The following is a 56,319-nucleotide window of genomic DNA, read 5'->3' on the forward strand; positions in this document are numbered from 1 at the left end:
TCGAGCATAGACCTTGAATAGCGACACGGCGATACCTCTTGTGCATGTGCGAAATAAGGGACGCTGCAACGCTACAAAAAGATACCTGAACCAGCGATTAACAGAGCGTTCAGGCAGGCGACAATGGCCAGATTCTTTTGCATGAGCGGCGATCTCACAGTCGGTTATTTCCGCCGGCCTTCTGAAATTTTTTGGGGCGCATCGCAATTTTCGCAATTTTCGCTTGCGCCTCGGGGTCGGGCTGGCACACCATAGATTGACGCTTGCTTTGCGTCGAAGGGCCCCAGGCAAGCACGTCCCACTGGTTCGTGACATTCGGCGCGGAGCCCAATTGGGGTAGGGGCATTTCCGTGAGTATTCATTCTTTAATTCAATTGCTTGTCGTTTTGGAAGAGTGTCGCAGACCTGAAGGAGTTGTCGCCGAACTGGAGCATGTTATCCATGCCTACGGGTTCCAGTACTACGGCCTTTTGCGACATCTGAAAGCGACGGAAGATCCAATCAGTCTGATGTTTGCTGGTCATTGGCCGGAGAAATGGCCGCAGATCTATATTTCGAAGAAATACGTTCTGACTGACCCGACGGTTCGCTATCTCGCATATGCGCAAAGACCGTTCCGTTGGAGAGACAGCCTGGCCGCCTTCCGCAAGGATCCGCACTATCGCCGGATGGAGCAGATGATGGCCGACGGACATGGCCATGGGCTTAGGGACGGCTACATTTTTCCTATCCACGGTCGAAACGGCATCCTCGGTACCATGAGCGTCGGCGGAACGCAGGTCGATCTGTCTCCTGTCGAAATCTCACTGTTTGATGCCATAGCGCGAAAAGCGTTCTGGCGACTGCTCGAGCTCAAGGGTGAGATGCACACGCTCGAAGAAGTTTCCGGCATCGACACGCGGTTGACGCGCCGCGAGATGGAGATACTGCAATATCTTGCAGAGGGCATGACCTCCGTTGAGATCGGAAAGCGCCTCAAGATTTCCAATCACACCGTCGACTGGTACATGAACGGCCTGCAAGACAAGCTGCAGGCAAGAAACAGACAGCACGCCGTTGCTGTCGCCTTCCGTCACGGACTCCTCACCTAGTCTGAGAAATTCTATCTGAGTCGTTTCTGGAAATTGAACTTTCCGTGACAGCACGTTAAGACTTCTCTTCGCGGGTGCAGCAATTGCCCGTTTCGATGCCGTGAGGAGACAGCATTGCCCATTTCCAAGATACTTGTTGCCAACCGTTCGGAAATTGCCATCCGCGTGTTTCGCGCGGCCAACGAGCTCGGGATAAAAACGGTCGCGATATGGGCGGAAGAAGATAAACTGGCACTGCACAGGTTTAAGGCCGACGAGAGTTACCAGGTCGGCCGTGGACCGCATCTTGCCCGTGATCTCGGCCCAATCGAGAGCTATCTGTCGATCGACGAAGTGATCCGCGTCGCCAAGCTTTCGGGCGCCGATGCGATCCATCCGGGTTACGGCCTGCTGTCGGAAAGCCCGGAATTCGTCGATGCCTGTAACAAAGCAGGCATCATCTTCATTGGCCCGACGGCCGATACCATGCGTCAGCTCGGCAACAAGGTCGCGGCGCGCAACCTCGCCATCTCCGTCGGCGTTCCTGTCGTGCCGGCAACGGAGCCGCTGCCGGATGATATGGCCGAAGTCGCTCGCATGGCGGCGGCGATCGGCTATCCCGTTATGCTCAAGGCATCCTGGGGCGGCGGTGGACGCGGCATGCGCGTCATTCGCTCGGAAGCCGATCTCGCCCGCGAGGTGACGGAAGCCAAGCGCGAGGCGATGGCTGCCTTCGGCAAGGACGAGGTCTATCTGGAAAAGCTCGTCGAGCGCGCTCGTCACGTCGAAAGCCAGATTCTGGGCGATACGCACGGCAACGTCGTGCATCTCTTCGAGCGCGACTGCTCGATCCAGCGCCGCAACCAGAAAGTCGTCGAGCGCGCGCCGGCGCCTTACCTCAGCGAGGCGCAGCGCCAGGAACTCGCGGCCTACTCGCTGAAGATCGCGGGTGCCACCAATTACATCGGCGCCGGTACCGTCGAATATCTGATGGATGCCGACACCGGCAAATTCTACTTCATCGAAGTCAATCCGCGCATCCAGGTCGAGCACACGGTCACCGAAGTCGTTACCGGCATCGATATCGTCAAGGCGCAGATCCACATTCTTGACGGCTTCGCGATTGGCACGCCGGAATCGGGCGTGCCCGCGCAGAAGGACATTCGCCTCAACGGCCACGCTCTACAGTGCCGCATCACGACCGAAGATCCCGAGCACAACTTCATCCCTGACTATGGCCGCATCACCGCCTATCGTTCGGCATCCGGCTTCGGCATCCGTCTCGATGGCGGCACCTCCTATTCCGGTGCGATCATCACCCGCTATTACGATCCGCTGCTGGTCAAGGTCACGGCCTGGGCGCCGAGCCCGTCTGAAGCGATCTCGCGCATGGACCGTGCCCTGCGCGAATTCCGCATCCGCGGCGTTGCCACGAACCTGACCTTCCTGGAAGCGATCATCACGCATCCGAAGTTTAGGGATAACAGTTACACCACACGTTTCATCGACTCGACGCCGGAACTCTTCCAGCAGGTTAAACGTGCTGACCGTGCAACCAAGCTGCTCACCTATTTGGCGGACGTGACGGTCAATGGCCATCCGGAAGCCAAGGACCGCCCGAAGCCATCGGCTGACATCGCCGAGCCGGTCGTCCCCTATACCAACGGCAATGGGATTCCCGACGGCACCAAGCAGCTTCTCGACAAGCTCGGCCCGAAGAAGTTCGGCGAGTGGATGCGCAATGAGAAACGCGTGCTGATGACCGATACGACGATGCGCGATGGCCATCAGTCGCTGCTTGCCACACGCATGCGTACCTACGACATTGCCCGGATTGCCGGCACCTACGCGCATGCGTTGCCGAATCTGCTGTCGCTGGAATGCTGGGGCGGCGCGACGTTCGACGTCTCCATGCGCTTCCTGACGGAAGATCCATGGGAGCGCCTGTCGCTGGTCCGCGAGGCGGCACCAAATCTGCTACTGCAGATGCTGCTGCGCGGCGCCAATGGCGTCGGCTACAAGAACTATCCTGACAACGTCGTCAAATACTTCGTCCGCCAGGCCGCTGCCGGCGGTATTGATCTCTTCCGCGTCTTCGACTGCTTGAACTGGGTCGAGAACATGCGCGTCTCGATGGATGCGGTGGCCGAAGAGAACAAGCTCTGTGAAGCAGCGATCTGCTACACCGGCGATATCCTGAACTCCGCGCGCCCGAAGTACGATCTCAAGTACTATACGGACCTTGCCGTAGAGCTCGAAAAGGCCGGTGCGCATATCATCGCTTTGAAGGACATGGCCGGCCTGTTGAAGCCGGCTGCCGCCAAGGTGTTGTTCAAGGCGCTGCGCGACGCTACCAGCCTGCCGATCCATTTCCACACGCACGACACTTCGGGCATCGCCGCCGCGACGGTTCTCGCCGCCGTTGATGCCGGCGTCGACGCCGTCGATGCCGCGATGGACGCTCTGTCCGGCAATACTTCGCAGCCCTGTCTCGGCTCGATCGTCGAGGCGCTGCGTGGTTCAGAGCGCGATCCGGGTCTCGATCCGGAATGGATCCGCCGCATCTCCTTCTACTGGGAAGCGGTGCGTCATCAGTATGCGGCCTTCGAAAGCGACCTGAAGGGGCCGGCCTCGGAAGTCTACCTGCACGAAATGCCGGGTGGCCAGTTCACCAATCTCAAGGAGCAGGCCCGCTCGCTCGGCCTCGAGACACGCTGGCACCAGGTGGCGCAGGCCTATGCCGACGCCAACCAGATGTTCGGTGATATCGTCAAGGTGACGCCGTCCTCGAAGGTTGTCGGCGACATGGCGTTGATGATGGTCAGCCAAGACCTGACGGTTGCCGACGTCGTCAGTGCCGACAAGGAAGTTTCCTTCCCGGAATCGGTCGTTTCGATGCTGAAGGGCGATCTTGGCCAGCCGCCGTCGGGTTGGCCAGAAGCACTGCAGCAGAAGGCACTGAAGGGTGAGGCACCGTACACGGTGCGTCCTGGCTCGCTGCTTGCCGATGCCGACCTCGATGCCGAGCGCAAGACGATCGAGACCAAGCTGGAGCGCGAGGTCAGCGATTTCGAGTTCGCTTCTTACCTTATGTACCCGAAGGTCTTCACTGACTTTGCGCTGGCTTCCGATACTTATGGTCCCGTCTCTGTCCTGCCGACCCCGGCTTATTTCTACGGCCTGTCGGACGGCGAGGAGCTGTTTGCCGACATCGAAAAGGGCAAGACGCTTGTCATCGTCAATCAAGCGATGAGCCAGACCGACAGTCAGGGCATGGTCACTGTCTTCTTCGAGCTCAACGGCCAGCCACGCCGCATTAAGGTTCCGGATCGCGCTCACGGTGCGACCGGTGCCGCCGCCCGCCGCAAGGCGGAACCCGGCAATGCCGCGCATGTCGGTGCGCCGATGCCGGGCGTCATCTCCCGCGTCTTCGTCTCGCCGGGCCAGACGGTCAACGCCGGTGACGTTCTCGTCTCCATCGAGGCGATGAAGATGGAAACGGCGATCCATGCCGAAAAGGACGGTGCGATCGCGGAAGTGCTCGTCAAGGCGGGCGATCAGATCGACGCCAAGGACCTGTTGGTCAGCTACGCGGGCTGACGAATATCGGAATCAAACTATGGGGCGGCCTCTGGGCCGCCCCATGCATTTTCATGAAAAGGATTTGATATGAGTAAGCTCAAGATTGCCGTCATTGTCGGAAGCACGCGTATTGGCCGCTTTGCGGACCATCCGGCCAAGTGGATTGCCGAGATCGCCACAAGCCGGCCTGAACTCGAGGTCGAGATTCTCGATCTGTTGGATTATCCGATGTCCTTCCTCGGTCAGGCAAGCGCCACCGAAGCCCAGAACGAAACGGCGGAGCGCTGGAAAAAGAAGCTGCGCGAGTTCGACGGTTACATCTTCACGGCGGCCGAATACAACCACGGCCCGACTGCCGTTCTCAAGAATGCGATCGACCTCGGTGAGTTCATCCACAAGCCGGTCGCTTTCGTTGGCTACGGCGGTGTCGGTGGCGCCCGCGCGGTAGAGCAATTGCGACTGATCTTCGTCGAAATGAGCGCCGTTTCCGTGAAGACCGGCGTTCACATCTCCTTCCCGGAATACCTGTCGGTTATCAAGGACGGAAAGAGCCTGAGCGACTACGCTCACCTCGCCGAGGCCGCCAAGAACCAGCTCGACCAGCTTGCCTGGTGGGGCAAGGCATTGAAGGTTGCCCGCGCAGTCTGACGCTCTACCACCGCCCGTGTCTAAATGTCGTAGGTATGGGCGGCGTTAATTGTCGAGATGAAGCGTTTGGTACGTTCGCGCTCTGGCGCGGTAAAAATGTTCCGTGCACTTCCCGTCTCGACCACGCTGCCGGCCTCGAGAAAGACAACGTCGTTGGCAATCTTGGAGGCGAGACGCAGGTCATGCGTCGCCATCACCATCGTTGTTCCCTCCTTGGCGAGGCGACCGAGAACATCGACGACTTCAGCCGAAAGTTCGGGATCGAGCGCCGATGTCGGCTCATCGCAAAGAAGAACCCGCGGAGACGGGGCAAGCGCGCGGGCGATTGCGACGCGCTGCTGTTGACCGCCCGAGAGCGTCGAGGGCCATGCGTCAGCCTTGTGGGCCATGCCGACCTTCGTCAACAGCTCCATTGCCCGTTCCCGGGCTCTTTCCTTCGGCCACCGCAGAACCGTGATGAGGCCTTCCATCACATTCTCGATGGCTGTTTGATGCGGAAAGAGCTGAAAGTTCTGGAACACCATGCCGGTCTGCCGGCGGATCTTCTGGATTGCCTGCCAGGCAGTCTTCTGCCCCGGTGCAAAGCTCAGCTTCTCCTCGCCGAGGCGGATCGTGCCCGCTGTTGGGATTTCCAGCAGGTTGATGCAGCGGAGCAGCGTGCTTTTGCCGCCGCCGGAAGGGCCGACGAGTGCCGTGACGCTGCCCTCGGGAATGCGGATGCTGATGTCCTTCAGGATGACGGCGTCGCCAAAGCGCTTTTCGATATGGGAAAGCTCGATCATGCGTTTGCCTCCAGCATGCCGCCATAGCGTGCGAAGCGGCGCTCGAGGCGTACCTGCAAGGCCGAAAGGACGGAGCTCAGCGCAAGGTATATCAACGCAGCTTCGATGTAGAGGATAAGCGGCTCGTACGTGGTTGCGACGATGCGCTGTGCGGCCTGAAACAGTTCGGGTACCGTAATGGCAGCCGCAAGCGAGGTGTCCTTGACGAGCGAGATGAACGTGTTGGAAAGCGGCGGCACCGCCACGCGTCCGGCCTGCGGCAGGATCGTGCGGCTCATCGCCTGGCGCCAGTTCATGCCGATCGAATAGGCTGCTTCCCATTGGCCCTTAGGCACCGACGAGATGACGGCGCGGATGATCTCGGAGCTATAGGCGCCGATGTTGAGCGTAAAGCCGATCAGCGCTGCCGGAAAGGCATCGAGCAGAACGCCGATGCTTGGTAGTCCATAGAAAATGACGAAGAGCTGGACCAGAAGCGGCGTGCCTCTGATGACCCAGACGTAGAAACGCGCGATCGCGGCGATTGGTGCAGGTCCAAAAAGGCGTCCGATTGCTGTCAGCAATCCAAGGATGAGACCGAATGCGAAAGACAGAAGCGTCAGCGGGATCGTGAAGATCAGGCCGGCCCAGAGGAGAGGCCCGAGCGACTCCGCCATCAGTTGAAGCCAGTGCGGCAAGGTTCAATCCTCAGAGAAAGATGCGTCCAGCGAGGTTTCGCTGAACGCTTTTTCACGCACATATAAAGGATGTGGCGGCGGCAGCAAGCCGCCTGCTGCGGTGAGTTACTTGGAAACGTCCTGACCGAAGTACTTGTCGGCGATTTTCTGGTAAGTGCCGTCCGCCTTGATGTCGACCAGTGCCTTGTTGACGGCTTCGAGCAGTTCCGGCTCGCCCTTGCGGATGATGATGCCGGAGTAGTCGGCATTTTCCTGCTGGGCGGCGATCTTCACCGGAGCGTCAGGCTTGTGCTTCTTGAAGTCGAGGAAGGAGAGGCTGTCGTTGATCGTCGCGTCTGCGCGCTTGGTCAGGACAAGCTGGATCGACTGGTCGAAGCCGTCGGTGCCGACGAGTTCAGCGCCGGACTGTTCGGCAAGTTTGCCGAAGTTGCTGGTCAGCGACTGCGCCGACTTCTTGCCCTTCAGATCCGCAAAGCCCTTGATGCTGTCGTCGCCGTCGCGAACGATGAGCACAGCCTTCGACGCGATATAGGGCTCGGAGAAATCGTACTTCTGCTTGCGGGCCTCGGTAATGCCGACCTGGTTGATGACCGTGTCGTAGCGCTTCGCATCGAGACCGGCGATCAAGCCGTCCCACTTGCCCTCGACGAATTCCGGCTTGACGCCGAGCTTGGCGGCAATCGCTTCGCCGATCTCCACGTCGAAGCCGACCAGTTTGCCACTGTCGTTATGGTAGGTGAATGGAGCGTAAGTCCCCTCGGTGCCGATCTTGAAGACACCAGCGGACTTGATGGCGGCGAGATTTTCACCGGCAACGGCGGGGAGGAGCGCGGCGGCCTGGATCAGTGCTGCGGCGGCGATGGTCTTCAGGAGGTTCATTTTGTTATCCAATTCACCAGAGTGTTTGCTGCGGCGAAAATCGCAGAAAAGCCCGCTGTTGCGAAGCGTAGAAAACTGCAAAGACAATCGGCATCTGCAAATATTTTTCTCATTTATCACGAATTCGGCGCGGCATGTTTCAGTTTGTGAAGGCTGACCTGAGGCCGGACGCTTGCATGCATGTTTGTATCCGTTTATGCATGTTTGTAACGATTTTATCTAAACCGGGCTGAAGTCGGCATGAACACGAATGAACTCCTCCTGCAGGAGAGACAGAGCGTCATCCTGCGGAAGCTGCAAGCCGAAGGTCGAGTGCTTGCAGCAGATCTTGCGATTGAATTCGGCGTGTCCGAAGACACGATACGTCGGGATCTGCGTGAAATGGCAGCCGCCGGCCTTTGTGAGCGCGTGTATGGCGGCGCGTTGCCCGTTTCTCCTGCCGGTGGAAGCCTCAATCATCGCGCGGGTATCGCGCGAGATCGTAAGGTGGCGCTTGCCACCGCTGCGGTGTCGCAGATCGCCTCTGGCTCGATGGTGTTTTTCGATGCGGGCAGCACCAACCTCGCAATCGCGACGGCCCTGCCGATGGACTTGCCCTTGACTGCCGCAACAAACGCTCCTGCGATCGCCGCTGCCTTGATGGAGAAACCTGCCGTCAATGTGATCCTGATCGGCGGCTTGATCGACCGCCAGGTTGGCGGCGCCCTTGGCGCGAAAGCGATGCGCGACATGGAAGCCCTGTCGCCTGATCTTTGTATTCTTGGCGCCTGCGGGATTGATCTTGTGGCTGGCGTAACAACCTTCGGCTTCGAAGACGCGGAATTCAAGCGGTTCGCTGCATCGCGAAGCAAGAACGTTCTTGTGGCCGCAACCTCCGACAAATTCGGTACCGCCGCCCCGCATAGCGTGCTTCCGGTGGCGCAATGCGAATGCCTGGTGGTCGAACGCGACGCGGACCAGGAAATGTTGGCGCGCTATCGCGACAATGGCTGCAGAACGATCGTAGCCGGAAGCATAACGTAAGCATCATTCAACAACGCGTCGTGTCCGAGTGCTGGCGCTGAGACATTTTGGGAAGAAAAATGGACAACCACGTTAATACGGCACCGATTGTCAGAAGTGGCTTCATAACAAAGAACCGGGTCGCGGTTTCGCTGCTGTTCCTCATCAACGGCTTCATCGTCGGCTGCTGGGCGCCGAAAATTCCCGAATTTGCTGAGCGCCTGCAACTCAGCAAGTTCCAGTTGGGATTAATGATTCTGGTTCTTGGTGTCGGTTCGCTTACTCTCATGCCAATCGCGGGATCACAAATCGCCCGCTATGGCTCGAAGCTTGTCGCGCAGATTGCGGCCGTTTGCCTTTTGCCAGCACTTCTGGCGCTGACGCTTGCGCCGAATGTTGTGACAGGGGCGATCTCGATCTTCCTGTTTGGCGGATTCATGGGCGCCATGGACGTTGCCATGAATGCCAACGCGGTTGCAGTCGAGCAATCGATGCGGCGCTCAATCATGTCCTCGTGCCACGCTTTCTGGAGCTTGGGTGGTTTGATCGGGGCTGGCCTTGGCGGCTTGCTGATCGCCACTGTTGGTGTGCTCTGGCATGCGGTGATTGCGACCTCATTGGCAGCGCTCGTGCTGGGCCTGGCTTGGAACATGATCCTCGCAGATCCTCCACATCCGGACGAGAAGAAGGAAAAGCTCCGGCTGCCAATGGTGCCGCTGCCCTGGTTGATTGGTCTGATGGCACTATTCTCGATGGTTCCCGAGGGCGCCGTGTTGGATTGGGGTGCGCTCTACCTGCGTCAGGAACTCGGCGCGTCGGTGGCACTTTCCGGCTTCGGCTTTGCGGCGTTTTCGCTGACGATGGCTGTGATGCGGTTTGGCGGCGACCTTGTTCGCGACCGGCTTGGCGGCGTGATGACGCTTCGGATCTGCACGTTGTTTGCAATCTCAGGCATGCTGCTCGCCGCATTCGCACCCAATGCGGAAATTGCAATCCTCGGCTTTGCACTGTGCGGGATCGGCATTTCGAACATGGTCCCAATCGCCTTTTCGGCTGCCGGCAATATTCCCGGCCTCCGCGCCGGCATCGGCCTCTCGGTTGTTACAACAATGGGCTATTCGGGCATGCTGGTGGCACCCTCCGCAATCGGCTTCGTGGCCGAACATATCGGCTTTAGCGTCGTGTTCATGGCTTTGCCTGTCTTGCTGGTTGTCGTCCTGCTGTTCTCGAACCTTGCACGTTATGCCGACGGCATATCGGGCGGCGGTCACTGAACGGCTCCAAGCAAAAGTGATGCGCGGGGCGGGTTGACAACAAAGCAGGCATGATCCACCTGAAAGACACGAATTTCAGGGGTTCAAGAACTCTCTATGTCTTCTGCTGCAGATTTTGATCCGAAGCCGCGCCGCGCATCCGTCGCCGTCGATGTTGGCGGCGTCATCGTGGGCGGCGGTGCGCCCGTTGTCGTTCAGTCAATGACGAACACCGACACGGCGGATATCGACTCCACGGTCGCCCAAGTGGCGGCTCTCTTCAAGGCCGGATCAGAGATCGTCCGCATTACTGTCGACCGCGACGAAAGTGCGGCAGCGGTTCCGAAGATTCGCGACCGGCTGTTGCGGCTCGGCATGGACGTGCCGCTCGTCGGTGACTTCCACTACATTGGTCACAAGCTTCTTGCCGATCATCCGGCCTGCGCGGAAGCGCTAGCGAAGTACCGTATCAATCCGGGCAACGTCGGCTTCAAGGACAAGAAGGACAAGCAGTTCGGCGACATCATCGAGATGGCGATCCGCTACGACAAGCCGGTGCGCATCGGTGTGAACTGGGGTTCGCTGGATCAGGAATTGCTGACGGCACTGATGGACCAGAACGCCGAGGCCGGCTCGCCGCTTTCGGCGCGCCAAGTGACCCGCGAGGCGATCGTGCAGTCCGCGCTGATCTCGGCCAATCTGGCCGAAGAGATCGGTTTGCCGCGTAACCGGATTATCCTCTCGGCCAAGGTCAGCCAGGTACAGGATCTGATCGCCGTCTATTCGATGCTCTCCGAACGCTCCGATCACGCGCTGCATCTCGGTCTTACCGAAGCCGGTATGGGTAGCAAGGGGATCGTCGCCTCATCGGCTGCCATGGGCTACGTCCTGCAACAGGGCATCGGCGATACCATCCGCGTATCGCTGACGCCGGAACCGAATGGTGACCGGACCCGTGAAGTGCAGGTTGCCCAAGAGCTGCTGCAGGTCATGGGCTTTCGCCAGTTTATCCCCGTTGTTGCGGCTTGTCCCGGCTGCGGCCGCACGACCTCGACCGTCTTCCAAGAATTGGCGCAGAACATCCAGAACGACATTCGCAAGAACATGCCGGTCTGGCGCGAGAAATATCCGGGTGTCGAGGCGCTCAACGTTGCGGTCATGGGCTGCATTGTCAACGGGCCGGGTGAAAGCAAGCACGCCGACATCGGGATCTCATTGCCTGGTACCGGTGAAACGCCGGCCGCGCCAGTGTTCATCGATGGTACCAAGGCATTGACGCTGCGCGGACCGAATATCGCTTCGGACTTCGAAGCATTGGTCGCTGACTATATCGAAAAGCGCTTCGGGCAGAAGACCGCTGCGGAATGAGGCTGGGGAAAGCCGTCAAATGCGGCTGGTCAGCAACTTCAGTCCGGCGACACAGTAGAAGGCGGCCATAGCCCCTTCGATCCAGCGGCGCAGATTGCGGTAAATCTTCAAGGCGTGTGGTGTCGAGAAGATCACTGCGTAGCCCATGAAGATGGCAAAGCCGGTCGTCATGCACATGCCGATGATCAAGCCGGCGACGGATGCCGGCGCGCCCTGAGGCATCCCGAGCGCGATGATCGCCAGCCAAGCGAAGATGGCTTTCGGGTTGGTGACGTGAATGCCATAACCGCGCAGCAACAGGGCGCGCGTCGTAAGGCTCTTTTGCACGACCGCCTGCGGCAGATCATCGTTGCCGCGCACAGCCCTGAAAGCCTTGTATGCGAGATACAGTAGATAGATGCCGCCGAATATCTTCAGGATCTGAAGCGCCATGGCATAGGTCTGGAGGATTGTTGCCAAGCCGAGAGCGGCAGCACAAGCCCAGGTGAACGAGCCCGCAAAGATGCCGAGCGAGATCGTCATGCCTGCCTTTCGGCCATGCGTCATCGACGTCGACACGATTGCCATGATCGCCGGGCCAGGGCTGATGACGGCAATCAGATAGGCGACATAGGCCGGCAGGATCTGCGGCAAATAGATCAGGATCTCACGCATCTGCGTTTCTTGTGCCCGGCGGTCAGTTGTTTCACCTGTTTGTGACTTGGCTCCCGACAGCCGGCAAGTGACTGTGCCCGATGTGTTGGCGGAAATATTGTCTCGGTGACGCTTTTCAGCTCTTTCGACCGGCGATGAAGCGAGCCGTCTCGGCCAGAATGGTACCGCGCTCCGAGTAGGGAGCCACCAATGCTTCGGCCGCGCGCACCTGCTCGGCAAGCTTGGCTTCCGCCCATGCCATGCCGTGCATTGCCACCAGCGTTCCTTTGCCGCGGCCGGCATCCTTGCCGGTCGCCTTGCCCATCGTGGCGGCATCGGAGGTGAGATCGAGAATGTCGTCGGCAAGCTGGAAGGCGAGGCCAATCCGCTCGCCGAACTGGCGCAATCGCACGCGATCCTCTGACGAGGCGCCGGCGATAATGGCGCCGGCCTCGCAAGCAAAACGGATGAGGGCGCCGGTTTTCATCGCCTGTAGGGTAACAATGCCTTGTTCATCCGGCGCCTGTTTCTCGGCCGCCAGGTCGAGAGCCTGCCCGCCTGCCATGCCGCCAATGCCGGCTGCGCGGGCCAGCGCCAACGTCAGCGTCACCTTAGCCTTATCCGGCAGGACGGTTTCGGGGGACGCGATGATGTCAAAAGCATAGGTCAGCAGACTGTCGCCGGCGAGAATGGCGGTCGCCTCGTCATAGGCGATGTGCACGGTCGGTTTGCCTCGACGCAGATCGTCGTCATCCATTGCCGGCAGATCGTCGTGAACGAGCGAATAACAGTGCACGCATTCAAGCGCCGCGCCCACGCGCAGAGCCGCATCCCTGTCGCCGCCGAGCAGCGATGCCGCCTCGACTACAAGGAAAGGCCGAAGTCGCTTGCCGCCGTTCAGGCTGGCATAGTGCATGGCTGAACGCAGCCGTTCCGGCCGGGCGATCTCGCCCTTCAACACGGATGGCGACAGCAGCGTCTCGAGCACAGCCTCGATTTCGCGCGCGGTGGCCGTCAATCTGGCTTCGAATGTTTCAGTGCTTGCGTCCATGGCGCGCTGTTTGGCATGAGCCGCCTTCTGCTGGCAACGGAATTGTCGATGGCGCGGCGAAGATTTCCTTTGTCTCTGGCAATGCCAGTTCGCAAACGGTATGGAGGAGAAGGGCAAGAGACTGGGTCGGGGAATTGGACATAACGCCGGAGAGAGAGGAAAGCATGACCGTGCCGCTTCACAGGCACGTGTTGTTTTGGCTTAAGAGCCGGCCGGTGATCATGCGCATCGTCGTCGCCTTGGCGGCGCTCGTCATTCTTCCCTATGTCCTGATTGTCCTTTATCTGCTGCCCTTCGTTCACCCCGTTTCCACGCTCATGCTGCGTGATCTGCTGTTGCTGCGTGGCTACGACCGTCAATGGGTGTCGCTCGATGATGTTTCTCCGGTTCTGGTTCAGTCGGTGATGATGTCGGAAGACGGGCAATACTGTTTCCACGGCGGCGTCGATTGGGGCGAGATGCAGATGCTTCTCGAGGATACACTGAGCGGCCAGGCGACCCGCGGCGGCAGCACGATCCCGATGCAGACGGTGAAGAACCTGTTTTTGTGGAATAGCCGGTCCTTCGTGCGCAAGGCGTTGGAGCTGCCATTGGCTGTGACGGCGGATTTCATCTGGTCGAAGCGGCGCCTGATGGAGATCTACCTCAACATTGCTGAATGGGGACCAGGGATCTATGGCATCGAGGCCGCGGCCCGCCACCATTTCAAGGTGCCGGCATCCAAACTGACCAGCCGGCAGGCCGCTCTTCTTGCCGTGTCGCTCCCCAATCCCTTTGATCGCAACGCGGGCAAGCCCGGTCGGGGATTGCGACGACTCGCCGGCCTCATCGAGCGACGCGCTCGCGGGTCGGGCGATTACATCAGATGCATTTATGATTGATATCGCAATAAGTCGTTGGTGTTGACGAGTGTCATCTGGCATTCGTTGCTTCAATACGATGAACGGAAATCCCGCCACCAGCGACTGGACTGCCGGCGACGATTTCTGCTTTTTCGCCCGCGCTTGAAGTTGCCGGCCTTCTGCGCTTTCAACGATATGAACCATTTCGAGGAGCGGCTGGTGTTCGCCCCTGTAGTGTAAACGGGAGATTCCATGGATAAACTTACGCTCTATATCGGCAACAAGAACTATTCTTCCTGGTCGTTTCGGCCATGGATCGCCATGACGGCTGCCGGCATTCCCTTTGAGGAGGTACTGGTTCCTTTCGATTTCGCCGCCGGCAATCCGCGCTTCAAGGAGTTCTCGCCGACCGGTCAGGTCCCCGTGCTTCAGCACGGCGATGTTCGTGTCTGGCAGTCGCTGGCGATCATCGAATATGTGGCCGAGCTTTTCCCGGAAGCCGGGATATGGCCGAGGGAGCGTGAGAGGCGAGGTGTTGCACGCGCCGTTTCTATGGAGATGCTGGCAGGTTTCAGGGCGCTGCGGAACGCTTGCCCGATGAATATCCGGCGGCCGAAGGGCAAGATCGCGCTTGCTGACGGCGTCATGGCCGACGTCGCCCGCATCGAGACGATCTGGCGGGACTTGCGGGCTCACTCCGGCGGACCGTTCCTGTTTGGCGGGTTTTCCGGAGCCGACGCGATGTTCGCGCCAGTTGTCAATCGTTTCGAGGTCTATGACCTAGTATCGGCCGGCGACACGCTAAGTTATATTGCAGCCGTCAAAGCGCATCCCGCCTGGAAAAAGTGGGAAGAGGCGGCGCGATCCGAGCCCTGGATTGTCGAGGAAGACGAGGTCTGAGCCGTGAATCGCAGGAATCTCAAAAAATAAGCTTGGGGACTGGTCAAGTACCCCTAAGGCATGTATAAGCGCGCAAAATTTCCGAAATCGCGATACGTCGTTTCGGCCGCCAGTCTGGCCGTTGGATGTGTTTGCCCGTGAAGTGGAGTAAGAGAAATGGCTGTACCGAAGAGAAAAACGAGCCCGTCCAAGCGCGGTATGCGCCGCTCTGCCGACGCGCTGAAGGCTGCGACCTACGTTGAAGACAAGAACTCCGGCGAACTGCGCCGTCCGCACCATATCGATCTGAAGACCGGTATGTATCGCGGCCGTCAGGTTCTGACGCCGAAGGAAAGCGCATAATACACGGGCGTTCTGCCTGCGTAGGACTTGCGAGGTCGGCCCTGTGCCGGCCTTTTGCTTTTTCGATCAGCAAATACTCGGCAAATACATTGTCGTGATATCTTGAAGTGATGCGGTTGTTTACGGCACTATTCTCCGGCTGAGGGGAGCTATGCCATATGTTCAATGCCGTACCACTGATGATTATTCCATTCATTCTTTACAATATGTCGATGCTTGGCCTGATGGGCGGCGGCGGGCTTCCTTCACTGGAAAACGACGTTATCGTTTTGTCCATGATTTCGGGAGCCATGTGGAGCATGTCGCTCGGCGATCTGTTCATCGTCGTCGCGCTTGCAGTGCTGTTCTTCGAAATACTGAAGGCGACGCGCAGTGACGGCAGCCTGACAAATCATATGTTGTCGATGCTTGTCTTCATCGCGTTCTTGGTCGAGTTTCTTCTCGTCCAGGATGCGGCCACCCAGGTTTTCTTCATCCTGATGACGATTGCATTGATCGATGTGATTGGCGGCTTTGCCGTATCTATTCGCACCGCCGGCCGCGACGTTTCGATCGGTCTCTGAGCTTAGAGATTATCGAGTTTGTTCTGAAGCGCGCGCAGCTGTTCTTTCAGCTCGTCGATGTCCTTTGCTTCCGCCTTACGGCTTTCCTTGGCCGGTGGGGTCATGAACGGCGAGAACATCTGCATGGCCTGCTGGAACATCTCGGTATTGCGGCGGACCTGATCTTCGACCATCTGCATCGGCAGTTGCAGATTCTTGCCCATCGGCGTTTCGCCGAAGGCGCGCGTAACCTGCTCGCGCATCTGAGACTGCTGCTCGGTAAAGGCGCGCATGGAATGTTCCAGGAAGCTTGGAACGACCATCTGCATCTGGTCACCATAGTAGGTGATCAGCTGGCGAAGGAAGGAGATCGGCAGCAGCGTGTTGCCCGTCTTGGATTCTTGCTCAAAAATGATCTGCGTCAGTACGGAGTGGGTAATATCGTCGCCGCTTTTCGCATCCTGGACCGTAAAATCCTCGCCCTTCTTCACCATCTCCGCCAGGTCTTCCAGTGTCACGTAAGTGCTGGTGCCTGTGTTGTAGAGGCGGCGATTGGCGTATTTCTTGATTACGATCTGCCCGTCATTCTTCGCCATATCAGTCTCCCGAAGCCCGTCTGATTGTTATGGAAATTCCTCCACCTAGGAATGTAGACGCAAACGAAGCCCGGTGACAATCTCTTTGTGCGATGCGGCAAGCCCTTTTACAGCAGAGATAATTTGCTTCAGCGTAAGTGATCCCTAAAATTGAATGACGCAGTCTTGTCGTTTGACTCGGCGATGAAGCTTTGTCAGTTTCCTCTAATCTGGTGGAGTTAACGAGGAGATTGTCATGTCGAGTTCATCCATCGTCATCGCTAGTGCAGGCCGCACTGCCGTTGGCTCATTTAATGGCGCCTTCGCGACTGTCCCGGCCCACGAATTGGGCGCGGCTGCGGTCAAGGGCGCATTGGAGCGTGCAGGTGTCGACGCCGGGGAAGTCGATGAGGTCATTCTCGGTCAGGTTCTCCCGGCAGGCGAAGGTCAGAACCCGGCCCGCCAGGCGGCGATGAAGGCGGGTATTCCGAAGGAAGCGACCGCCTGGGGTGTCAACCAGCTCTGCGGTTCGGGTCTTCGCGCCGTCGCGCTCGGCATGCAGCAAATCGCCCTCGGCGATGCAAAGATCATCGTCGCCGGCGGCCAAGAGTCGATGTCGATGGCGCCACATGCCGCGCATCTTCGCGGCGGCGTCAAAATGGGCGACATGAAAATGGTCGACACCATGATCAAGGATGGCCTGACGGACGCTTTCTACGGCTACCACATGGGCATTACTGCCGAGAACATTGCGCGCCAATGGCAGCTCTCCCGCGACGAGCAGGACCGATTTGCCGTCGCGTCGCAGAACAAGGCGGAAGCCGCGCAGAAGGCCGGCCGGTTCGCGGATGAAATCATTCCCTACGTCATCCAGACACGAAAGGGCGACGTGACTGTCGATGCCGACGAGTACATCCGGCACGGCGCGACGCTGGACTCGATGGCCAAGCTGCGTCCGGCCTTCGACAAGGAGGGCACGGTTACCGCGGCGAATGCCTCCGGCCTCAATGATGGCGCCGCCGCAGCTGTCCTGATGACCGAAGCCGAAGCCGCTCGTCGTGGCATCCAGCCGCTCGTCCGCATCGTCTCCTGGGCAACCGCAGGCGTTGATCCGCAGGTCATGGGGACCGGCCCCATCCCGGCATCGCGCAAGGCGCTGGAAAAAGCCGGTTGGTCCGTTGGTGATCTCGATCTCGTCGAAGCGAATGAGGCCTTCGCCGCCCAAGCCTGTGCGGTCAACAAGGACCTCGGCTGGGATCCGTCGATCGTCAACGTCAACGGCGGTGCGATCGCGATCGGCCATCCGATCGGCGCATCGGGTGCGCGGGTGCTCAACACGCTTCTCTTCGAGATGAAGCGTCGTGGCGCGAAAAAGGGACTGGCGACTCTTTGCATCGGTGGCGGCATGGGTGTCGCAATGTGTTTTGAAGCTCTTTGAATAGCAGGCAGTCCAACTATAACCTGAACCCCGCGAAATAGCGGGGCCTTCAAATGAGGGAGCGGAACATGAGCAGAGTGGCTGTTGTCACTGGTGGTACGCGCGGTATTGGCGCCGCGATTTCCGTCGCACTGAAGAATGCAGGCTATACAGTTGCCGCCAACTATGCCGGCAATGATGAAAAGGCGAACGCCTTTCATGGCGAAACAGGCATTCCCGTCTTCAAATGGGATGTTTCCGACTATGCATCATGCGGCGAGGGTATCGCGAAGGTCGAGGCGCAACTGGGTCCAGTCGATGTCCTAGTCAACAACGCCGGCATTACCCGGGACGCAATGTTCCACAAGATGACACCGCAGCAGTGGCACGAGGTCGTCAACACCAACCTCACCGGTCTTTTCAACATGACGCATCAGGTCTGGGGTGGGATGCGCGACCGAAGCTACGGGCGGATCGTCAACATCTCCTCGATCAATGGCCAGAAGGGGCAGATGGGGCAGGCGAATTACTCGGCTGCTAAGGCTGGTGACCTCGGGTTCACCAAGGCGCTTGCGCAGGAGGGTGCCGCCAAGAACATCACCGTGAACGCCATATGCCCCGGCTATATCGGCACGGAGATGGTTCTCGCGGTTCCGGAAAAAGTGCTGAACGAACGGATCATCCCGCAGATTCCGGTGGGTCGTCTCGGAGAACCTGAGGAAGTCGCGCGCTGCGTCGTCTTCCTGGTTTCCGACGACGCAGGCTTCATCACCGGATCGACGCTTAGCGCCAATGGTGGGCAGTTGTTCGTTTAGCGGATGGACGCCGTAAGGCCGTTATCGTGGCTCTCGACCTGCTGCGAATAGCGGCCTTGCTGGCTGCGCGTATCGTACGGATTCAAGTATGCCGCATAGGCCGCCATAACGATGGTCAACATTGCGGCCGCGCCGATAATTCTGGTCATTGCCCTGCACTCCAAATTCCCCACGAGGCATTCGTCGTTCAAGCCGGTGTCGATATTGGGGCCGATTTGAGGAATTATTTGGCTGTCTTTCAGCCCTTTGGGTGGCGTCTTGCCTTAGCCCAGACTGGTACCCTCTGCAGAGCGCGGTTTTCGCCGCGAAGGGCGGCTGTCGCTGTTGTCATGAAGGCGGCCGCAATGTGGATGGCGACCGCTGAATTCAAGGTGATCTCGGCCATCGGATCGTTCCTTTCAAAGCCGGCGGGACATGGACTCGCCGTGGTTGTTGAACGAATTATGCGCCTCATCGCTCCGGCGCGGTAGATTGAACTTTGACGACCGACTGTCGGTGTGGTGTTGACAATCGGGCGTCAGATGGACCTAGAGGTGAGGATTGCGGGGCCGATACTTCTTTACCAGTTGCTCGTTCACCGCCTTGGCACCGGGCATGTTGGCGCTGAGATAAATCGGTGCGTCGCCCTCTTTCGCCAATTCCGAGGCCACCTCAGCCAAGATCGCGTTGAGGACCGTTGCACCAATGGCGGTCGAAACTGGGCCGACCTTCAGCTCCGTACCGGGCAGCTCAATCACCGCATCGCCGGGAGGAAGGCCGTTGTCCAATACGACGTCGGCTATGTCCGCCAAGCGACGGCGGCCGTTTGCGACGGCACTGGAATAGGAGACCGAGGTGATCGCGATCACCTTGGCACCGATCTCGCGGCCGTAGTCGGCCGCTTCGATCGGCGCTGCATTCACGCCTGAGTTCGACGCGATGATAATGACGTCACCCGGCTGCATGCCATAACGCTCCAACACGGGTCGCACCAATCCTTCTGTTCGCTCGTAAACGGAACTGATTACCGCGCCCTCGTGCAGCATCGCGGAGCCGACAAGAATCGGAACGGTGAAAGCAAGCCCGCCTGCGCGGTAGTGCACCTCTTCCGCCAGCATATGCGAGTGGCCGGTGCCGAATACAAAGACGCGCTTGTCGTTGCGTGCAGCGTCCAGGATCGCATCGGCCGCCAAGGCCATTGGCCCAGCGAGACCGGTCTTCAAGGTTTCGAGCCGGCCGATCAGGTTGGAAAAATAGGCATCGGTGATCGCTGTCATCATGTCCTCGAGTTCTAGGCTGTTTCGCCGCTGATGAAGGTCCGCGTAACCTCCAGGGCGTCGGTCAGGTGCACCAGATCGGCCCGGGCGCCGGGCGAAAGGTGGCCGTAGCCTTCAAGGTTGAGGAAGCGCGCCGGGTAAAGCGTCGCCATGCGAAGCGCTTCCGCGAGTGTCAGTTCGAGATAGGTCACGCCATAGCGGATGGTGGACGCCATATCGACGTCGGAACCGGCAAGCGTGCCATCCGATAGGACCAGTTTTGAACAAAAGCCGCCGCGTTCGCGCCGGACGGTACGGCCGTTCAGTGTAAAGGAGTCCTTCTCGGAGCCAACCAGCGACATCGCGTCGGTGACGAAGAAGAGTTTGCCTTCGCCGCGCTTTGCGCGAAGAGCAGTCCGAAGCGCCTTCGGATCGACATGATGGCCATCGGCGATGATGCCGCACCAAACCGAAGGATGATCGATCGCCGCGCCGACGAGGCCCGGCGCTCGGTGGCCGAGTTGGCTCATGGCGTTGAAAAGATGGGTGACGCCGCGCGCGCCGGCATCAAAGCGCGTCTCTGCTGCTTCGCTGGAACAATCGGAATGGCCGATGCTGATGGTGACGCCGGCTTCGCTGAGTTCGCGCACCTGCTTCGCGGTGACTTGTTCAGCAGCCATTGTTACCAACAGGGTGCCGATAGCCTCCTTGGCCGAAATGAAGGCTTTCACGTCCTTTTCTTCGACCGGCCGCATAAGCTCGGCAAGATGGGCTCCCTTGCGCGCCGGTGCCAGGTGTGGACCTTCGAGGTGGAGGCCCGCGACGCCGCGGTTCGTCTTGACGGCTTCCTTGGCCGCTTCGATCGCTGCCGCCGTTGCATCCGCCGTATCGGTGATCAGCGTCGGTAGCAGAGCGGTCGTTCCGTAAGGTCGATGGCCGTCGGCAATCATGTACATGGAGGCGGGCGACGGCTCGTCGTTGAGCATCCTGCCGCCACCGCCATTCACCTGTGCGTCAATGAAGCCTGCGGAAAGCACACCACCGTCGAAGCGTATGTGATCGCCTTCCGGCAGTTCACCTGCCGCTGCAATGGCCTCGACGCGTCCGCCCGAGATGATGAGCGCTTTGTCGTCGTGAAAGCGCTGACCGTCGAAGATCCGCGCGCCGGAGAAGATCTTGCGAACCATCACATCGTCTCCGTGACCTTGAGCAGGTTGGCCGGCTTGTCCGGGTCGAAGCCCTTGCGGCGCGTTACCGACTCGATCAGGCGGTAGTAGACCAGCAGCGAAACGAGCGGGTCGAGCAGGCCACTTCCCGTCGTCGGTACCTGCAGATTGGTACCGGAGACCGGCTGGCCGGAGAACGGCACGGTCGTCGCGCCGAGCTTGCGTAGCCGCTCAAGCGCCTGGACGTTGTTGGCAAATGCCGGATCGTCAGGCGTAAAGGCGACAATCGGGAAGCCCGGTTGCACAAGCCGCATCGGACCATGCATCAGTTCGGCAAGCGAGAAGGCTTCCGCATGCAAACCGGCCGTTTCCTTGGCTTTCAGTGCCGCTTCGAGCGCAACAGCGAAGGCGGGACCACGACCCGCCGTATAGAGCGAACTTGCCTCAAATAAAATGTCCTCGGCTGCCTTCGTATCGATTCCGTTGGTCGCCTCAAGGGCGTCCGGCAGCTTTTCCAGCGAGGCGTGCAGATCGCGCTTGCCGCTGATGGCGGCGGTGACGCCGGAAAGGGCGGCGACCGAGGCGATGAAGGACTTGGTCGCCGCTACGCTCTTTTCCGGGCCTGCGTTGAGGCCGAGCACAATATCGGCCTGCTTGGCGAGTGGGCTGTCGGTGACGTTAACGACGGCGATGGTCGTTGCGCCGCCATGCTTCGCAGCCTCTTGCAAAGCGATGATGTCGGGGCTTGCTCCGGATTGCGACACCGTGAAGTGAATGCCGCCCTTCAGATGCAGAGACGCGCCGTAGACTGATGCGATCGACGGACCGATCGAAGCGACCGGCACGCCGCAGGTGATCTCGAACAGGTATTTGAAGAACGTCGCGGCGTGGTCCGAAGATCCGCGCGCTGCTGTGGTCACGACGCTCGGGGCGCCCGATGCAAACAGCTTCGCAATTGCGTCAAAGGCAGGCTTTTCGTTCTGGAGCAGTGTTGCGACGACCTCCGGCGATTGGCCGGCTTCTCGCAACATCAGCGAATGGGTTTCACTCATAAGTCATCTCCAATTCTTAATTCCGCGACAAAATCATATGCATCACCACGATAGTGGGAGCGGGTGTATTCGACGACACGCTGGTCTTCCAAGCGCGACACACGTTCGATCAGCAACGCTGGCGCACCGGCATTCACGTGCAGTGCAGCGGCCGACGACGGATCGAGAGTGACCGCCGTCAGCCTCTGCAGCGCTCGAACGGGGCGGTGACCGCTTGCCGTAAGCGCTTCGTAAAGGGACCCCTCGCCGCCACCATTTTCACCAAGGAATTTTATCGGCACGACGGCGCGTTCGATGGCCAGCGGCAGCCCGTCGGCAAGGCGCAGACGATCAAGCCGAAGGACGGGTTCGTCGAGCCCTAGGCCAAGCAGGAACGCTTCTTCAGGAGATGGCGTATTGACCGTCCGCGACAAGATCCTTGCGGCCGGCGCGCGTCCGCGTGAGCGCATGTCCGCGGAGAACGAGGAAAGTCGCCATAGCGACTGCTCCATGCGCTCGACTTTGCTGGAGACGAATGTGCCGCTTCCGTGTCGCGACTCGAGCACGCCTGAATTCATCAAGTCGCGATAGGCGGTCCGAACGGTCACGCGCCCCACCTTCAACGCTTCAGCCAGATCACGCTCGCCAGGCAGGGCCGTTCCAGGCTTCAACAATCCTTCCTGAATGAGGCCGGTCAGGGCCTGCCCCAGCCGCTTGTAGAGCGGTCCGGTCAGCGCTTCGTCGCGCAGGCCACGGCTCTTCAGTTCCGCCATCAGACTGGTTCTATCCATGTCGCCATAATAGAACCTATTTAGAACCAATCACAAGATCGAAAATCAGCTGGAAAAGAAAAAACCCTCGCAGGCGGCCTGTGAGGGTTTTCTTTGGTCGGGCAGGGAGCGCGCGTTAGCTCTTCGAGAAAATATAGTCCGTTTCCTGACGCAACACTTCGCCAGGGCGCAAAACAGCGTTGGGGAACCCCCGATGGTTGATTGCATCCGGCCAGACTTGCGTTTCCAGGCAGAAGCCGGCGAAGGGGCCGTATTTGCGCCCATCAAGGCCGGGAACGGTCACATCGAGTTTGAAGGCGGCATAGAACTGCACGCCGGGCTCCGTCGTGCGCACCTCCAGCGAAACGCCTGAATTCAGGCTGCGGGCGAGCGCGACAGACCGCTTCGCCGTTCTATCCTGGGAGAGGCAGAAATTATGATCGTAGAGCGCCTGCTCACTGCCGTCGAATCGCTTCATCGGGGACATCTCGCGGAAGTCGAAGACGGTTCCGGCAACGGATCGGATTTCTCCCGTCGGAACCTGCAGCTCATCAGTGACGAGATAGCCGTCAGCCGCGATCATGATGTCGTGGCCGAGTGCATCGTCACGGCCGTCGAGGTTGAAGTAGGTGTGTTGGCAAACATTGGCGATCGTAGGCTGGTCGCTGATCGTTTCGTAGATGACGGACAGTTCGCCGTCGCCATGGACCCGGTACGTGGCCTGGATGGTGCAATTGCCGGGGTAGCCGGCGCGCCCGTCCACATCGACGATCTTCAGGACGACACGGTCGACGTCATGCTCGACGATTGTCCAGTTTTGCTGAGCGATATTGCCGTTGCCGCCATGAAGATGCGTCACGCCCTTCTCGTTGAGATCGAGCTGATACTTCACGCCGTCCAAGGTGAATTTGCCGCCACCGATGCGGTTCGCGCAGCGGCCTGGTGTCGCACCAAAATAGGAGGAGTGAGTCGGGTAGCTGTCGAAGTCGTCGAAGCCGAGCACGAGGGGCGCCTCGTGGCCGTCGAGGCGGAGATCCTGAATAACGGCGCCCCAGGTTAGAACCTTGGCCGTCAACCCACCGCCTTTGATCTCAACGCGATGGACGGTTTCGTCCGATTTGGTCTGCCCGAAAACTTCCCGTTTCAACATTTCCGCCATAGCGACTGTCCTGATATACCTTCAAGTGAGGCAGGAACGTGCCCCCATTTGCCGCAAACCGCAACGGGTGTGCCGCAAAAAAGTAATACTTTCAGTTTGCCCGCACTTCTTCAGCGTTGTGCTAACGCCGGCACGCTTTAGGCGTCCTTGCCGATATCGTTGAGATCGTAAGGGGTGGTTTGGTAGATCTCGTTGATCCAGTTGCCAAACAACAGATGAGCGTGGCTGCGCCAGCGGTTCTGCGGCGTCAGCGAGGGATCGTTATGCGGGAAATAGTTGTGCGGCATCTTGATCGGCACGCCGGCATTCACGTCGCGAAAATACTCGTCGGACAGGGACGTTGAATCATACTCCACGTGATTGAACATGTAGAGCCGCTTGCCCTTCCGCTCATGCACGAGGCAGACGCCCATCTCGCTGGATTCCATCAGGATCTCCAGGTTCTCCGACTTCTCGATATCGTCGCGGCGAACCTCGGTCCAACGCGAAACGGGAACCTCGAAATTGTCCGAGAAACCGTTCAAGTAGACCGACGATGGCTTCAAGTTCCGGTGGCGGTAAACGCCGAAAGCCTTCTCCTTGAGTTCGTACTTAGGAACACCGTGGAAGTGATAGATGGCGGCCATCGCACCCCAGCAGACGTTCATCGATGAATGGACATTGGTTTCCGTCCAGTCGAAAATCTGCTGCATTTCGCCCCAATAGTTCACATCCTCGTAGGGCAGCGTCTCGATGGGCGCGCCGGTAGTGATGAAGCCATCGAACTTGCGGTGCTTCACTTCCTCCCACGTCTGATAGAAGGCGAGAAGATGGTCTTCCGAGGTGTTTTTTGCTTTGTGATTACCGACGCGAATGAGCGAAAGCTCGACCTGCAGCGGAGAGGCGCCGACCAGGCGAGCCATCTGCAACTCCGTCTTGATCTTGTTCGGCATGAGGTTGAGCAGGCCGATCTGCAGCGGCCGGATGTCCTGACGGATCGCCACCGTCTCGGTCATCACGCGCACGCCTTCCTGAACCAGGGTTTCGAACGCAGGCAAGGTATCGGGGATCTTGATGGGCATTGCGGTCACTCGATCAAAACAACGAATACATCGCTATCGGTCCGCACGCGGCCCTTTAGCAACTTCTTTAACGTGGCTGCAAGCCGGCCGGCCAAATCACCACGGAGCGTTTTAAATAGCGCTAGTCCTTCAGCGAATCAATTGCCTAAACGAATGGATGGGTCGATGTGAAGTCACTGCCGCGTTAATGACTGCTAGAATCTGTTGGTGGACACGGGGAGTCACCATGGTTATTGAAATAGAATGACGGCTAGGGACGCGTAATGGCAGATGACCTCGAAGGCAGGCCAAGCATTCAAGGGCAGGACAGAGTAGGGTACGACCTGAGCCTGGGCTATCGCTTGAAGGTGATGTTCTCGGCTTTCTGGCATTCACCGGTGCGAGGAAAGGTGCTGGTGATCGCGCCGGCGCTGATTGGCATCATTCTCGCCACTGCCTATGCGACCGTGATCCTCAACCAGTGGAACGCCCCGTTTTACGACAGCATCGCTCGACGAGATCTGCCTGGGTTTTTCCATCAGTTGAAGGTCTTCGCGGTGATTGCGGGCATTCTGCTGCTGCTCAACGTCGTGCAGGCCTGGCTCAATCAGATGACCGCAGTCTACATGCGCGAGGGCCTGACGCGGGACCTAGTCAGCCAGTGGCTTCAGCGCAAGCGTGCTCTCCGTCTCTCGGCCAGCGGCCTGATCGGCGTCAATCCCGATCAGCGTCTGCATGAGGATGCGCGCAACCTCGCTGAAAGCACCACAAGCCTCATGATCGGGCTGGTGCAAGCGACGATCCTGCTCATCAGTTTCATCGGCGTGCTATGGGACCTGTCCAGCGGCTTTGTCTTCCGTTTCGGCGCGCATTCCTTTTCCATTCCAGGTTATATGGTCTGGGCAGCCATTTTCTACGCGGCATCCGCATCCATTCTCAGCCAGCTGGTGGGTCGCAAGCTTGTAAAGCTGAACGCGGATCGCTTCTCGAAGGAGGCGGAACTGCGCTTCGCGTTGATGCATGCCAACGAGAACATGCCGGCTATCACCGTCGCTCGAGGGGAAGAAAACGAGCAGAAGCGTATCAATACCGACATCAGTGCGGTGCTCACCGTTATCAAGCGGGTAGCGATGGCCAATGTCAATCTGACCTGGGTATCGGCCGGTTACGGCTGGCTCGTCGTTGTTATCCCGATCATCGTCGCAGCACCGGCCTATTTCTCTGGCGGATTGACGTTCGGGCAGTTGATGGTGTCGGTCGGCGCCTTCAACCAGGTCAACACCGCCCTTCGCTGGTATGTCGCGAACTTCGGTCCCATTGCCGAATGGCGTGCCACGCTGATGCGTGTCACCGATTTTCGTCAGGCTCTTACCAGCATGAACGACGAGATCAACATGAGGGGCACGATCAAGTACGAGCGGAATCCTCCCGGAACTCTGACGCTCGATCATGTCCGGATCGCCGCCAAGATCGGCGAAGAGATCGACCAGTGCGGTGGCTTCCGTATCCAGGAAGGCGCGGTGACGATCAAGGCCGGTGAGAAGATCATGATCAACGGCGATCACAACGTGAACCGCAAGCTGCTTTTCCTTGCGCTTTCCGAACTCTGGCCCTGCGGTGGCGGCAAGATCGGCCTGCCGCCCGCGGATGACATGCTGTTCGTCCCGCAGTCGGCCTACATCCCGGGCGGCACGCTTCGCGAAGCGCTAGCGTTTCCGGAGCCCGTGGAGACTTATCAGAATGCCGACGTCGTGGTGGCATTGGAGAGGGCCGGCCTTCACAATCTGGTTTCCCGACTTGATACGCGAGCCCGCTGGGACAAGCTGCTCGATTCCGATGAGCAGCGGGCTATAGGCTTCGCGCGCTTGCTTCTTGTACGCCCGAAGTGGATTGTCTTCGATGAAGTGCTGGAAGGCATGGAGCCGGAATGGCAGTCCACAATGATGGAGGTTCTTGCGTCCATGCCGGAGGCGGCGATGATCTATATCGGCCGGTCAGACACATACGTCGAGACCTTCAAGCCTCGTGTGCTGCATCTGGAGGCTTTGCACGCGAAGCCGGAGGCGAAGGTGGTGACAAAAGCAGCAAACGCGCCCGCGCCCGTCGTCTGACGACCTACATCGGCGGGACGACGCCGTTTGTGCCGACCGTTACGTTTGTGGCGGACACTGTCCCGTCAGGTGCCTTCTGACCCATCACGATCACACGCGCGCCGGCGACGAGGTCGGCCTTGTCAGCCGGAGCGAAGGTGACAATCGGTGTATCATCGGCGATGGATATCGTCTTTTCCTTGCCCTGATAGGTGAGCGTGATGGTATGGCCATCGACTGCCTTGACGGCCTTCGCGACGGTGGCGTTGGTCATCGTGCTGTTTGGCTTCAGGTCCCAGGGGCGACTGCCTTCGCCGGTGCCCTTCATTGCGGCCGGGAAGATCAGCACTTCAAGAGCGCCGTCGCCGCCGTCGGCTCTCGGCAGCGACGCAACGCCAACGAAATCGCCCTGCTTGATGTCTTCGACGGAAGCTTTCTTGATGCCGCGGACCTTCCAATCCGGCTTCAATGTCACCGTTTGCTCGGTGCCTTCTCGCGTCTTTACCACCAGCGTGTTGCCGTTCAGGCTCTCAATGGCTCCACGCACGCGCTGCGCTTCCTGCGCAAGCGCTAAGTGCGATGCAATAGTTAGGAAACCCGCGGCCCAGATGAGCGCGGTCGATGTCTTGAGAATGTATGGCATGATGTGCTTCCTTGCCTCGTGCAAGTTGCGGATAGGCAAGCTTAATCTTGCCAATCGCGGACTGACGAATCAATGAAACGTGAAAATCAAGTTACGCAGATACAGTGCGATCAGGTCGAAGGGGCGCGAAGGCTCAGCCCTCCAATTCCTCCCGAAGCATCTCGAGCTCCAGCCATTCCTCTTCCATCTTCGTCAGGCTGCCACGGAGCTTCTCCATCTCCGCCGCAAGCTGGTTGAAGGTTGTGGGATCCCTGGTGAACAGGCTGGGGTCGGCCATGCGCTCCTCGCGTTTCGCAATCTCGGCCTCTGCCTTGGCCATTTCCTTCGGAAGATTCTCGAGTGCGAACTTTTGTTTGAAGGAAAGTTTGCCCTTTGCTTTTGCCGTCTCGGAGGAGGCTGCTGTTTCCTGGGGCTTCGCTCGCTCCGCCGCCTTTTCGGCCTTTCTTCGCTCTTCGATGGCGCCTTTTCGTTGCGCGAGCATGTCCGAGTAGCCGCCTGCATATTCAATCCAGCGACCGTCCGGCGCATCCGGCACAGCAGGTGCAATGGTCGAGGTCACCGTGCGGTCTAGGAAGTCGCGGTCGTGGCTGACGAGGATCACGGTGCCGGGGAAGCCCGCGACGATTTCCTGCAGCAGATCTAGCGTCTCGATATCAAGGTCGTTGGTCGGCTCGTCGAGGATTAATAGGTTCGCCGGGCGCGACATGATGCGGGCGAGCATCAGCCGCGCGCGCTCGCCGCCCGAAAGGCTCCTGATCGGCGTGCGGGCCTGTTCCGGCTGGAACAGGAATTCCTTCATATAACCGGTCACGTGCCGCTGCTCGCCGTTGACGAGGAGGTTCTCGCCGCGGCCATCCGTCAGGTAATGGGCGAGCGTCTCTTCCGGATTGAGGTCCTCGCGCTTCTGATCGAGCGTCGCGATCTCCAGATTGGTTCCGAGCTTGACGGTGCCGCTATCCGGCGCCAGCTGGCCGGTCAGCATCTTCAGCAGCGTGGTTTTGCCGGCGCCGTTCGGGCCAACGAGACCGATGCAATCACCGCGATGTACGCGAATGGAGAAGGGGGTAACAATCGGCCGGTCGCCGAAGGTCTTCGTGATCTTCTCGGCCTCGATGACGAGCTTGCCGGACTCCTGCGCGTCCGAAACCGTAGCCTGCACGGTGCCCTGTGGGCCTTTGTGGCCACGATATTGCGAACGCATCGTCTGCAACTCACCAAGGCGGCGCATGTTGCGCTTGCGCCGGGCCGTGACGCCGTAGCGTAGCCAATGCTCTTCGCGCTCGATTGCCTTGCCGAGCTTATGCTGCTCAAGCTCTTCCGCTTCCAACACTTGGTCTCGCCAGGCTTCAAAATGAGCGAAGCCCCTGTCGAGCCGTCGCGAGGTGCCGCGGTCGAGCCAGACAGTTGCCGTTGAAACCTTCTCGAGGAAGCGCCGGTCGTGGGAGATCAGGACGAGCGCACTACGGCTCTTCTGGAGTTCGCCTTCCAGCCATTCGATGGTCGGCAGGTCGAGATGGTTGGTCGGTTCGTCGAGGAGGAGGATGTCGGGCTCCGGCGCAAGCACACGCGCGAGCGCTGCACGACGCGCTTCGCCGCCTGACAGGTTTTTGGGATCCTCCTCGCCGGTGAGGCCGAGATGCGAGAGCAGATAGGTGACACGGTAGTGATCGTCGCCCGGGCCGAGGCCGGCCTCGGCATAAGCCTGCACGGTCTTGAAGCTGGCAAAATCGGGCGCCTGTTCGAGATAACGCACGGTTGACGAAGGATGGCGGAACACCTCTCCCGACTGCGCTTCGACGAGTCCGGCAGCGATCTTCAGCAACGTCGACTTTCCGGAGCCGTTGCGGCCGACGAGGCAGATCTTGTCCCCGGGCTCGACCTGCAGCGCGGCACCGGCGAGCAACGGCGTGCCGCCGAAGCTGAGAAAGACGTCGTCGAGTTTCAGGATGGGGGGCGCCAAAGATCAGACTCCGGAAAGATCGTAGGGGCGCGCGAGCACAATGGCGCGGCCGCTCTCGAGCGAAAGGCGCACCTTGCCTTTCGCGACATTGGAAATGGTGCGTGACGAGCCGAAGGGCAAATGGAAATCGGCAAGTGGGTAGCGCGCGTTCTCGATTGTCAGGCCGCGAAGCTCGCTAAAGCCGGGAACAGAAAACAGACTGTCAGGCGGCAGGTCCAGTTCGACTGCGCCTGAAATCAGCGGCACGGCCTCCTCGCCGCCGGATGTCAGGAGCATATCGTAACCCTGCTCTGCCAGGCTGACGGCATAGAGCAGGTGCTGGATGGCATGGTCGGAACGCTCGCCCGCAAGGGCGCCGGCCAATACAAGACGTTTCGCGCCGCGGGCGATCGCTTCCGCAACCGCAATCTCGCCATCGGTGGATGCCTTCGCAGCGGGATAAGGTTGCCTGGGCACGTCGGGAAAGGCACCCTCGAGATCTGGGGGCGTCGAGTCGAAATCACCGACCCACAGCTCTGGGATGACGCCGAGTGCTGCTGCGTGACGCATACCACCGTCGGCGGCGATGAAACGGCTGCCAGAGACGGCATTTCGCAGGCGATCGGTTATCTGCAGCTCGCCGCCAAGCAGAATGGTGAAGGTGGATTGGCTCATGGGCACTGCCCATAGCGCAAAGCAGGGGGGAAGGGAAAGGGCCGTCGCTCAGGCTTCGTCTGCGATATCCTTGACGCGTGCCTCAAAAACACTCTCGAAGCCGGAAATGAACTTCTCGAACAGTTCTCCGAACGCCTCGATCTCTTCGGGTTTCCAGTCTTTGACCACCTCGGAAACGAATGAGAGCTTCTGCGCACGTATTTCCGACAGCAACCTCTGTCCGAGTGGCGTCATCACGACGATAATCCGCCGCGCATCTGCCTGAGATGCCTTTCGCCGCAGGATGTTCCGCCCCACCATCTCTGCGACGATGCGGCTTGCGCGCGACGGGTCGATCCGCATCATCTCGGCAATCGTCCCGACCGTCACGTCGCCGCTTTCCTGAGCGCGTCGTACTGCGTCCAGTACGTCAAGGTGCGATAGCTCAAGACCGGGCGCCACGGTTTGGATGGCGAGCCGCCCGATCAACCGACGTCCGGTCATCAGGCGCATGCGGGTCATACTTTGACCAATGCGCAAAATGCCGGCGTCTTCGTTCGCGTCAGGGTCGTTCAGTTTCATCAGGCTCTCATTCATTCCGAAACCATAACACGCCACGCGTCGATTGAGAATATGCCGAAGTCAAGCGCATGACATTGACAATTATATGCTGATAGCACATAACAAGATCAACTCATCATTTGGAACGACGCTTTATGGACACTCAAATTGCCGCTGCGCCGCTTGTGACGGATCATCGCCGGCGGTTCATTCTCTTCCTTTTCCTGATGGCCGCTATGTTCATGGCGACGCTCGACAATCAGATCGTCGCAACGGCTCTGCCGACGATCGTTGGCGAGTTCGGCCACCTCGAGCGGTTCAGTTGGGTCGGCTCAGCCTATCTTCTCGCCGTAAGCGCCGTGATGCCTCTCTACGGCAAGCTCGGCGATCTCTTCGGCCGCAAATATGTGATGATGGCCGCGATCATGATCTTCACCGTCGGCTCGGCCGTCTGCGGACTGGCTGTATCGATGAATACGCTGATTGCTGCCCGCGTGCTGCAGGGACTTGGCGGCGGCGGTATCATGGTGTCGATCTTTGCCGTCAACGCGGACCTGTTCGAGCCGCGGGAACGGGCGCGGTACCAGAGCTATTCCAGCCTCGTGCTGATGGCATCGGGCGCCATCGGGCCTGTCCTTGGCGGCGCAATGAGCGATCTCTTCGGCTGGCGCTCGATCTTCCTTGTCAACGTTCCGATCGGTTTCGTCGTCCTTGTCGGCCTGGCTTTGATGCTACCTTACCGGAAACCAAACCGCCGCCCGAAGATCGATTACGCTGGCGCCCTGCTGCTCGCCTTGACGACGGCAAGCATCGTTCTGGCCGCCGACGGCGCTCAGGTCTTCGGCTCGCTGTTTGCTCCGCAAAACCTGGCCATCATGACGCTCGGCGTAGCTGCGGCCATCGGTTGGATTTTCGTCGAGCGCCGCGCTGCAGAGCCGATTGTTCCCCTGTCTCTATTTCACAATTCGACGTTCAGCCTGTTGCTCATCATGTCGATCATGAGCGGCGCGATTGGAATTGGGATGGTCAATTATTTCGCGTTGTTCCTACAAACGACGACCGGTCTTTCGCCGTCGGCGGCTGGAGCGTTCTTTATTCTTCTGACCGGCGGCATCGTTTGCGGGTCACTCTCGGCAGGCCGCATCATCTCCATCACTGGTCGCTACAAGCCGTTCGCCATCGCAAGCCTGACCTGCAGCGCCATTGCGTTTGTGCTGCTGACGCGGGTTCATGTCGGAACACCGGTCCTGCTGATCGGGGCGGTGATGGCCCTCCACGGCTTCGGTGTCGGTCTTGCACAACAGGTTCCGGTCATCGGCGTCCAGAATGCTGCCCCGGCGCGCGACGTCGGCGCCGCAACGGGATCGGTGACGCTGTCGCGTATGGGCGGAGCATCGATCGCCATCTCCATTTACGGCGCGATCGTCGGCTCGCAACTCGGCAAAACGGGCGTTTCCATTCCGGGAGTAACCGACATCGAGCAACTCACTCCAAAGATGCTGGCAGCTTTGCCGGAGCAGGCGCGTCAAGCCGTTGCCGAAGCCTATGGCAGTGCGTTCATACCGCTTTTCATGGCATCCTGCGTAATCGCTCTGATTGGCCTTTCCGCTGCCTTGATGCTGAAACCAACACAGTTGCCTCGTGTCGTTGAGGTGCGGCCGGCCGCCAACGCCGAGGCCGCGGAGTAAAACGCCGATGGCGGCCGCAAGGCCGCCCCTTGCAAGACGCCAAGCGTGGCGATACATCTCAAACGCTCTAACGGGGTGCCCCGTGCCATCAGGCGCGCGGCTGAGAGGCTCAAAGCCAACCCGCGGAACCTGATCCGGCTAACACCGGCGGAGGGATTAGACGCGTGACATCTGGCACCGCCCTTTTCCCCTTCAAGCAAACCAGAGGAGAGGTGCCATGTTCAAATTCAACTTCACGAGCCGTTCGTTGCTTGCCACGATCTTTGTCGCGACCATCGGCTTGGCCGGCCAGGGCGCACAGGCGGCAGACAATACGCTCACAGTCTACACCTATGAGAGCTTCACATCCGAATGGGGTCCGGGACCGAAGGTCAAGGAAGCATTCGAGAAGACCTGCGGCTGCAGCGTCAAGTTCGTGAGCGTAGCCGATGGCGTGGCGTTGTTATCGCGTCTGAAACTTGAGGGCGCTGCGACGAAGGCGGATGTCGTGCTCGGTCTGGATACGAACCTGACCACGGAAGCGAAGGCGACCGGCCTCTTCGATGCGAGCGGTGTCGACGTCAGTGCGCTCAAGGTGCCGGGAAACTACAAGGATGAGATATTTGTGCCTTATGATTATGGCCACTTCGCCGTCATCTACGACACGCAGACGATCAAAAATCCTCCGAAAAGCATGAAGGACCTGGTCGAAGGCGATCCTTCGCAAAAGATCGTTATTGAGGATCCGCGCACCTCGACGCCTGGGCTAGGCCTCTTGCTGTGGATGAAGTCGGTCTACGGCGATAAGGCGCCTGAGGCCTGGGCAAAACTCAAGAAGCGGGTGCTGACGGTGACCCCCGGCTGGTCGGAAGCCTATGGGCTCTTCACCAAGGGCGAGGCGCCGATGGTGCTCTCCTACACGACCTCGCCTGCCTATCACATGGTCGCGGAAAATACCGACCGCTATCAGGCGGCTGCGTTTTCAGAGGGCCACTACATCCAGATCGAGGTGGCGGGCCTGCTGAAGAATGCGCCGGACAAGGGGCTTGCACGCGAGTTCCTGAAATTCATGGTGACGCCGGGCTTCCAGGATACGATTCCGACCAACAACTGGATGATGCCGGTTTCGGCGACGTCGCAGCCGCTGCCGGATGCGTTCGGCAAGCTTGTAAATCCATCAAAGACCTTTCTGATGAGCTCGGATGAAGTCGCTGAGAAGCGCAAGGCCTTCGTCGATGAGTGGCTGGCCGCCATGAGCATGAATTGATGCTTTTGACCGAGGCTGAGATGCGACGGGCGGTGCTGGGTGGGGCTTTGAGTCTCGCCGGCATTGCCCTTTTCGTCGGCTTTGCAGTCTTCGCCTTGCTCCTTTCGAGCGATGTTTCCTCCATCCTGACGGCGGTGCTTGAACCCTATATCCTGCAGGTCCTGCGTTTCACCTTGTTGCAGGCCTTGCTCTCGACGCTGCTCTCGATCGCTTGTGCCATTCCGGTCGCGCAGGCCTTGGCGCGTCAGCAGCATTTCCCCGGTCGCATCTGGATCATTCGACTGATGGCCGTGCCGATGGGGCTTCCTGTCCTAATCGGGGCGCTGGGGTTGATCGGCATCTGGGGGCGGCAGGGCCTTACGAACGCGCTGCTGCTCAAGCTCGGCATAGCGGAACCGATCAGCATCTACGGGCTTTCCGGGATCCTGTTGGCGCATGTCTTCTTCAACATGCCGCTGGCTTGCCGCCTGATGCTGGCGGCATTGGAGCGGGTGCCAGCGGAATACTGGCTGATGGCGAGTGGTCTCGGCATGCGGCGCGGTTCGATTTTCCGTTTCATCGAATGGCGGGTTCTGCGCTCGGTCATTCCTGGGATAGCCGGCCTGATCTTCATGCTCTGCGCCACGAGCTTCACACTGGTGCTGACACTGGGTGGCGGGCCGGCCGCAACGACCGTCGAGGTTGCCATATATCAGTCGCTGCGTTTTGATTTTGATCCGGGCCGGGCCGTCACGCTTTCCCTGCTGCAGATCGCCCTTACATCGGTCGTCCTTGGGGCGCTGTCATGTCTTCCTGCGTCCGGGGATGAAGGGATGACTGTCGGAAAGGCGATCAGGCGCCCGGATGGTAGGCTGTTGGGAGCGCGGCTCGTGGATGGAAGCATCCTGCTGTTCGCCGCTCTGTTCCTTGGTTTACCTCTGATGTCGGTGCTTCTGGCTGGCCTTCGGTCCAATCTCATGAAGCTGCTCAGTGAACCCATTTTCTGGCAGTCGGCTGCGACCAGTCTTGCCATCTCGATCTCTGCGGCCACTATCGCCTTACTTATCTCGATGATGCTGGTGGGTGCGCGCCGGGCGGCGCTTCTCCGGCGTTCAGGGATCTCAGGCGCAGGAGCGTTCTTTGCCGCCATGGGTGGCGCATCATCGTTGGTATTGCTCGTGCCGCCGATCGTCCTGGCGACGGGCTGGTTTCTAGCGCTGAGAAGCTTCGGTGACGCCAGCGCCGTGGCTCCGCTGCTGATTGTCGCGATCAACGCTTTGATGTCCCTGCCCTTTGTGATGCGTGTCCTCGAGCCGGCTTTCATCGTCCACAAGCGCCGAACGCAGAAACTTGCGGCGAGTCTTGGTGTCTCGGGCTGGATGCGGCTGCGCCTGATCGATATGCCAGCCCTGATTAAACCAGTGCTCACGGCATTTTCGTTTGCGATGGCGCTGTCGCTCGGCGATCTTGGCGCCGTCGCGTTGTTCGGCTCGGACAGTTTCGTCACGTTGCCTTGGCTCGTTTATAGCCGCATGGGGAGTTACCGGACGAACGATGCGGATGGTCTAGCGCTGATCCTTGGCATCCTCTGCCTGCTGCTCACAATCGCCGGCACCATGGGGCCAGCGCGGCGAGAGGTGGCTTTCCATGGTTGAGCCGCGGTTCTCGGTCGAGATGCGCGACGTCGGTCTCCAACTTGGCGTGCAGGAGTTTCAGTTCGATTGCCGGCTTCCTGTCGGTGCTGTGATTGCTGTGACGGGCGCGTCCGGTGCCGGCAAGTCAACCTTCCTCAATCTTCTGGCTGGCTTTGATGTGGCTGAGCGAGGGCAGATCTTGATCGCGGGGAAGGATGTGACCAGCGAGTACCCGGCCCGGCGGGCCGTCTCTCTCGTCTTTCAGGACAACAATCTGTTCGCGCATCTCGATGTCTTTACCAACATCGGCCTTGGCATCAACCCGTCGATGAAGCTCACGACTGCCGACCGCCAATCGATCACGTCTTCGCTTGAAAAGGTCGGGCTCCGCGGGTTTGAACGACGAATGCCGGGAACGCTTTCCGGCGGGGAACGGCAGCGGGTGGCCTTTGCACGTGCGCTAGTTCGCAACCGGCCGGTGCTCCTGCTGGACGAGCCTTTTGCAGCGCTTGACCCCGGCTTGCGAAATGGAATGGCGGCGTTGCTGCTCGACATGCATCGCGAGACGAGCAATACCGTCGTCGTCGTGTCGCACGATCCGGACGAAGTCAAACGCATCGCAGACTTTGGTCTTTTCATTGAGAACGGCAGGATCGCGGTAGCCGCCCCAATCGATGAATTTATTGGCCGCCAGGATCATCCCGGATTGACGCAATTTCTCCGCAGTTAACGAATCTGGCGGTTGCAACGGCACTTTCGCCATAATTTGAGGCGACCGAGGAAACTCAAAAGCACGTTAGGCTTGCTAAAATACAACGGCGCCACATTTACTTAGAGTCTCGCTATGCAACCGATGCGGAAATCAGTTACAGCAAAGACTTGTGTCCCCGATTGTGCAGTGCAAGGACGGGGACGGACGCCTGTTGAATCACCATGAGACCGACCGGGTCGCGGAAGCGAACCGGTCGACAAGCAAGATGACCTGGAGAGCCAGACTGGACAGTATGCCGACGTGGAAATTCCCCGCGCCTTCCAGTGATGTGCTCTCGTCGGCGTGCCGTCTGGTACGGCGAGCCTCGGTCGTCTGTGCGACAAGCATGGCGCTATATGGTTGCCAATCCATTCTTGAGCAATCCTATCAGCCAAGTGTTGCGCCGTCCTCTAATCCGCAGATTGTCGACGAGGTGCAGAAGAATGATCCGCGTGCCGCCATGGGTGCGCGCGAGCATCCGCGCATCGTGGCGAGCTATGGCGGTGAGTATAAGGATGCGAAGACCGAGCGTCTGGTTGCCCGTATCGCGGGGGCGCTGACCGCTGTCTCCGAGAATCCGAGCCAATCCTACCGCATCACCATCCTGAACTCCCCGGCCATCAACGCGTTTGCCCTGCCCGGGGGCTATCTCTACGTGACGCGTGGCTTGCTGGCGCTCGCCAAAGATGCATCTGAGGTTGCCGCGGTTCTCTCGCACGAGATGGGTCACGTCACGGCAAACCATGGCATCGAACGGCAGAAGCGCGAGGAGGCAGAAGTCATCGCCAGCCGCGTCGTAGCCGAGGTGTTGTCGAGCGATATTGCCGGCAAGCAGGCGCTGGCGCGCGGCAAGCTGCGATTGGCAGCTTTCTCGCGACAGCAGGAATTGCAGGCCGACGTTATCGGCGTCCGGATGCTCGGGGAAGCAGGGTATGATCCCTACGCCGCCGCGCGGTTCCTGGACTCCATGGCCGCCTACAGCCGCTTCATGTCTGTCGACCCCGAGGCGGACCAGAGCCTCGACTTCCTATCCAGCCATCCGAATTCCGCCCAGCGCATCGAACTGGCGCGCGATCATGCGCGAGCCTTCGGTCAGGAGGGCAAGGTCGGCGATACGGGCAGGGACTATTATCTCGACGGCATCGACGGCTTGCTATACGGCGACAGCCCTGAGGAAGGCTATGTGCGCGGGCAGACCTTCCTGCACGGCGGGCTTGGCATTCGCTTCGACGTGCCGCCTGATTTCAAGATCGACAACAAGGTCGAGGCGGTCATGGCGACTGGGCCCGGCGATGTTGCGATCCGTTTTGACGGCGTGGCCGACAATCAGAACCAGAGCCTCACGAACTATATCTCGAGCGGGTGGGTTACTGGCCTCGATCCCTCCACCATTCAGCAGACCACGATCAATGGAATGGAGGCTGCCACGGCGCGGGCGAGCGCAGATCGCTGGGACTTCGACGTCACGGTGATCCGTAACAATGCTCAGATTTTCCGGTTCCTGACAGCCGTGCCGAAAGGTAGTGCCGCTCTGCAGCAGACGGCGGACGTATTGCGAGCAAGCTTCCGTCGCATGACCCCGGAAGAGACGGCATCGTTGAAGCCGTTGCGCGTCAGGGTGGTCAAAGTGCGGCCGGGCGAAAACATCACGACGCTTGCTGCACGGATGATGGGTACGGATCGAAAGCTCGATCTGTTCAAGCTTATCAATGCGCTGCCGACCGGCGCCTCAGTTTCTCCCGGCGATCGCGTCAAGATTATTGCGGAATAAAAAGAGGCCCGGCTTTCACCGGGCCAAGTCCATCGCTGGGGGAGTAAGCTCGTTCAGGCCGATGCGGCCATGTAGGGGTCTGCGCTCACGAGTGCGCTGCGTAGTTTTTCCATCGCCCGGCTCTCGATCTGCCGAACGCGTTCCTTGGAGATGCCGAGATCTGCGCCGAGTTCCTCGAGCGTCGCGCCATCTTCAGCAAGCCTCCGAGCGCTGATGATCTTCATCTCCCGCTCATTGAGGTGCTTCAAAGCAGAAGCGAGCCAGTTGCGCCGGCGCTCGCCGTCGATCATGTTCGATACTTGCTCATCCGGCAGAGGCTCGTCGCTGACGAGGAAGTCCATCTTCTCGGCACTATCCGCATCGCCGGAGACCGATGGGGCCTGAAGCGAAGCGTCGTTGCTCGAGAGCCTGGCATCCATCGTTTGGACGTCGGAAAGGCTGACGCCGAGTGCTGCTGCGATTTCTTGATGAATGGATTGAAGTGTCAGCTGCGTGTCGCCTCTGGCGAGCTTGGCGCGCAGGCGGCGAAGATTGAAGAACAGGGCCTTCTGCGCCGAACTCGTACCGCCGCGAACGATCGACCAATTGCGAAGGATATAGTCCTGGATCGAGGCACGGATCCACCAGCTTGCGTAGGTAGAGAAGCGGACGTCACGCTCGGGCTCGAAGCGCGCAGCCGCCTCCAGCAGACCGACGTAACCTTCCTGCACGAGGTCGCTCATAGGCAGACCGAAGTTGCGGAACTTTCCTGCCATCGAGATAACAAGGCGCATGTGGGCCATGGCGATCTGATTGCGAGCGCCGCGGTCATCATTGTTCTTCCAGCGGATTGCGAGATCGTGTTCCTCTTCGCGAGCAAGGTAGGGAGCCGCCATGGCGATTTTAATCATGCGCCGGTCTGCAGACATGTTCTTCATATCGGTCTCCTGAATTCAGGCGTGACGCCAAAAAAGGGCAAAGAATTCTTGCTTCCGGACATCGCTGCCCAGACCAAATTCATGTCTTGAACGTATAAAGGCCCCGAACTCTGGACGTTTCCAGATGGGGCCCTAGCTTAGGGTTATGCGCCGGTAGTACAGCGGGGTGGGATCAAGTTCCTCAAGTTGCCCGCTAGGCAGAACGTGGAAAGCATGATCCGCTCCTCATCGAACGTTTACAGATATGCGAGCGTTCGAGGGTGATGTCAGTTCCCGACGCGGTCCGCAGCTACATTGTTGAAACGTGCCAGCAGAGAAAAAGTTCCAAAAAAAACCCGGCACAAGGCCGGGTTTTTTTGCAGGAAAAACAGGGAGCTTATGCAGCTTCGTCCTGAGATTCGTCTTCTTCGATCGCCTTGCCGCGCTTCGGCCCCTTGTTGAGATTGGTCTCTACGAGGCGGACAGCTTCCGTTTCCGACATCTTGTTCACCGCAGCAATTTCGCGTGCCATGCGGTCAAGCGCAGCTTCATAAAGCTGGCGTTCGGAATAGGACTGCTCCGGCTGGTTCTCGGCGCGATAAAGATCGCGGACAACTTCAGCGATGGAAATGAGGTCGCCGGAATTGATCTTTGCATCATATTCCTGCGCGCGACGGGACCACATGGTACGCTTAACGCGCGCCTTGCCCTGCACAACCTTCAATGCACGCTCGACAAAATCGGTTTCGGAGAGCTTACGCATGCCGATGCTCATGGCCTTGGCGACCGGCACTTTAAGGCGCATCTTGTCCTTCTCGAAATCGATAACGAAAAGTTCAAGCTTCATGCCTGCTACTTCTTGCTCTTCGATAGCGCTGATGGTACCGACGCCATGTGCGGGGTACACGATCGATTCACCGGTCTTGAAGCCGTGACGTGCGGAAGAAGGTTTTTTCTGCTGGGTCGTCATTCTATTCAAACACTCCCTGTTACGCTTCCGGCTGCAGCCGGAGCCGGGTCAGTCAGGCCCGGGTGAGACGGTCAGATCCGTCGGGTGACTTACTTCTGGTCCCACCGGATAAAAGCAAACATATCCATGCGCACAAGCTTGGAACCTCACGGCTCAAGGCGTTGATATGTCACGGAAACCGCGTTTTTGGATTTGTTTTGCTTTCGTGGTGGTTTGGGCATGCTTCATGCCGCAAATGGATCAGTGTCCGAAAGCTATCACAAAAATATGAGGAAATCAATAATTTACTGCGCCTGAGTCATGCGCGCAACACATGACACCCATATGCGGCGGACACACTTCAGGCGTTTTTTGGCTCACTGAACCCGGTTTCAGGCCCTAGTAGCGAGAATGAAGGATCAGTCACCCGATCCGGGCTTCTCAGAGAAGTACTTCTCGAACTTGCCGGTCTCGCCGTCCATTTCCTTCGCTTCGGGCATGGCGTCCTTCTTGACCGTAATGTTCGGCCAGATGCTCGCATACTCGGCGTTGACCTTGAGCCACTTGTCGAGGCCCGGCTCCGTATCAGGCTTGATTGCCTCGGCGGGACATTCCGGTTCGCAAACGCCACAGTCTATGCATTCGTCAGGGTGAATGACGAGGAAGTTTTCACCCTCATAGAAGCAATCGACGGGGCAGACTTCCACGCAGTCGGTATATTTGCAGCGAATGCAATTGTCGGTCACGACATAGGTCATGAAGAACTCCAGGACTTCCATACAATGGGGCCGGGCAACCTGGAACGTCGCGCCTTTCCCCAACCGGAAAGGAAGCAGTGAGATGCTTGAGAGGCATTCATGCTATCCGGCAAGTTGATTGTGACGTACCGGCTTTGCCTGAGGATTTCAAGAATAAAGAAATCGCAAAACCCGGCAGTTCGGATAGAGTTTTCTAATCCTCGTCCGACATCAGCTTGTCGATTGCACGACGTTCCTTTTTGGTGGGTCGTCCCGCCCCTGTGGCCCGCATTGCCTGCTCATAAGGGGTGAGGCGTTTTGTCTCGTCGGGCGGAGGCGTCAGGTCCTCATAAAGCAGCCGAGCTTCCTCGTAAGGACCACGCCGCTCGCCGCCCGACCTGACGACAAGGACAATATCGCGCCGCTCGAGAGCCAGCTCGATCTTGTCGCCGGCTTTGACCATTTGGCTCGGCTGGAGGGCGCGCTCGCCGTTGATCCTGACATGTCCGGATTGAATGTGGCTTTGTGCCAGCGAGCGCGATTTCACCATGCGCGTGAAGAACAGCCACTTGTCGATGCGTTGCCGCGAACCGCTTCCTGGCTGTGTCTCCCCGCCCATGCGCTTACTTCTTCATCTGCTCCTTCAAGGCAGCGAGCTTTGCGAAGGGAGAATCCGGATCGATCGGCTTTTCCTTGCGTGGGGGCTTTGCCTCGAAGCGCAACGGCTGCGGGCCGCCGCGGTTGTTGTTGCGGTCCTTGCGATCGCCGCGGTCCTGACGGTCGCCGCGCTGTTCGTTACGATCGCCCCGTCCCTGTTGCGGCTTACCGCCATCCTTGCCGCGATGCTGGCGGTTGCCGTCACGGCCCTCGCCACCTTCGCCACCTTGGCGACGCTGGCCACTTCCGCGATCTTGGCCGCGATTGTTGCCGCCGCGGCGTTCGCCACCCGGGCTGCGGGCCTGACGCTGATTGTCCGTACGACCACCGAGGCGCCAAAGAAGAACCGGCTTCGGCTCCTCTGCTTCTTCCGACGTTGCGGCAACCGGCTGTTCTTCAGCCGCGACCTCAACGGCGGGAGCCTCCGAGGCAGGCTCCTCCGACGCGCTGTCGGCATCGTCGTGATCGGCCTTCTCTGCGCTCTCTTCAGTTGCGGTCTCGGCCGTCGGCGCTGTCGAGGCGTCCTGAACCGACAGATGAGCTGCTGCTTCCTCTGCCTTTACGGCATCGGCGCGATAGCCGAGCCCCTTCAGGATCTCTTCCATGTCCTCGAGAGTTGCACCGAGGATCGAAAGCATGGCGGTCGTTGTCGTGAAGCGACGGCCGTCATATGCACCTTCAGGACGGTTGGCCTGGCCAGGCTTCCACTGAAGCAACGGGCGGATGATATCCGCAAGGCGCTCCAGGATGTCGATGCGAACTGCGCGTTTGCCAAGGAATCGGAAGCCAGCCAGCTTGTAGAAGGTGCGCTCGAAAGCTGGATCTGTCACCACCGACGTGCGGCCTGCAGCGAGAACGGGAATGAGATCGCCGTAGCCGGGCTTGTCGAGACCGTCGTTCTTCAGCGCCCAGAGAAGCGTGATGAGTTCGGCTGGAGCAGGCTTCAGAAGGGCAGGGACGAAGATGTGATAGGCGCCGAACCGGACGCCATAGCGGCGCATCGAGGCGCGCGCATCCTGATCCAGTGACTTCACCTCTTCGGTCACGTCGCGTCGGAACAGGACGCCGAGATTCTCGACGAGCTGGAACGCCAGACCCTTTGCCAGGCCCTGCAGGTCTTCGGCACGCGACAGATCGTCGAGCGGCTTCAGAACCGTGCTGATGTGATGATTGACGAAGCGCTCGATACGGGCTGCCACGTGGTCTCGCGCATTGCCTGTCAGCTGCTCGTCGGCGAGCAGGATGACGCGCGGGCGCATCACATGATCACTGCCCGCAAGGCGCGCTACCGGATCGCCCAACCAACGGATCGCGCCGTCGGAGCTGATCGCGAGATCGCCGTTGCCGGCCGCATGGAGGCGCGCGGCACGTGCCTCGAATTCCAAAGCGAGCGCCTTTTGCGAAGCAGACTGAACAGCCTTGGCGTCCGGCCCTTCCGCTCCCGAAATGGGCGTGAACCGGAATCCCGACAACTGCCCCACATGATGTCCTTCAACGAAGACATCGCCATTTACACTGATTTCAGCTTCCAGCATCGCATTCTCTCTCAGGCGCTTCATGAGCACAGATGTCCTGCGATCAACAAAGCGTTTCGTCAACCTTTCATGTAACGCATCGGACAATCGATCTTCGATTTCCCGCGTCTTTTCCTGCCAGTGTGTCGGATCGGCAAGCCAATTGGGCCGATTCGACACATAGGTCCAAGTCCTTATCTGCGCGATTCGCGCCGAAAGCGTGTCAATCTCGCCGTCTGTTCGGTCCGCGCGATGGACCTGCTCGGCGAGGAAGTCCTCGTTTACCGTGCCATAGCGAACGAGATCGGAAAAGAGGGTCGAGATCAGATCGGCATGTTGCGCCGGCGCAATGCGCCGGTAGTCCGGAAGCGCGCAGGCCTCCCACAACTTCTCGACGCGCGATGGATTGGTTGCAAGGTCGATGATTTCCGGGTAGCGCGACAGGTGTTCCAGCGCCTGCTGGTCGACCGCAGGCAAGGCGCGCGTCAGGCCGGGAACAGTGGGTCCGGTCTCGAGGCTTGTGCGTAGCGCGTGAATGGAAGCGAAATCGAGGTTCTTCGTGCGCCATTGCAGCACTTTCACATTGTCGAACTCATGGCCTTCGATGCGTTCGACCAGCTCCTCGTCAAAGGGATCTACCTGGCCTGTGACGCCAAACGTCCCGTCGCGAACGTGCCTGCCGGCACGGCCTGCAATCTGCCCGAGTTCGGCGGGGTTCAGGTTGCGGAACTGATAGCCGTCGAATTTGCGATCTTGAGCAAAGGCGACGTGGTCGACGTCGAGATTGAGCCCCATGCCGATCGCATCGGTCGCGACCAGATACTCGACGTCTCCAGCCTGATAAAGCGCTACCTGCGCATTGCGCGTGCGCGGGCTAAGGGCGCCAAGTACGACGGCCGCTCCGCCGCGCTGTCTGCGGATCAATTCGGCGATCGCGTAGACTTCATCAGCCGAGAAGGCGACGATTGCCGAGCGCTGCGGCAGGCGCGTGATCTTCTTCTGTCCAGCGTAGAAAAGGTGGGAAAGCCTGGGTCGCTCAACCACCGTGATCCCAGGGAGAAGTTGCTGCAAGATCGGTCGCATCGTACCGGCGCCAAGCAGCAGCGTTTCGTTGCGACCGCGCAAATGCAGAATACGATCCGTGAAGATATGCCCCCGCTCCAGATCGCCAGCGAGCTGAACTTCATCAATGGCGACGAACGCTGCCTTAGTCTCGCGTGGCATGGCCTCGACCGTACAGACCGAAAAGCGAGCATTGGGAGGCGATATCTTCTCCTCGCCCGTCACCAGTGCAACATTCTGCACTCCGACCTTTTCGGCGACGCGCGTGTAAACCTCACGCGCCAGCAGTCGCAGCGGCAGGCCGATCACGCCGGTGCCATGTGCAACCATGCGCTCAATGGCATAATGCGTTTTGCCGGTATTGGTTGGCCCGAGCACCGCGGTTACCCCGCGTCCACTCAGTATCATCGGCTGCGATGTCAGTGTCATAGTCCTGCAGATGAGGCCGGGGAGCCTCAGATCAAGTCAGCTCCTCTCCGAAGCAGACAACACATGGACAGCCGTTGTCGCAAAGGCAAGGGCTGATTTGAATTTCCTCCGCAGTTTCTGTTGCGCGAATAGCTTGCAGATTGCTCGTTTTCCGATTCGGAACAGCTTGAGAACGAATCGGAGACGAATCGCTGACTTCGGCTGATTCAGTGTTTGTTCACGGCTAAGTATTGATTTTGAATCGCTTTTTCCCACAAGATGCTGAATCGGATAATTCACGTCATGCGTGTGGCTCGATTTGCATTCATTCTGTCAACTGCCTTTGTCGAAAATCTTAAGGCGAATTTCTGCCGGAGCCTTTTCGCGATGTTACTTGCATTCCATGGAGCGACAGAAAACGATGTGGTTCGTATGTTTTTGCCGCCAAAGCTAAACATTTGATACACGCGGAACAAAAATCGGTGATGCGTGTTTCTGGTCCATTCCTGGTGTAATGACGTCGAGGACTTGAACCATGCTTGGAACCATACTTCTCATTATCCTTATTCTGCTTTTGATCGGAGCTCTACCAAATTGGGGTTACAGCCGCGGCTGGGGCTATGGACCTTCCGGAGGTTTAGGGCTAGTTCTCGTGATTATTATTATTCTTGTGTTGCTCGGTCGTATCTAAGCGACGGAAAAATCTGGGAGATATGTCATGATGAAAAAGATTGTGCTTATTGGTGCACTGGTTGGCGCGCTTGCGTCCTGTACGGCGACGGAACAGGGAACCGCGATTGGTGCAGGCAGCGGCGCCATTATTGGCGGTGCTGTAAGCCACAGCTGGGGTGGGGCAGCAATTGGTGCCGTAGCCGGCGGTCTTGCTGGCGCATTGATCGGCCAGTCCGTTGAGCGTCGCGGTTACTGCGTCTACAGAGACCGGTATGGCCGTCGCTACGAGGCCCGTTGCCCGCGCTACTAGGCCGGGCTGCCCTGCTGGGCATGATTTGAAAGTTCAAAGCGCCGGCTAGACCGGCGCTTTTTTATTTGGCGAAAGCCGTAAGAAAGAAAAAGGCCGCGCTGCAAACGCGACCTCTAATTCACGGCTGTCGATCGATCAATTCTTGGCGCGTTCGACGTAGGAATTGTCTTCCGTTGCAATAACGACGCGCGTGCCGGCGTCAATATGCGGGGGTACCAAGGTGCGGATGCCATTCGAAAGCATTGCCGGTTTGTAGGAAGACGACGCCGTCTGGCCCTTCACAACCGGTTCGGTTTCGGTGATTTCGAGAATGACGTGGCGCGGCAGCTCGAGGGCTAGCGGAACACCTTCATGGATCGACAGGATGCAGGTCATGCCTTCCTGCAGGTAGGCCTTCTGATCGCCCATCGTTTCATCGTTCACGACCACCTGGTCATAGGTCGCCGGGTTCATGAAGTGGAACCCCTCGCCGTCCTCGTAAAGATACTGGAAGTTCACGTCTTCGACGAAGGCGCGCTCGACCTGCTCGGTCGTACGCCAGCGTTCGGAAACCTTTACGCCGTCGACGATACGACGCATGTCAACCTGGGTGACCGGCGTGCCCTTGCCCGGATGAAAGTTCTGGGCAGTCAGAACGACGTAGAGTTTGCCATCTACGTCGAGAACGTTGCCCTTGCGGACGGAAGAGGCGATGACCTTGACCATTAAGACTTCCTTGTAACTCGGCTTTTGGCGTCGTAGAGGACTGTCGATACGGCCTCCGAGACGCAACTGATTGTTCTTTGGGGGCGCAACTAACCTAAAATCCGGCAAATAGCCAGCCCCGGCGTTGGATAGACCGGTCAGGACGATGTCAATGAAACCCTCGATCGCCAAAGTATCGCCGTGGTGGACGCCGAGCGTGCATGCGGACCGCCGCCCGTTCCTGCTCGGGCGGAATGCGATCCAGACGGCCCTGCGCGGCTATTTCCTAAGCGAGGACTTTCTGGAGGTCGACACTGCCACGCTGCAAGTGTCGCCAGGCAACGAGGCGCATCTGCACGCCTTTGCCACCAAAGCGCTGACGACTGACGGCCAGACAGCAGCGCCGCTATATCTGCACACTTCGCCTGAATTTGCCTGCAAGAAACTGCTTTCGGCCGGAGAACAGCGCATCGCCTGCTTCGCTCACGTCTATCGCAACCGCGAGCGCGGTCCGTTGCATCATCCGGAATTCACCATGCTTGAATGGTATCGCGTGGGCGAAAGCTATGAGAGTCTGATGATGGATTGCGTTCGCATTCTGGCCCTTGCTGCAGAAACCATGAGGACGACGCGGCTCACCTATCGAGGGAGCGAGTGCGATCCGTTCGCGGGGCCGAACCGGCTAAGCGTTGCCGCAGCCTTCGACCGCTACGCTGACATAGATCTGCTGGCGTCCGTTTCGACCGACGGCGCGACGGATCGGGCGCATCTCGCGGACCAGGTAAAGCGGACCGGCATGCGCGTTGCCGAAGATGACGGCTGGGCGGATTTGTTCAGCCGCGTGCTGGTTGAAAAGGTGGAACCGCATCTAGGCTTTGGCCGCGTCACGATTCTGGACGAGTATCCAGTATCGGAAGCTGCGCTTGCGCGTCCTTCCGCGAGCGATCCCCGGGTTGCCGAACGTTTCGAGGTCTACGCCTGCGGCGTTGAGCTCGCGAACGGTTTTGGGGAGCTCACCAATTCGGCAGAACAACGCCGCCGCTTCGAGATCGAGATGGCCGAGAAAGCTCGCATCTACGGCGAACGCTATCCGCTCGACGAGGATTTCCTGGAGGCGCTCGCCAAAATGCCGGAGGCAAGTGGCATCGCGCTCGGCTTCGATCGGCTGGTGATGCTGGCAACCGGGGCGTCACGGATCGATCAGGTGCTATGGGCGCCGGTCGCGGAGTACGGCACATGAACAGCAACACAGCCATCAAGACCGTCGAGGGTCTCGAACGCGCCGGGTTGCTCGGCGAAAGAGACCGCGACGCTTTGGCGGATGTCGCCGCACGGTACGCCATTGCATTGACGCCGACGGTCGTGGGTCTGGTTGATCCTGCGAATGACGCCGACCCGATTGCCCGGCAGTTCGTTCCTGACGCGGCCGAGCTGATCGTTGCGTCTGAAGAGCGTGCGGATCCGATCGGCGACGAGGCCCATAGTCCCGTGCAAGGCATCGTTCATCGGTATCCGGATCGCGTGCTGTTGAAAGCCGTGCATGTGTGCCCGGTCTACTGCCGCTTCTGTTTTCGACGCGAAATGGTTGGTCCACAAGGCTTGGGGACATTGGACTCCGAGGCAATGTCGGCAGCTTTTGCCTATATTCGCGACCACCACGAAATCTGGGAAGTGATCCTGACGGGCGGCGATCCGTTAATCCTGTCCCCGCGACGGCTCGAAGAGATCCTTCGCGAACTGGCATTGATCGATCACGTCAAGATCGTGCGGTTCCACACGCGCGTTCCTGTTGTCGATCCATCAAAGATCGATGCGGCCCTGATTGCGGCGCTGAGGGCGAGTGGCAAGAGCGTTTATGTGGCTTTGCATGCCAATCATCCGCGCGAACTGACAGACGAGGCAAGAGCGGCATGTGCGCGCCTAATTGATGCCGGGGTGGTCATGGTCAGCCAGTCGGTGCTGCTCAAGGGCGTCAATGACGATCCGGCCGTGCTCACGGAACTAATGAAGGCTTTCGTCGAGACGCGCGTAAAGCCCTATTATCTGCACCATCCTGATCTGGCTCCCGGGACGAGCCATTTTCGGCTCACGATCGAAGAGGGACAGAGGATCGTCGCGGCTCTGCGCGGTCGGATTTCTGGTCTCTGCCAGCCCACCTATATACTCGACATACCTGGTGGCCATGGCAAAGCCGTGATCGCTGAACAGTCGATCAGAGCGATCGGCGAAGGCTGCTATTCGGTTTCGGATTATCGCGGGACCGAGCACCTGTACCCGCCGCTCGTCTAGTAAAAAACGCGAGAGAAGTATTGTTCCTGAACAATGTGTCAGAAGACCCCTCTCGTGGCGCGGTGATTGCAATCGGGGCAAGGGTTTGAAATATCAACTAAGTTCCGCTTCGTGTGGTCGTCTCTTCTAAGAATTTAGCTGAAGTGATCAGTTCGCTTTAACTACGTCATTTAGCAGAATTTTGTCTTTTCCGGACTACGCCTATCCCGAGAACAAGGCCGTTTCGCCACTCGAGATATGATCATCTTGGAGAAGTCATAATGAATACTACGATCCGTGATCTTCTAGTCAAATTCGGAAAGCTTCCCGTTTCTGTTGACCAAGTTGCCGACGATGCCGACCTCTATGCGGTCGGCCTGACGTCCTTCGCTTCGGTGCAGCTCATGCTTGGTATCGAAGAGGCTTTTGACATCGAATTTCCCGACAATCTCTTGAATCGAAAGTCTTTCGCCAGCATTGCAGCAATCGCGAGGACGGTGGACCAGATCAAAGATAGCCGGAAGGTCGCCTAAATGAACTTTCCGGTCAAAATCGCGCAAGAGGATCTTGCCGCCAGGGTCGCCCGTGTGGCAGCGATCGCGGCAAAGCATGCAGACTCCGTCGATTTTGATGGGAGGTTCCCGCACGAGGCCGTGGAGGCCATGAGAGCCGAGCGGCTCTTTGGAATTCAGATCCCGCGTCACCTCGGCGGTGAAGGCGCGACGATCGCTCAGATCGCTGAATTATGCTCGACGCTTGGACAGGGTTGTGCCGCCGCCGCCATGGTCTTCGCGATGCATCACATCAAACTATGCAGCCTCGTCGAGCATGGCGGCGAGAGCGAATGGCATCGGGCCTTCATGCAACGCGTGGCTGGCGAGCAATTGTTGATCGCGTCTGCGACGACGGAAGGCGGCATCGGCGGCAATCTCCGAAATAGCATCTGCGCAATAGAGGTGGATGCCAGTGCGTGCCGTCTGGAAAAAGACGCCACCGTTATATCTTACGGTTCCTACGCTGATGCGATCATGATCACGTCACGCGCACACGCAAATGCGGCCTCTTCCGACCAGGTCCTGACCGTTTTCCTCAAGGAGCAGTACGCGCTGGAAAAGACCCATGCCTGGAACACCCTCGGCATGCGCGGCACGTGCTCGGACGGCTTTCTCTTCAAAGGTGAGGCGCCGGCCGAGCAAATCCTGCCGAAGCCCTTTGCGGAGATTGCAGCCCAATCGATGCTGGCATCGTCGCACCTCCTGTGGAGCAGCGTGTGGTATGGCATCGCCGTCGACGCGGTGGGCCGGGCGCAGTCGTTCGTGCGCGCCGCTGCACGCAAGTCGCCGGGAACGCCGCCGCCCGGCGCCCTGCGGCTGGCCGAGGTTTCCAACCTTCTGCAGATGGTTCGCTCGAACGTCGTCGCCGGTCTCAAGGCTTACGAAGGAGCCAAGGATGACGCGGACAAGCTTTCCTCCATCGGCTTTGCCGTCACGATGAACAACGTGAAGATCGCATCGTCGGAAACGATCCTCGAGATCGTCAATCATGTGATGCTGATCTGCGGGATCATGGGCTACAAGAACGGCACGCCGTTCAGCGTCGGACGCCATCTGCGTGACGCCCACTCCGCACAACTCATGATCTCGAACGACCGCATCCTCGGCAACACGTCGAGCATGCTTCTTGTCCACAAGCAGGACACTAGCCTACTGGGGTGACGACATGGACGTGCAGACAACGTTTCTGGACAGGCTGTTTGAATCGGGCCTTCTGATCGATACCGGCGTTGACGGGCTTTATGGCCGCAGCGGACAATTCGAAGATGTGATTGCCGCCTTCGAGCGCTTGATCGACAAATTCGGCGGCGCCGACGGCGCCGAGGCGATGCGTTTCCCGCCGGGCATGAACCGCGCCTTCTTCGAGAAAAGCGGTTACATGAAGAGCTTCCCGCAGCTCGCCGGCACTGTCCATAGTTTCTGCGGCAACGAACTCGATCACATCAGCCTGCTTCAATGCATGGAAGTGGGCGACGACTGGACGAAGGATCAGCAGGCAACCGACATCGTGCTGACGCCTGCGGCCTGCTACCCGCTCTATCCGACTGTTGCTCGTCGCGGCAAACTGCCGATGAGTGGCGGTCTTTTCGATTTGCAATCCTACTGCTTCCGGCATGAGCCGTCACAGGATCCGGCGCGCCAGCAGCTCTTCCGCATGCGCGAATACATCTGCATGGGCACAGAGCAGCACGTCACGGATTTCCGGCAGCGCTGGATGGACCGCGGCGTCGAGATGATGAAGGCGGTCGGCCTGGATGTGACGATCGATGTCGCGAACGATCCCTTCTTCGGCCGCGCCGGCAAGATGCTGGCCAACAACCAACGCGACCAGAACCTGAAGTTCGAGCTGCTCATTCCGATCACCTCGGTTGCCAAGCCGACGGCCTGCATGAGCTTCAACTACCATCAGGACGCGTTCGGCACGAAATGGGCCCTCTATCTTGAAGACGGCAGTGTTGCCCATACCGCCTGTGTCGGCTTCGGACTTGAGCGTATTGCGCTCGCGCTCTTCCATCACCACGGACTGGAGGTCAAGCACTGGCCTTCCAAGGTGCGGCAAGCACTGTGGGGCTGAGTGGTTTAATGACAGCCGTCTTCCCGCGGGCGCGCCCGGACGGCTATCAGTCGCATCCCCTGCACTCCAGCGAGCGCATGTGGCCGGAAACCAATTGCTACGTCGACCTTTGGATCGAAGTGTTGAACGCCGCGGGTGCCGCGCCGGAGGCGATGCTTGGCTTCACGCTGACGCAAGATTTCGAGGGCGACCAGTTCACCTTCTTCAAGGTGCCCCTCGAGGATCTCGAGTCACTCTACGACATCCGGGTTACCGAACTCGCTATCTTCGATCGGGTCGAACGGCATGTCGAAACCCAGATTGCGCGAGGTCGCCTCTGCCTGATCGAGATGGACTCGTTTTATATGCCCGATACCCAGGGTACAGCCTACCGAACCGAGCATGGCAAGACCACGGTGGCAATCAACAGGCTCGACCTCACCGGCAAGCGCATCGAGTATTTTCACAACGGCGGCTATTTCCAGCTTGTGGGAGAGGATTTCGACGGGCTGTTCCAGCTGCATTTGTCCGCAGATGATCCGCCGTTCCTCCCCTACACGGAGTTTGCAAAATTTCCCGTTCGCATGCCTGATGCGATGCAGGTCAGCACTATGGCACGCGAGCTTCTCGGACTTCACTTCGGCCGCAGACCGACCACCAATCCGATCCGCGCCTTCGCTGAAGTGTTTCCGCAGCAGGTGGAAGCCGTGGCAGAGCGACCCTTCGGTTTCTTTCACAAGTACGCATTCAATACGCTGCGTCAGTTCGGCGCGAATTTCGAGCTTGCGGGAGATTACCTGGCGTGGCTATCGGCCAGCGAATTCTCCTCCGCCATTGACGATGCGCGTCGAATTTCCGAAGTCGCAAAGTCGGTGCAGTTCCAGCTCGCCCGGGCAGTGACCCGGAAGAAGTATGATCCGCTGCGCACGGTGCTTGATCCGGCAGCCGATGCATGGGATTCCATGATGGCTTCTCTCAAGGAGCGCTTGTGAAGCCGGGAGTCTGAGGATGCGGGGACGGTTGGCGAGTGTCGGTGCGGAGGAAACCCTGCTTGCCGAAGGGTGGAATCTGGTCCTGACGGAACCGGGCGCTTGCGCAACGCCCCATGACATTCCCTTGTCTGCGCAGTTTATTGCCGCCGAAGTACCAGGGACCGTCGCCGCAGCTTTGGAAAAGGCGGGGCAGTTCGACCGGGATAATCCGGAGCCGCTCGATACCCGCGACGCATGGTATCTCTGCCGGCTTTTTGACGTCCAGCCCGGTGATGCGCTCCTTCGCTTCGAGGGGTTGGCGACGCTGTGTCATGTCTTTCTCAACGGCCAGGAGATCCTGTCGTCGGAAAGCATGTTCACCCTGCACGAGATACCGGTGACGCTCTCTGGCGGGGACGAGTTGGCGCTGTGCTTCCGAGCCCTTGCGCCGAGGCTGGCCGAACCCGGCCCACGCGCCCGCTGGCGCCCGCAGATGATCACGCCACAAGGCTTGAAGAATGTCCGCACGACGCTTCTGGGCCGCATGCCCGGCTGGTGTCCGGAAATTCATGCTGTTGGTCCGTGGCGACCCATCACGGTCGTCCGCCGCGATGTCGTTTCGATCGATAACGTTTCGGTTCGCGCCGTGCTCGAGGCGGATGGCATTGGGCGACTGAGTGTTTCGCTTCATACCAATGTCGACAACCCGGACCTCGTGCTTCGGTGCGGAGATATTCAGCAGGCTTTCGAAAAAGTCGCAGAGAACCACCATTCGGCAATCCTCAGGCTAGAGGACGTCAATCTCTGGTGGCCGCATACGCACGGCGTACCGCATCTCTATGATTTCTCGATCATCATTGATGGTGTCGAGCACCATGCGGGCAGAACGGGCTTTCGCCGCGTCGACCTTGATCGCGGATCGGGTGGTGATGACTTTGCGCTGTTGGTCAACGGCGAGCGCATCTTTTGCCGGGGCGCCGTCTGGACGACAGCGGATATCGTTCGGCTGCCGGGTGGCAAGTCAGACTACGAGCCGTTCCTGCGCCTTGCCGCCGAGGCAGGCATGAACATGATCCGCATCGGCGGCACGATGGCTTATGAGACGCCGGCGTTCTTTCAGCTCTGCGACGAACTCGGTCTGCTCGTCTGGCAGGACTTCATGTTTGCCAACTTCGACTATCCGAAGAACGACAAGGCGCTCACCGCACATGTCCACGCGGAGGTCGAGGAATTTCTGCACGCTGTCCAGGGATGCCCATCGGTGGCGGTTCTCTGCGGCGGCAGCGAAGTCTATCAGCAGGCGGCGATGCTTGGCCTGCCGCGTGAATATTGGGCAGGCCCGATCACGGAGGAGATCATTTCGGCGATCGCTGGCCGCATGAGGCCCGACGTGCCGTATGTGGTGAACTCACCATCGGGTGGCGCGATGCCCTTCTCGCCAGATGCTGGTGTCACTCATTATTACGGGGTCGGCGCCTATATGCGACCGCTCGAGGATGCCCGTCGTGCGAATGTCCGCTTCGCGGCCGAGAGCCTGGCTTTCTCCCAGGTGCCGCAACAACGAACGCTGCAGCGACATCTGGACGTTCCTCCGGTCCACAGTCCGCTATGGAAGGCGCGCGTTCCCCGCGATCGCGGCGCATCGTGGGATTTCGAGGATGTTCGCGATTTCTATCTGACCGAACTTTACGGCGAGGATCCGGCGCGACTTCGTCGTGAAGATCGCGACCGTTATCTGGACCTTTCGCGTGTCGTTACCGGCGAAGTTGCGGAAGCGACCTTCGCCGAATGGCGGCGCAGCGGATCGACCTGCAACGGCGCCTTGGTGTGGACCTTACAGGATCTGATGCCAGGTCCCGGTTGGGGGGTGATCGATTCGACCGGCGAGCCGAAGCCCGTCTGGTATGCCCTGCGTCGTGCCTTTCGGCCGGTTCAGGTGGTGGTGACCGACGAGGGGACGAATGGCCTCGACGTCCACGTGCTGAATGAAACCGAACATACCTTACAGCTTGATCTCGAACTGGTTTGCCTGCGCTACGGCAGGCAGCACGTCGTCAGCGGTGGCCGCATTCTGACTTTGGCGCCCAGAAGCTGTGAAACGTTTGCCGCAACCGATCTGTTCGGCGCGTTTTTTGATACGACCTACGCGTTTCGCTTCGGACCACCGTCGCACGACGTCACCGTTGCCCGTCTACGTCTGCCGGATGGCGGCCCGGTGGTCGCCGACGCTTTCCATTTTCCGTTGGGCCGCGCCAAGGCCTTCCACGATACCGAGATCCAGGCGGTGGTGACGCGGCAGGACAATGAATGGGAGCTCGATATCGCAGTCGACAGGTTCGCGCAGTCCGTCCATGTCAGCGTCGATGGTTATCGACCGGACGACGACTGGTTTCACCTTGCCCCCGGCGGCGCAAAACGCATCCGGCTGCTTCCGCTATCGGGATCGGCAGATGAACAAGCGCCATCCGGTCAGATCACCAGCCTCGGCAGCTCGCGAGCCGCCTCATTTTAATGCCCGAGATCGCCATTGCGCGGCTGCCAGGGGTTTGAAACGGCTTCCTCAGAAAGCCTTGAACGTCAGCGTCGTCAGCGAACGCACGATACCGGGAATGTTGGCGATGTTGTCATTGATGAACTTGCCGATGTCCTGGCCTTCCTCGACGTAGACCTTGAGCAGAAGATCGTAGTCGCCGCTCGTCGAGTAGAGCTCTGAAGCGCGCTCTGTCTGGTAGATGGCATCGGCAACCTCGTAGGTTTTGCCGGGTGCGCATTGGAGCTGAACGAAAATGGGCTTCATGGGAATTTCCTGCATCATATTTTGGTTGCGGCATAATGGTCGAAAGCACCATGCCGGCGCAAGCTGTTCCGTCATATGGCGGCTTCCCGAACGATCCAATCGCGAAATGCTGCTAGCGGCGCGTAGTCGGCCCGCTCCGGTGGATAGACGAGATAGTAGTGCTCGCTGCTTTCCATTTCTCGGTCGACGGCTGCAACCAGATCGCCGCGTTTCAGTTCATCTTGAATCAGGAACGTTGGAAGCAGCGCAACACCGAGACCGGCCATCGCTGCTTGCGCCGCAGTCGCAAACTGATCGAAAAGCATGCCGTGCACGGTTTGAAAGCTCACGCCGCTGTCTGCGAACCAGCGCTCCCATGCATCCGGGCGCGTCGTCAGGTGCAGTAGCGGAGCTTGAAGCAGGTCCTCTGCAACTTTGATCGCGTGTCGGCTGCGGAATTCGGGGCTGCAGGCCGGCACAGTTTTCTCCGACATCAGAAATGTCAGCTCCGCCCCCGGCCAATGCGCGTGGCCGAAATGAATGGCCGCATCGATCGAATCGAGCCGGAAGTCGAAGGGCGAAAGCCGGGTGACAAGATTGATCGTCACTCCCGGATTGGCCGCCAGGAAGCCTCCCAGCCGGGGTGCCAGCCAACGCGTCCCGAAGGTAGGAAGAATCGCCAGATTGAGCGTACCGCCGTGCGGATTGGCGCGCAGGTTCAGCGATGCGCTCGAAATGCGCCGAAGCGCTTCGCGTATCTCGCGGGCGTAGCCGTCGCCGGCGAGCGTCAATCGTACCGTCTGGCGTTCGCGCACGAACAGCTCGACGCCGAGCTGCTCTTCCAGCGCCTTTATCTGACGGCTGACGGCGCTCTGGGTGAGGTCGAGTTCACGCGCGGCGGCCGTCACGCTGCCTGTGCGCGAGACCGACTCAAAGGCCACAAGCAAGGATGTCGATGGAAGAAAGCGTCGTGAAAGCAGCACCGATCATTCCATTTCAGAATAAGCTATTTCCTAAATGTCGATATTTAGGGCTTATCCAGCTTTGTAAAGTCATTCATCTGACAGAATTGGAATGAACTGAAACTACGATCGAACTGCCCGCTACGGCCTCCTGGGCTGCGATCGGCAACCTGATCAGCGGTTTAACAAGCAATCGCACGGCGCTAGAATGCTGCCTGCTTAACCAATGGATTTTGATCGATGCTGAACGATCCCCGCTCCCATGGTCTCTGGGAAAAAACCGCTCCTCAGCCGCCCGTTACCTCCTCACTCGCGGGCAGTGTGAGTGCCGATGTCGTGGTTGTGGGGGGCGGCTATACCGGTCTTTCCTCCAGTCTCCATCTGGCGAACGCGGGTTCGAAGGTCGTGTTGCTGGAAGCCAAGGAGATCGGCTTCGGTGGTGCAGGCCGCAACGTCGGCCTCATCAACGCCGGCATGTGGGTCATGCCGGACGATCTTCCGGGCGTTCTCGGCCCCGTCTACGGCGAACGTCTGCTCGACTTGTTGGGCAACGCGCCACGGCTTGTGATGGAATTGATCGACAAGCACGGCATCGCCTGCGAGCTTGAACGAAACGGCACGCTTCACGTCGCCGTCGGCGAAAGTGGCCTGAAGGAAATCGAGGATCGTGCGCGGCAATGGGCGGCACGCGGCGCGCCGGTGACAGTGCTCGACGCGGCGGAGACGGCCAAGCGCGTCGGCAGCAGCGCCTATACGGGGTCGTTGCTGGATATGCGCGCCGGTACGCTGCAGCCGCTCGCCTACGCGCGCGGCCTTGCGCATGCGGCAGTCAAGGCTGGCGTTTCAATCCACACGTCGAGCCCCGTCATCGGGACTGAGCGGAAAGGCAATCGCTGGACCGTCAGGACGGCAAAGGGAGAGGTTACGGCCGACTGGATCATTGTGGCGACGGACGCCTATAGCACCGGCCCTTGGGAAGCGGTGCGCAACGAGCAGGTCCATCTGCCCTATTTCAATCTTGCAACCCGGCCGCTCAGCGACAATTTGCGCCGCTCCATCCTCGCTGGGCGCGAAGGCGTATGGGATACGAAGGAAATCCTCTCCTCCTATC

55 protein-coding genes and 2 riboswitches (2 of these 57 only partly in view) are annotated in these 56,319 nt (G+C 59.3%); of the genes, 28 read left to right on the forward strand and 27 right to left on the reverse strand.

All coding sequences use genetic code 11. The annotated features are described in order from the left end of the window. Positions 1-27, reverse strand: partial view of a glucan ABC transporter ATP-binding protein/ permease gene (locus FHT77_RS10740; RefSeq protein WP_114714147.1) — the 5' portion only. The gene continues 1,737 nt to the left of window position 1, outside the view; only the first 27 of its 1,764 coding nucleotides appear in the window; the start codon lies at positions 25-27; its stop codon lies beyond the left edge, outside the window. Between the two features lie 323 nt (positions 28-350). Between FHT77_RS10740 and FHT77_RS10745 the strand changes: the two genes are divergently transcribed. The 3 genes from FHT77_RS10745 (at position 351) to FHT77_RS10755 (ending at position 5,300) form a co-directional block, all read left to right on the forward strand. Continuing rightward, positions 351-1,091 carry a helix-turn-helix transcriptional regulator gene (locus FHT77_RS10745; RefSeq protein WP_183755044.1) on the forward strand — a complete coding sequence of 247 codons (741 nt, stop codon included), beginning with the start codon at positions 351-353 and terminating at the stop codon, positions 1,089-1,091. Between the two features lie 114 nt (positions 1,092-1,205). Further along, positions 1,206-4,670: a pyruvate carboxylase gene (gene pyc, locus FHT77_RS10750; RefSeq protein ID WP_183755047.1), complete on the forward strand. Its 3,465-nt coding sequence runs from the start codon at positions 1,206-1,208 to the stop codon at positions 4,668-4,670. A 69-nt stretch (positions 4,671-4,739) separates the two neighbouring features. After that, a complete protein-coding gene (locus FHT77_RS10755) occupies positions 4,740-5,300 on the forward strand; it encodes an NADPH-dependent FMN reductase (RefSeq protein ID WP_183755048.1) in 561 nt (186 codons plus the stop codon). 20 nt (positions 5,301-5,320) lie between these two features. Here FHT77_RS10755 and FHT77_RS10760 read toward each other — a convergent pair whose 3' ends face one another. From FHT77_RS10760 to FHT77_RS10770, 3 genes are all read right to left on the reverse strand, one after another. Then, entirely contained in the window at positions 5,321-6,082 is a 762-nt protein-coding gene (locus FHT77_RS10760; RefSeq protein WP_114714143.1) for an amino acid ABC transporter ATP-binding protein, read from the reverse strand. Next, complete coding sequence (locus FHT77_RS10765; protein ID WP_183755050.1) at positions 6,079-6,759, reverse strand: amino acid ABC transporter permease; 681 nt, start codon at positions 6,757-6,759, stop codon at positions 6,079-6,081. Before FHT77_RS10765 ends, FHT77_RS10760 begins: the two co-directional genes overlap by 4 nt. Positions 6,760-6,864: 105 nt before the next feature. Then, positions 6,865-7,638 carry an amino acid ABC transporter substrate-binding protein gene (locus FHT77_RS10770; RefSeq protein WP_183755052.1) on the reverse strand — a complete coding sequence of 258 codons (774 nt, stop codon included), beginning with the start codon at positions 7,636-7,638 and terminating at the stop codon, positions 6,865-6,867. A 240-nt stretch (positions 7,639-7,878) separates the two neighbouring features. Between FHT77_RS10770 and FHT77_RS10775 the strand changes: the two genes are divergently transcribed. The 3 genes from FHT77_RS10775 (at position 7,879) to ispG (ending at position 11,261) form a co-directional block, all read left to right on the forward strand. Continuing rightward, positions 7,879-8,661, forward strand: coding sequence for a DeoR/GlpR family DNA-binding transcription regulator (locus tag FHT77_RS10775; RefSeq protein WP_183755054.1), 783 nt, complete (start codon positions 7,879-7,881; stop codon positions 8,659-8,661). A gap of 59 nt (positions 8,662-8,720) precedes the next feature. Next, entirely contained in the window at positions 8,721-9,914 is a 1,194-nt protein-coding gene (locus FHT77_RS10780; protein ID WP_183755056.1) for an MFS transporter, read from the forward strand. 96 nt (positions 9,915-10,010) lie between these two features. Next, positions 10,011-11,261, forward strand: coding sequence for a flavodoxin-dependent (E)-4-hydroxy-3-methylbut-2-enyl-diphosphate synthase (gene ispG / locus FHT77_RS10785; RefSeq protein ID WP_183755057.1), 1,251 nt, complete (start codon positions 10,011-10,013; stop codon positions 11,259-11,261). Positions 11,262-11,276: 15 nt separating this feature from the next. Here the strand turns inward: ispG and FHT77_RS10790 are convergent, their stop codons facing one another. Next, positions 11,277-11,915 (reverse strand): LysE family translocator, encoded by a 639-nt coding sequence (locus FHT77_RS10790; protein ID WP_183755059.1) that lies wholly within the window; start codon positions 11,913-11,915, stop codon positions 11,277-11,279. A gap of 115 nt (positions 11,916-12,030) precedes the next feature. After that, entirely contained in the window at positions 12,031-12,945 is a 915-nt protein-coding gene (locus FHT77_RS10795) for a polyprenyl synthetase family protein (protein ID WP_183755061.1), read from the reverse strand. 134 nt (positions 12,946-13,079) lie between these two features. Here FHT77_RS10795 and mtgA point away from each other — a divergent pair, with 134 nt between their 5' ends. The 4 genes from mtgA to FHT77_RS10815 all read left to right on the forward strand — a co-directional run bounded on the left by mtgA (position 13,080) and on the right by FHT77_RS10815 (position 15,592). Then, positions 13,080-13,826, forward strand: coding sequence for a monofunctional biosynthetic peptidoglycan transglycosylase (mtgA, locus tag FHT77_RS10800; protein WP_183755063.1), 747 nt, complete (start codon positions 13,080-13,082; stop codon positions 13,824-13,826). 213 nt (positions 13,827-14,039) lie between these two features. Then, positions 14,040-14,687 carry a glutathione S-transferase family protein gene (locus tag FHT77_RS10805; protein ID WP_183755065.1) on the forward strand — a complete coding sequence of 216 codons (648 nt, stop codon included), beginning with the start codon at positions 14,040-14,042 and terminating at the stop codon, positions 14,685-14,687. Positions 14,688-14,843: 156 nt separating this feature from the next. Then, the gene (rpmF, locus tag FHT77_RS10810) at positions 14,844-15,029 is read left to right on the forward strand and encodes a 50S ribosomal protein L32 (protein WP_016556742.1); all 186 of its coding nucleotides are present in this window, start codon (positions 14,844-14,846) and stop codon (positions 15,027-15,029) included. Between the two features lie 158 nt (positions 15,030-15,187). Continuing rightward, the gene (locus FHT77_RS10815) at positions 15,188-15,592 is read left to right on the forward strand and encodes a hypothetical protein (protein ID WP_183755067.1); all 405 of its coding nucleotides are present in this window, start codon (positions 15,188-15,190) and stop codon (positions 15,590-15,592) included. Between the two features lie 2 nt (positions 15,593-15,594). Here FHT77_RS10815 and phaR read toward each other — a convergent pair whose 3' ends face one another. Continuing rightward, positions 15,595-16,167, reverse strand: coding sequence for a polyhydroxyalkanoate synthesis repressor PhaR (gene phaR / locus FHT77_RS10820; protein WP_016556740.1), 573 nt, complete (start codon positions 16,165-16,167; stop codon positions 15,595-15,597). A gap of 235 nt (positions 16,168-16,402) precedes the next feature. On the opposite strand from phaR, the gene FHT77_RS10825 reads away from it, so the two are divergent. Both FHT77_RS10825 and FHT77_RS10830 read left to right on the forward strand, forming a co-directional pair. Then, positions 16,403-17,584, forward strand: a complete 1,182-nt coding sequence (locus tag FHT77_RS10825) for an acetyl-CoA C-acetyltransferase (protein WP_183755068.1) — start codon at positions 16,403-16,405, stop codon at positions 17,582-17,584. A 68-nt stretch (positions 17,585-17,652) separates the two neighbouring features. Continuing rightward, positions 17,653-18,378 carry a beta-ketoacyl-ACP reductase gene (locus tag FHT77_RS10830; protein WP_183755070.1) on the forward strand — a complete coding sequence of 242 codons (726 nt, stop codon included), beginning with the start codon at positions 17,653-17,655 and terminating at the stop codon, positions 18,376-18,378. Here FHT77_RS10830 and FHT77_RS10835 read toward each other — a convergent pair. The 8 genes from FHT77_RS10835 to metA all read right to left on the reverse strand — a co-directional run bounded on the left by FHT77_RS10835 (position 18,375) and on the right by metA (position 24,800). Beyond that, on the reverse strand, positions 18,375-18,527 hold the full coding sequence (locus FHT77_RS10835; protein WP_183755071.1) for a hypothetical protein: 153 nt from the start codon (positions 18,525-18,527) through the stop codon (positions 18,375-18,377). The two genes, FHT77_RS10830 and FHT77_RS10835, sit on opposite strands and share 4 nt — an antisense overlap. Positions 18,528-18,616: 89 nt before the next feature. Further along, positions 18,617-18,763: a hypothetical protein gene (locus tag FHT77_RS10840; protein WP_183755072.1), complete on the reverse strand. Its 147-nt coding sequence runs from the start codon at positions 18,761-18,763 to the stop codon at positions 18,617-18,619. Between the two features lie 142 nt (positions 18,764-18,905). Beyond that, entirely contained in the window at positions 18,906-19,634 is a 729-nt protein-coding gene (locus FHT77_RS10845; RefSeq protein ID WP_183755073.1) for an SIS domain-containing protein, read from the reverse strand. Positions 19,635-19,648: 14 nt separating this feature from the next. Further along, positions 19,649-20,800, reverse strand: a complete 1,152-nt coding sequence (gene nagA / locus FHT77_RS10850; protein ID WP_183755074.1) for an N-acetylglucosamine-6-phosphate deacetylase — start codon at positions 20,798-20,800, stop codon at positions 19,649-19,651. Continuing rightward, on the reverse strand, positions 20,800-21,831 hold the full coding sequence (locus FHT77_RS10855; protein ID WP_183755075.1) for an SIS domain-containing protein: 1,032 nt from the start codon (positions 21,829-21,831) through the stop codon (positions 20,800-20,802). Before FHT77_RS10855 ends, nagA begins: the two co-directional genes overlap by 1 nt. Continuing rightward, entirely contained in the window at positions 21,828-22,601 is a 774-nt protein-coding gene (locus FHT77_RS10860) for a GntR family transcriptional regulator (RefSeq protein WP_040675493.1), read from the reverse strand. The genes FHT77_RS10855 and FHT77_RS10860 overlap by 4 nt, the downstream gene beginning before the upstream one ends. 115 nt (positions 22,602-22,716) lie before the next feature. Then, positions 22,717-23,739, reverse strand: coding sequence for an aldose epimerase family protein (locus FHT77_RS10865; RefSeq protein ID WP_183755076.1), 1,023 nt, complete (start codon positions 23,737-23,739; stop codon positions 22,717-22,719). Positions 23,740-23,876: 137 nt separating this feature from the next. Next, on the reverse strand, positions 23,877-24,800 hold the full coding sequence (gene metA, locus FHT77_RS10870) for a homoserine O-succinyltransferase (protein WP_183755077.1): 924 nt from the start codon (positions 24,798-24,800) through the stop codon (positions 23,877-23,879). 35 nt (positions 24,801-24,835) lie between these two features. After that, positions 24,836-24,913: riboswitch (SAM riboswitch) on the reverse strand. Positions 24,914-25,063: 150 nt separating this feature from the next. Between metA and FHT77_RS10875 the strand changes: the two genes are divergently transcribed. Then, entirely contained in the window at positions 25,064-26,890 is a 1,827-nt protein-coding gene (locus tag FHT77_RS10875; RefSeq protein ID WP_183755078.1) for an ABC transporter ATP-binding protein/permease, read from the forward strand. 4 nt (positions 26,891-26,894) lie between these two features. On the opposite strand, the gene FHT77_RS10880 is transcribed toward FHT77_RS10875, so the two are convergent. The 4 genes from FHT77_RS10880 to FHT77_RS10895 form a co-directional block, all read right to left on the reverse strand. Further along, positions 26,895-27,512, reverse strand: a complete 618-nt coding sequence (locus FHT77_RS10880; RefSeq protein WP_183755079.1) for a DUF5666 domain-containing protein — start codon at positions 27,510-27,512, stop codon at positions 26,895-26,897. 133 nt (positions 27,513-27,645) lie between these two features. Beyond that, the gene (locus FHT77_RS10885; RefSeq protein WP_183755080.1) at positions 27,646-29,472 is read right to left on the reverse strand and encodes an ABC-F family ATP-binding cassette domain-containing protein; all 1,827 of its coding nucleotides are present in this window, start codon (positions 29,470-29,472) and stop codon (positions 27,646-27,648) included. 3 nt (positions 29,473-29,475) lie between these two features. Then, the gene (locus FHT77_RS10890) at positions 29,476-30,126 is read right to left on the reverse strand and encodes a thiamine diphosphokinase (protein WP_183755081.1); all 651 of its coding nucleotides are present in this window, start codon (positions 30,124-30,126) and stop codon (positions 29,476-29,478) included. Between the two features lie 48 nt (positions 30,127-30,174). Next, positions 30,175-30,702: a MarR family winged helix-turn-helix transcriptional regulator gene (locus FHT77_RS10895; protein ID WP_183755082.1), complete on the reverse strand. Its 528-nt coding sequence runs from the start codon at positions 30,700-30,702 to the stop codon at positions 30,175-30,177. Between the two features lie 119 nt (positions 30,703-30,821). Here FHT77_RS10895 and FHT77_RS10900 point away from each other — a divergent pair, with 119 nt between their 5' ends. The 5 genes from FHT77_RS10900 to FHT77_RS10920 all read left to right on the forward strand — a co-directional run bounded on the left by FHT77_RS10900 (position 30,822) and on the right by FHT77_RS10920 (position 37,735). After that, positions 30,822-32,354 carry an MDR family MFS transporter gene (locus tag FHT77_RS10900; RefSeq protein WP_183755083.1) on the forward strand — a complete coding sequence of 511 codons (1,533 nt, stop codon included), beginning with the start codon at positions 30,822-30,824 and terminating at the stop codon, positions 32,352-32,354. A 61-nt stretch (positions 32,355-32,415) separates the two neighbouring features. Then, positions 32,416-32,527: riboswitch (TPP riboswitch) on the forward strand. A 44-nt stretch (positions 32,528-32,571) separates the two neighbouring features. Next, positions 32,572-33,600, forward strand: a complete 1,029-nt coding sequence (thiB, locus tag FHT77_RS10905; RefSeq protein ID WP_183755084.1) for a thiamine ABC transporter substrate binding subunit — start codon at positions 32,572-32,574, stop codon at positions 33,598-33,600. After that, the gene (gene thiP / locus FHT77_RS10910; RefSeq protein ID WP_183755085.1) at positions 33,600-35,234 is read left to right on the forward strand and encodes a thiamine/thiamine pyrophosphate ABC transporter permease ThiP; all 1,635 of its coding nucleotides are present in this window, start codon (positions 33,600-33,602) and stop codon (positions 35,232-35,234) included. The genes thiB and thiP overlap by 1 nt, the downstream gene beginning before the upstream one ends. Next, positions 35,227-35,943, forward strand: coding sequence for an ATP-binding cassette domain-containing protein (locus FHT77_RS10915; RefSeq protein WP_183755086.1), 717 nt, complete (start codon positions 35,227-35,229; stop codon positions 35,941-35,943). Before thiP ends, FHT77_RS10915 begins: the two co-directional genes overlap by 8 nt. A 247-nt stretch (positions 35,944-36,190) precedes the next feature. Beyond that, positions 36,191-37,735, forward strand: coding sequence for a M48 family metalloprotease (locus FHT77_RS10920; protein WP_114714290.1), 1,545 nt, complete (start codon positions 36,191-36,193; stop codon positions 37,733-37,735). Positions 37,736-37,788: 53 nt separating this feature from the next. Here FHT77_RS10920 and FHT77_RS10925 read toward each other — a convergent pair whose 3' ends face one another. The 5 genes from FHT77_RS10925 to FHT77_RS10945 form a co-directional block, all read right to left on the reverse strand. Continuing rightward, the gene (locus tag FHT77_RS10925; protein ID WP_007528357.1) at positions 37,789-38,652 is read right to left on the reverse strand and encodes an RNA polymerase factor sigma-32; all 864 of its coding nucleotides are present in this window, start codon (positions 38,650-38,652) and stop codon (positions 37,789-37,791) included. 376 nt (positions 38,653-39,028) lie between these two features. Next, positions 39,029-39,601, reverse strand: coding sequence for a CarD family transcriptional regulator (locus FHT77_RS10930; RefSeq protein ID WP_007528356.1), 573 nt, complete (start codon positions 39,599-39,601; stop codon positions 39,029-39,031). 398 nt (positions 39,602-39,999) lie between these two features. Continuing rightward, the gene (gene fdxA / locus FHT77_RS10935; RefSeq protein ID WP_016556720.1) at positions 40,000-40,338 is read right to left on the reverse strand and encodes a ferredoxin FdxA; all 339 of its coding nucleotides are present in this window, start codon (positions 40,336-40,338) and stop codon (positions 40,000-40,002) included. A gap of 193 nt (positions 40,339-40,531) precedes the next feature. Then, positions 40,532-40,936, reverse strand: a complete 405-nt coding sequence (locus FHT77_RS10940; RefSeq protein WP_183755087.1) for an RNA-binding S4 domain-containing protein — start codon at positions 40,934-40,936, stop codon at positions 40,532-40,534. A 4-nt stretch (positions 40,937-40,940) separates the two neighbouring features. Further along, positions 40,941-43,979, reverse strand: a complete 3,039-nt coding sequence (locus tag FHT77_RS10945; protein ID WP_183755088.1) for a helicase-related protein — start codon at positions 43,977-43,979, stop codon at positions 40,941-40,943. 514 nt (positions 43,980-44,493) lie between these two features. Between FHT77_RS10945 and FHT77_RS10950 the strand changes: the two genes are divergently transcribed. Continuing rightward, complete coding sequence (locus tag FHT77_RS10950; protein WP_007794620.1) at positions 44,494-44,649, forward strand: DUF3309 family protein; 156 nt, start codon at positions 44,494-44,496, stop codon at positions 44,647-44,649. Positions 44,650-44,676: 27 nt separating this feature from the next. Next, positions 44,677-44,940 (forward strand): YMGG-like glycine zipper-containing protein, encoded by a 264-nt coding sequence (locus FHT77_RS10955; protein ID WP_018855881.1) that lies wholly within the window; start codon positions 44,677-44,679, stop codon positions 44,938-44,940. Positions 44,941-45,075: 135 nt separating this feature from the next. Here the strand turns inward: FHT77_RS10955 and efp are convergent, their stop codons facing one another. Beyond that, positions 45,076-45,645 carry an elongation factor P gene (efp, locus tag FHT77_RS10960; protein WP_016556716.1) on the reverse strand — a complete coding sequence of 190 codons (570 nt, stop codon included), beginning with the start codon at positions 45,643-45,645 and terminating at the stop codon, positions 45,076-45,078. 151 nt (positions 45,646-45,796) lie between these two features. Here efp and epmA point away from each other — a divergent pair, with 151 nt between their 5' ends. The 7 genes from epmA to FHT77_RS10995 all read left to right on the forward strand — a co-directional run bounded on the left by epmA (position 45,797) and on the right by FHT77_RS10995 (position 53,982). Beyond that, a complete protein-coding gene (epmA, locus tag FHT77_RS10965; protein ID WP_183755089.1) occupies positions 45,797-46,864 on the forward strand; it encodes an EF-P lysine aminoacylase EpmA in 1,068 nt (355 codons plus the stop codon). Then, positions 46,861-47,913, forward strand: coding sequence for a lysine-2,3-aminomutase-like protein (locus tag FHT77_RS10970; protein ID WP_183755090.1), 1,053 nt, complete (start codon positions 46,861-46,863; stop codon positions 47,911-47,913). Before epmA ends, FHT77_RS10970 begins: the two co-directional genes overlap by 4 nt. A 260-nt stretch (positions 47,914-48,173) precedes the next feature. Continuing rightward, positions 48,174-48,425: an acyl carrier protein gene (locus FHT77_RS10975; protein WP_028758765.1), complete on the forward strand. Its 252-nt coding sequence runs from the start codon at positions 48,174-48,176 to the stop codon at positions 48,423-48,425. Further along, positions 48,426-49,607 (forward strand): acyl-CoA dehydrogenase family protein, encoded by a 1,182-nt coding sequence (locus FHT77_RS10980; protein WP_183755091.1) that lies wholly within the window; start codon positions 48,426-48,428, stop codon positions 49,605-49,607. It abuts the gene before it with no gap. A 4-nt stretch (positions 49,608-49,611) separates the two neighbouring features. Continuing rightward, the gene (locus FHT77_RS10985; RefSeq protein ID WP_183755092.1) at positions 49,612-50,520 is read left to right on the forward strand and encodes an amino acid--[acyl-carrier-protein] ligase; all 909 of its coding nucleotides are present in this window, start codon (positions 49,612-49,614) and stop codon (positions 50,518-50,520) included. Between the two features lie 8 nt (positions 50,521-50,528). Further along, entirely contained in the window at positions 50,529-51,491 is a 963-nt protein-coding gene (locus FHT77_RS10990; protein ID WP_210280861.1) for a DUF1839 family protein, read from the forward strand. 16 nt (positions 51,492-51,507) lie between these two features. Then, entirely contained in the window at positions 51,508-53,982 is a 2,475-nt protein-coding gene (locus FHT77_RS10995; RefSeq protein ID WP_183755094.1) for a glycoside hydrolase family 2 protein, read from the forward strand. Positions 53,983-54,030: 48 nt separating this feature from the next. Here FHT77_RS10995 and FHT77_RS11000 read toward each other — a convergent pair whose 3' ends face one another. Together FHT77_RS11000 and FHT77_RS11005 are read right to left on the reverse strand one after the other, a co-directional pair. Then, positions 54,031-54,267 (reverse strand): Lrp/AsnC ligand binding domain-containing protein, encoded by a 237-nt coding sequence (locus FHT77_RS11000; protein WP_024315373.1) that lies wholly within the window; start codon positions 54,265-54,267, stop codon positions 54,031-54,033. Positions 54,268-54,338: 71 nt separating this feature from the next. Beyond that, positions 54,339-55,229 carry a LysR family transcriptional regulator gene (locus FHT77_RS11005; protein ID WP_183755095.1) on the reverse strand — a complete coding sequence of 297 codons (891 nt, stop codon included), beginning with the start codon at positions 55,227-55,229 and terminating at the stop codon, positions 54,339-54,341. Between the two features lie 219 nt (positions 55,230-55,448). Between FHT77_RS11005 and FHT77_RS11010 the strand changes: the two genes are divergently transcribed. After that, a protein-coding gene (locus tag FHT77_RS11010) for an NAD(P)/FAD-dependent oxidoreductase (RefSeq protein WP_183755096.1) crosses the window boundary here: on the forward strand, positions 55,449-56,319 show its 5' portion. 413 nt of this gene lie beyond the right edge of the window; 871 of the gene's 1,284 nt are visible here — the first part of the coding sequence; the start codon lies at positions 55,449-55,451; the stop codon falls past the right edge of the window.

This window comes from Rhizobium sp. BK181 (assembly GCF_014193305.1).
Taxonomy (GTDB): domain Bacteria; phylum Pseudomonadota; class Alphaproteobacteria; order Rhizobiales; family Rhizobiaceae; genus Rhizobium.

Bases quoted from the DNA above. Each gene is read 5' to 3' on its own strand.
- FHT77_RS10755 (WP_183755048.1), top strand. From the start codon at position 4,740: ATGAGTAAGCTCAAGATTGCCGTCATTGTCGGAAGCACGCGTATTGGC.
- FHT77_RS10760 (WP_114714143.1), bottom strand. From the start codon at position 6,082: ATGATCGAGCTTTCCCATATCGAAAAGCGCTTTGGCGACGCCGTCATC.
- FHT77_RS10770 (WP_183755052.1), bottom strand. From the start codon at position 7,638: ATGAACCTCCTGAAGACCATCGCCGCCGCAGCACTGATCCAGGCCGCC.
- FHT77_RS10775 (WP_183755054.1), top strand. From the start codon at position 7,879: ATGAACACGAATGAACTCCTCCTGCAGGAGAGACAGAGCGTCATCCTG.
- FHT77_RS10780 (WP_183755056.1), top strand. From the start codon at position 8,721: ATGGACAACCACGTTAATACGGCACCGATTGTCAGAAGTGGCTTCATA.
- ispG (WP_183755057.1), top strand. From the start codon at position 10,011: ATGTCTTCTGCTGCAGATTTTGATCCGAAGCCGCGCCGCGCATCCGTC.
- FHT77_RS10790 (WP_183755059.1), bottom strand. From the start codon at position 11,915: ATGCGTGAGATCCTGATCTATTTGCCGCAGATCCTGCCGGCCTATGTC.
- FHT77_RS10795 (WP_183755061.1), bottom strand. From the start codon at position 12,945: ATGGACGCAAGCACTGAAACATTCGAAGCCAGATTGACGGCCACCGCG.
- FHT77_RS10805 (WP_183755065.1), top strand. From the start codon at position 14,040: ATGGATAAACTTACGCTCTATATCGGCAACAAGAACTATTCTTCCTGG.
- rpmF (WP_016556742.1), top strand. From the start codon at position 14,844: ATGGCTGTACCGAAGAGAAAAACGAGCCCGTCCAAGCGCGGTATGCGC.
- FHT77_RS10815 (WP_183755067.1), top strand. From the start codon at position 15,188: ATGTTCAATGCCGTACCACTGATGATTATTCCATTCATTCTTTACAAT.
- phaR (WP_016556740.1), bottom strand. From the start codon at position 16,167: ATGGCGAAGAATGACGGGCAGATCGTAATCAAGAAATACGCCAATCGC.
- FHT77_RS10825 (WP_183755068.1), top strand. From the start codon at position 16,403: ATGTCGAGTTCATCCATCGTCATCGCTAGTGCAGGCCGCACTGCCGTT.
- FHT77_RS10830 (WP_183755070.1), top strand. From the start codon at position 17,653: ATGAGCAGAGTGGCTGTTGTCACTGGTGGTACGCGCGGTATTGGCGCC.
- FHT77_RS10835 (WP_183755071.1), bottom strand. From the start codon at position 18,527: ATGACCAGAATTATCGGCGCGGCCGCAATGTTGACCATCGTTATGGCG.
- FHT77_RS10840 (WP_183755072.1), bottom strand. From the start codon at position 18,763: ATGGCCGAGATCACCTTGAATTCAGCGGTCGCCATCCACATTGCGGCC.
- FHT77_RS10845 (WP_183755073.1), bottom strand. From the start codon at position 19,634: ATGACAGCGATCACCGATGCCTATTTTTCCAACCTGATCGGCCGGCTC.
- nagA (WP_183755074.1), bottom strand. From the start codon at position 20,800: ATGGTTCGCAAGATCTTCTCCGGCGCGCGGATCTTCGACGGTCAGCGC.
- FHT77_RS10855 (WP_183755075.1), bottom strand. From the start codon at position 21,831: ATGAGTGAAACCCATTCGCTGATGTTGCGAGAAGCCGGCCAATCGCCG.
- FHT77_RS10860 (WP_040675493.1), bottom strand. From the start codon at position 22,601: ATGGATAGAACCAGTCTGATGGCGGAACTGAAGAGCCGTGGCCTGCGC.
- FHT77_RS10865 (WP_183755076.1), bottom strand. From the start codon at position 23,739: ATGGCGGAAATGTTGAAACGGGAAGTTTTCGGGCAGACCAAATCGGAC.
- metA (WP_183755077.1), bottom strand. From the start codon at position 24,800: ATGCCCATCAAGATCCCCGATACCTTGCCTGCGTTCGAAACCCTGGTT.
- FHT77_RS10875 (WP_183755078.1), top strand. From the start codon at position 25,064: ATGGCAGATGACCTCGAAGGCAGGCCAAGCATTCAAGGGCAGGACAGA.
- FHT77_RS10880 (WP_183755079.1), bottom strand. From the start codon at position 27,512: ATGCCATACATTCTCAAGACATCGACCGCGCTCATCTGGGCCGCGGGT.
- FHT77_RS10890 (WP_183755081.1), bottom strand. From the start codon at position 30,126: ATGAGCCAATCCACCTTCACCATTCTGCTTGGCGGCGAGCTGCAGATA.
- FHT77_RS10895 (WP_183755082.1), bottom strand. From the start codon at position 30,702: ATGAATGAGAGCCTGATGAAACTGAACGACCCTGACGCGAACGAAGAC.
- FHT77_RS10900 (WP_183755083.1), top strand. From the start codon at position 30,822: ATGGACACTCAAATTGCCGCTGCGCCGCTTGTGACGGATCATCGCCGG.
- thiB (WP_183755084.1), top strand. From the start codon at position 32,572: ATGTTCAAATTCAACTTCACGAGCCGTTCGTTGCTTGCCACGATCTTT.
- thiP (WP_183755085.1), top strand. From the start codon at position 33,600: ATGCTTTTGACCGAGGCTGAGATGCGACGGGCGGTGCTGGGTGGGGCT.
- FHT77_RS10915 (WP_183755086.1), top strand. From the start codon at position 35,227: ATGGTTGAGCCGCGGTTCTCGGTCGAGATGCGCGACGTCGGTCTCCAA.
- FHT77_RS10920 (WP_114714290.1), top strand. From the start codon at position 36,191: ATGACCTGGAGAGCCAGACTGGACAGTATGCCGACGTGGAAATTCCCC.
- FHT77_RS10925 (WP_007528357.1), bottom strand. From the start codon at position 38,652: ATGAAGAACATGTCTGCAGACCGGCGCATGATTAAAATCGCCATGGCG.
- FHT77_RS10930 (WP_007528356.1), bottom strand. From the start codon at position 39,601: ATGACGACCCAGCAGAAAAAACCTTCTTCCGCACGTCACGGCTTCAAG.
- fdxA (WP_016556720.1), bottom strand. From the start codon at position 40,338: ATGACCTATGTCGTGACCGACAATTGCATTCGCTGCAAATATACCGAC.
- FHT77_RS10940 (WP_183755087.1), bottom strand. From the start codon at position 40,936: ATGGGCGGGGAGACACAGCCAGGAAGCGGTTCGCGGCAACGCATCGAC.
- FHT77_RS10945 (WP_183755088.1), bottom strand. From the start codon at position 43,979: ATGACACTGACATCGCAGCCGATGATACTGAGTGGACGCGGGGTAACC.
- FHT77_RS10950 (WP_007794620.1), top strand. From the start codon at position 44,494: ATGCTTGGAACCATACTTCTCATTATCCTTATTCTGCTTTTGATCGGA.
- FHT77_RS10955 (WP_018855881.1), top strand. From the start codon at position 44,677: ATGATGAAAAAGATTGTGCTTATTGGTGCACTGGTTGGCGCGCTTGCG.
- efp (WP_016556716.1), bottom strand. From the start codon at position 45,645: ATGGTCAAGGTCATCGCCTCTTCCGTCCGCAAGGGCAACGTTCTCGAC.
- epmA (WP_183755089.1), top strand. From the start codon at position 45,797: ATGAAACCCTCGATCGCCAAAGTATCGCCGTGGTGGACGCCGAGCGTG.
- FHT77_RS10970 (WP_183755090.1), top strand. From the start codon at position 46,861: ATGAACAGCAACACAGCCATCAAGACCGTCGAGGGTCTCGAACGCGCC.
- FHT77_RS10975 (WP_028758765.1), top strand. From the start codon at position 48,174: ATGAATACTACGATCCGTGATCTTCTAGTCAAATTCGGAAAGCTTCCC.
- FHT77_RS10980 (WP_183755091.1), top strand. From the start codon at position 48,426: ATGAACTTTCCGGTCAAAATCGCGCAAGAGGATCTTGCCGCCAGGGTC.
- FHT77_RS10985 (WP_183755092.1), top strand. From the start codon at position 49,612: ATGGACGTGCAGACAACGTTTCTGGACAGGCTGTTTGAATCGGGCCTT.
- FHT77_RS10990 (WP_210280861.1), top strand. From the start codon at position 50,529: ATGACAGCCGTCTTCCCGCGGGCGCGCCCGGACGGCTATCAGTCGCAT.
- FHT77_RS10995 (WP_183755094.1), top strand. From the start codon at position 51,508: ATGCGGGGACGGTTGGCGAGTGTCGGTGCGGAGGAAACCCTGCTTGCC.
- FHT77_RS11000 (WP_024315373.1), bottom strand. From the start codon at position 54,267: ATGAAGCCCATTTTCGTTCAGCTCCAATGCGCACCCGGCAAAACCTAC.